Below are 44837 nucleotides of genomic sequence, written 5' to 3'. Positions count from 1 at the left end.
ACCAGCCGCATGAAAACTTCGTCTTCCCTGAAGAGGTTCTGCCCCGTGGTAACGCCCTCTGAGCCCTAAGTCAATCAGACAGTTCCAGAGGATCAATTCAAATTTGGCGCCCTTCGGGGCGCCTTTTTTGTTGGGTCCCCAACTGTTGCCGATCTCTCAGGTTTTCTTCTAAGATCAATGGGTTGTGTCAGCAGTGCCGTGGGGCGAGTCTTCGGGGTTTTCTCCCTTGTTTCGCTCCGAAGGCGTCACCGGCTGGCGTTATCCCCCAAGGGAGGAGGTGCTTGTGAGCCAAAGTTCCATGTGCAAGGGTCTGTTGATCGCGGAGAACGCCGTCTGATGCCAGGCAGCTTGATCTGAGTTCATTCGGTTCCGCGCCAGAGCGGACCCGGCGATGCCCCCATTCAGCAATCGGCTGAATGGGGGCATCGTTCATTCTGGAGACAGGGTATTGATTGAAGAGCAGCCTTTCTATGGGGAAAGACTTTTCATTTTCGATCGGGTTCTTTGTTCCAGGGAAGTCACTTTTTGGATTCCCGCTCCAGCTTCAATGATCCCACCAGGCGAGCAAGGCGCTCCTGGGCATCGGCATGATCCACTGCGCCTCTGGCCATTAACACGATGCCCCCATCAACATCGACAACCCCATAGCCGGGCGAAAGATCGGGGATCATTTCAAGGATGCGCACCAGCTCTTTGCGATCACCATCAGACACCCTGAGATTCCTGTTGAGCATCTCAAGATCTGCAGCAATCCAGTCAACCTCCTGGGGCTTTCCTTGCCTGTCGAGATAGCGCCAACTGCGGGGAAAACGCACCAGCACCTCCCGCTCAGCAAGCAAAGGAACCAGCGGGGTGGTGGCTGAAACGGTTGCCGTTGGGGGGATCTGCTGGAGAACGCGCCGGGCGGCCTGGCCATGGGCCGAGAGCTGGGCTGGGTTGGAGTAAATCCAGGGCTGCACGCTGTCGGGAATGACGAACGAGAGGCTGCGATTGGGGTTGCTGCTGATCGTCAGCAGGATCGACAGCCCGATTGCCCCGATCCAAACGGCACGAAACTTGGGTCGACGGAAGGTGTCCTGATGGTGCTCCCACCAGAGCACGGCCCCTGCAAACAAGCCCGGGACCACCAGCAGCGCGTAGCGCACATTGATGGCCAGTGGTGGTGGCTTCCCGTCCGCCAGCAGCAACCCTAGAAATGGCAACCCCATCAGCAGCCAGCTGTCCAGGGAGATCAAGGGAATGAACAGCAGCGGCAGACTCTGGGCGAGCAGGTAGCGAAGCGTGTGCCCAGGTTCGCTGAACAGTTCCATGATCAGCGCCATGGGCGTTGAAAGGATCCTTCCCGCCACCTCCAGGCTGCTGGCGCGATCCTGATCACCGAGAAAGTGGCCGAAGTTCTCCACCATGAACCGGCGTGAATTGTCTTCGCTGAACAGAGGCATCAACACATTGGTGACGATCAGGACCCAGCTGACCCCCACCCCACCAATCAGGAGCGCCAAAGGCCACTCTTCCCTGCGTCGTCGCAGCAGCATCCACAGACTCACCCCCACCAGCAGCACGCCGGTGTCCTCCCGGATCAACGGAATCAGCAGGGTGCAGAGCGCCACCAGCCACCAGCTCCGTCGGCGCAATCCCCAGATCAGCAGAAAAAAGGCCAGGGGCAACTGGCAGAGATCCGTGAAGTTGCCCCAGGTGGGGCCGAGTACGGCATTGGCTCCGAAAAAGGAGCAGGCCAGCAGAGCGGCCAGCCGATCGTTGTTGCTCCCCAGGATCTCGAGGGCAAACCGATGCAGCGCCAGACCTGCCGCCGTCATCAGCCCCACCTGAACCAGGGGCAAGGCTGCCGCTCCCAGCAGACCCACCAAGGGAGCCCAGAGCAGCAGCACCGGGGTGAAGTGCTGCCCCAGGCGGTGATAGCCCAGGCTGGGCAACTGGCCGTCGTGGACCACGCTGGCGGAAAGCTGGGAGGAGAGGGTGCTCTCGAAGGGGTGGCCCCGCAGGCTGTTCCAGAGCACCTGCAGAAAGATGCCCTGGTCGTAGGAAGCGGCGAGAACCTGGAGGCGCCATGCCTGCAGGGCCAGGCCAACCACGGCAAACAGCACGGCTGCAGTCAGAACCGCGCGGCTCCAGGAGCGTCGTTCAGGGGCGAGGGTCATCGGATTGAGAAGCGAGTGTGCAGCGCCAGAGGCGCCAGTCCTGCTCGCCCAGCCCACTCAGGCGGCAGCGGACGCCGGGCTGGAGAAGCATGGGCGGAGGGGGGGCGGAGGCTTTCTCAATGAACAGGAACGGGCTCGGAGAACCGGGGCTTGCCCGGGACGGCAACCGTTCGATTGGCCGTTGGGCATACCAGCTCAGGCTTGGACGTCGCCCGGATTGTCCGGCCATGTAGATCGGCATCGGGCGATGGTCCGGCTCGGTCGCCGCACCCCTGACCAGGCTGGCCACGGGGCGAACGTCGTCATGTTCGTTCAATTCCCAGTTCCAGAGGGAACTATGGAAGAGCAGCAGCAGGGAGAGGCACCAGCCCGCGAGCAGCAGGACCAGGCCGCGGCGGCGCTGCCGTTCGGCCGGGCGCAGCAGCAGCAGCCCCCCCCCAAGCAGCCCTACGCCCGCCGGCAGAACAAGAAGACTGGTCCCACTCGGCAGTCCGGTCCGGGCTGTTGCGGCCGCCAGGGCCAGCAGGATCAGGCCGCCACCCAGCCAGGACCACAGGATTGGAACGAGCTGGAGAGGCGGACGGGTCTGCCGAGCCTGCAGCATCTGCGCCAGCAGCGGCCCGCAGAGCAGGGCGAACGGCAGCCAGAGCGGGTGGCTGTACCAGGGGAGCTGGGTGCGCAGCGGCAGGATCGACCCGGCGATCACCAGCTGCAGCACCAGGCACCAGCGCCCCCAGCTGCGGTGGCGCTGGCGCCAGGCGATCACCACCGCCAGGGGCCAGAGCGGCAGCCAGGGCCAGCCACCTTCCAGCATCTCGATCACCGGCACCCGCCAGCCCAGCTGGCTGCCTTCGCCCGCATCCAGCAGCACCCGCGTCACGCCGTCGCCGCCCCAGAGCCAGAGCGCATCGCTGCCGCGCATGAGCGCATGCCAGCCGTGCCAGGCCAGCCCGGGCAGCAGGCCCACGCCAAGGGCCGCCAGCAGCGGCGCCAGCGAACGGCGCGGCCGCTCCGGATCGAGCACCAGGGCGGCCAGGCCGGCGGCCAGCACCGGCAACAGGATCGGGGCCTTCAACATCAGCAGCGCACTGCCCGCCAGGCCGGCGACCAGCCCCCAGCGCCAACCCGCTCCAGTGCGGCCGGAACGGCTGCGCAACAGTGCCCACCAGAGCAGCCCCATGGCGGTGAGCTGCGCGCCGTCCAGCATCGCCAGCCGCCCGTGGCGCGCCACCGGCAGCAGGGTGAGCAGGATCGCCGCGGTCGCCAGGGCGGCACGGTTGTCGCCCGGCCGCAGCTGAAGCTGCACCAGGCCCCCCACCGGCACCACCAGGGAGGAAAGCAGTGCCGGCACCAGCCGCACCACCCATTCCGGCGGTAGCGCCTCCGCCGGCGCCTGGCTGAGCTGGCGCCAGAGGCCGATGGCGGCGGCGATCAGCACATGCAGCCCGGGCGGCTTGTTGAGGTAGGGGCTGCCCCAGATCGTGGGCAGCCAGCCTTCCGGCAGCCCCCTGTTGGCGATCTCCAGCGACACCCGCGCCACGATCCCCTCATCCCAGTCGCGCAGGGGCAGGTTGCCCAGACCCACGACAGCCAGCACCACGGCGGCCAGCCAGAGCAGCAGCAGGCCCCGCCAGGGAATGGCGCGGGGAGGGGTCTGGGGGTGCAGGACGGTCATGGGCTCAGCCTGCCGGCCGCCCGGCCCCTGGAGCCAGCGGAATCACGAAACCGGGCCCGCTCTGGCAGCCCGGTGGCTGGTCGCAGACCCAGCGTTTCAAGCGCGTTTTGGCCTCGCCTTCGGGGAAGGGCGCATAGCTTTCGATCACCGCATAACTGCCGGCCAGGGCATCGGCGCCGTCGGCTCGCCAGGCTGCCGCATCACGCCGCATCAGCCGCTTGGGACTCACCAGCCATCCCTTGCGGTTGGCGAGATAAAGAACAGTGGGGTCGGAACCGCTCATCACCACGACTCTGGCCCCGGGCGGTGTGCGCGCCTGGATCTGCTGCGCCAGCTCCCACACCGGGGATCCGGCCACCCGCTCCCGACTCCAGTAATCCACAGCCAGCACCGTGAGGCTCACCACGACCAGCAGCGTGAGCAGTGCCCAGGCCCCCTGCCGCCCGCAGACACCGGCCTGGCGCCGCAGCCGCACCCAGCCCAGGCCCATCAGTGGGCAGGCGAACAGCATCAGCGGCAGTTGGTAATACTCATGCACCGCGCTGGATTCAGGTGCCAGAGCTCCGGCCAGCAGCACGGCCACCAGCCCCACCGGCAGCACGTGCGCCTGTGGCCCCGGCAGGGCGTCGGGGGGGGCAGCGGCGCCTCGATTGGCAGCGGCGTCGCCATTCCCGCGCGGCAGCAGGCCGAGCACCAGCAACGGCACCCCCAGCACCGCCAGGTTGCGCACGGCCACCCTCAGGCCAAGGCCGAGCCAGTAGCCAGGCGCGAAAAGGTCGGCCCAGCTGTAACGGTTGGCCTCGCCGCCCCAGAAGCCGAAGCTGAGGCCGCTGGCCTGCCCCAGTTTGTGGGCATGCCAGTACCAGGCCGCCGTCACCACCACCGCCGACAGGGCAAACACCCAGCCGCCTGATCGCCGGAGGATCCTCCACTGGTGGGCCTGGCCCCATAGCCATAGCAACGGCAGGCCCAGCCACACGAACGGCAGAACTTTGATCAGACAGGCGGCGGTGAAGGCCAGCCAGGAGATTCCCAGGGCTGCCAGCCTGCCGGTGCGCAGCCAGGCCAGAAAGCGCTCCAGGGCCAGAGCCGCCAGCAGCATCAGCGTCGCCTCCGGCTGCACCGTGCGCCCGTAGAACACCGAAATCGGCAGCACCGCATAGAACAGTCCGCCCCACCAGCCGGCCCGCTCCCCCACCAGCTGGCGGCCGATCCGCACCACCAGCACGATCGTGAGCAGGCTGCAGAGCACGGAGAGGCCCCGCGCCAGCCACTCCTGCACCCCGAACAGGCGGTAGAGCAGGGCAACGCTGTAGGGATACAAGGGAAATTCCGCTTCCACCACGCCGCTGCCGGCGCCGCCCCAGTCGATCTGGGGTGTGAGCAGGTTCATGCCCTGCTCGGCGAAGTTGCGAGCCATCGCCGCCGTGTCCGCCTGCCTCCAGCTGTGGATGCCGAGGACCGGGGCCTGGATCTGGATCAGCCGCAATCCGGCCCCCACCAGCAGTGGAAACCACAACGGCAGGGCCGCGCCGGGCTTGGAAGGGGAAGCTGGCGCCGCAGGGGCCATCAGCAGAGTTCTGGCGTGGGCAGGAGGCTACCGGCCCTCTTTGGCGCCGGCCTCGATGCGCGCCTCCACCGAGGCGATCGCCGCCTCCACGGCGGCGCGGGTGCCAGGGAGGCGGCGCAGATCGCCGCCGAGGACGCCGGCCACATGGACCAGCCCGTCCAGCACCGGTTCGTCGTGGCGCAGGCGCGCCGCCTCGGCCACCGCCGCCGCCTGCCAGGGGCGCCAATCGGCCAGCAGCACCACGGAGCGGTAGGCGCTCGGCCACGGGTTGGCCGGTTCCACCGCCTCCAGCTGTTTGAACCAGCCTTCCGCCGCGGCGGGCCGGTTGAGCAGCACGTCCAGCAGCGCCAGTGCCCAGAGCGCCTCGCGGTCGTTGGGGTTGGCGCTGAGGCGGGCCTCCGCCCAGCGGCGCACACGTGCTTGGTAAAGGAAATGCCCGTCCAGCTGGTGTTCCGGTCCGATCGCGTCGAACACGGCACCCAGGCCGGCCGGGCCCTGCTCCAGGCCGCGGGCAAGTGTGATGAAGCGGCGATCGAACGGCACGGCCGCGGGCGCAGCGGCGCGACGTTGCCAGAGTACGAGCTGGCGGCCCTTGGTCCACGGCCAGCTGCCCACGCGCTCGAAGCGGCCATCGCTGCGCACGCTGCGGCTCAGCTGCCTGGATTCCTTGCGCTTGGTGCCCTGGTCGCCGCTGGCCAGCAGTAGCCACTGGGCCTGCTGCAGCACCAGGGCATGCTCCCGTTTCTGTTTCCCGCTTTCCCGCCCGAGGATCTGCCCGCCCCCCAGGCGTCCGAAGGTGCTCACGTTGTGCTGGTTGACCTCAGCGGTGCTGGGGATCACCAGCACGGTGGTGGGAGCTGTGCCCACGCGTTGACGCACCGCCTCGATCGCCTCAGGCACCGGGGACTCCGCGCGCCGCTCCAGCTCGCCGACACGCTCTGAGGCGGTGGTGGCACCCGTTCCCAGCAGGCCCACCCCCAGCAGCACGGCCCCCAGCCAGGGTCCGAAGCGGGCACGGGCCGCCTGCAGCAGCACCCACCAACCCCGTGCCAGCAGCAGCACCAGCAGCGGCAGCACCGGCGCGATGTAACGCGGATCCTTGTTCGGGCTGAGGCTGGTGACCAACCAGCCGGCGAGGGCGCAACCCAGCAGCCACCCCCAGCCGGAGGCCGTGCCACCGGATTCCGTAGGCGGCCCAGAGTCCTGATCGGGCGGCTCAGCAGCAGCACCCGTAGCAGCATCAGCAGGGCGTCTGCGCTGCCAAAGGGCCAGTGCCCCTCCGGCTGCACCGACAGCGAGCATCGGCGCACCGAGCTGGGCCGGGAAGAGCCTTGGATACCAGAAGAGGCTGGCCAGGCTCAGGGGCGATGGATCCCCTTCGGCGGCGCCCGATTCGATCACCGCCCGGTTGGTCCCGCCGAGGGTGGTGATCCAGTTGTGCTTCAGCCAGGGCAGGGCCACGGTCAGCACCAGGGCCAGGGCGGCCAGGGTCTGCAGGCGGCGCTGCGGCTGGCCCAGCCCGGCGCCCGCCGCCCACAGGCATGGCAGCAGCAGCACCAGCAGGGCGCTCTGCTTCACCATCACCGCGGTGGCCACCGCCGCTGCCGCCACCAGCGCCTGGCTCCAGCGTCCGCCCCTCGGGGCGGGGGCGTACCAGCACCCCAGTCGCCACAGGGCAAGCATGGCGGTGGCGGTGAGTGGAAGGTCGAGGGTGAAATCCACCCGCAGCGCTGCCAGGGCCGGCGCCAGGCACACGAGCGCGGCGGCCAGCAGGCCGAAGCGCGGCCCGCCCAGCTGCCGGCCCCAGCAGGCCACCACCACCAGCAACAGCAGCTGCCAGATAGCAAGCGCCCAGCTGGCCTGATCGGGGCTGTCGCCGCTGAAGGCCATCACGCTGCCATTGACCAGGCTGGCCAGCGGGGGAATCTTCGGGGAGAGATCGAGCAGGGCGCTCCACCCTTGCCAGCCGCCGCCGGCCAGCAGTCCCAAGGCGCGGCCATGGTCCACGGCGCTGTTGAGGTATTCGGCCTGATCCCAGGCAGGCAGCCGCTGGTCGAGCTGCAACCAGAGCCGGTCGGCGAAGGTGCCCGCCAGCCAGATCACGCCCAGACCCAGCCACCACAGCCAGGGGCGAGAAGAACGGAAAGCCAGGGTCTTCGGGCCGGGCCCCTCACTCTGGACCGGCCGGTGCTCGCCCGATGGCGGCCTGGCAAGCCATGGCGCTCACTGTCCATTGTCATTTCTGTCACATCCGGCCTGGTGGCTGCTTGAACTGCCGTGAAGATGTGGTCGGCGCATTGCGCCCCCTTTTGTGTGAGGACACAATGAAACTCTTCCAGCAACTGCTGCTGGCACCTGCCGCTCTGGGGCTTCTCTCCCCGATGGCCGTGTCTGCTGCAGAGCTCAACCTCGACGGCGTCAACCAGTACGCCTCTGAGGAGCAAGTCACCAGCATCAACCAGTTCTCCGACGTTCAGCCCACTGAGTGGGCCTACCAGGCGCTCTCGAACCTGATCGAGCGCTACGGCTGCGTCGCTGGCTATCCCGACGGCACCTTCCGCGGCAAGAAAGCCCTCAGCCGCTGGGAAGCCGCTGCTCTGCTCAACGCCTGCCTCGACCGCATCACCGAGGTGACCGACGAGCTGCGCCGCCTGCTCAAGGAATTCGAAGCTGAACTGGCCGTGCTCAAGGGCCGGGTTGATGGCCTCGAAGCCAAAGTCGGCGAGCTGGAAGCCAGCCAGTTCTCCACCACCACCAAGCTGAACGGTAAGGCCACCTTCGTGGTCGGCGCCAACTCCTACAGCGGCTCCAACAACGGTCTTGTTGACTCAGCCCGCGCTCTGCAAGGCGCCACGGCCTTCAACTACGACATCCAGCTCAATTTCGATACCAGCTTCACCGGCAAGGACCTGCTGCGCACCCGCCTGCGCGCCGGCAACTTTGCTGACGGCCCCTGGGCCGGCGGTCCGGTCGTTGGCCTGAACGCCCTTGAAGCCGCGTTCGAAGAGGGCTGCGGCTCCGGCGCTGATTGCGGCGACGTGGTCGCGATCAACCGCCTCTTCTACCAATTCCCCATCGGCACCGGCTTCACCGCCACCGTTGGTGGCCGTGTCCGTCAGGACGACATGCTGGCCGTCTGGCCCAGCGTGTACCCCGCTGACACCGTCCTCGACATCTTCACCTACGCCGGTGCTCCCGGCGCTTACAGCCTGAACCTGGGTGCAGGTGCCGGTCTGTGGTGGAAGAGCGGTGGCTGGACCATCAGCGCCAACTACGTCTCTGCCAACGGTGACTCGGGCAATCCGAGTGAAGGTGGCATCGGCACCTCTGGCGCGGCCCAAACGGGTACTGCCCAGATTGCCTACACCCAGCCCAACTGGGGCCTGGCTGTGGCCTACGTCTACACCACCCCTGAGGGTGGTCTGGCTGGCCTCTACAGCGGCAATGGCACCCCTCTGGCCGTCACCGGCTTCGGGCTCTCCACCTCGGTGAGCTCGGTGGGCATCAGCGGTTACTGGCAGCCCTCCAACTCCGGCTGGATCCCTTCGATCAGCGCCGGTTGGGGCATCAACGGCCACAGCGCTGACTCTGCTTCCGCCGGTTCTCTCGAGAGTGTGATCGACGGTGCTCAGACCCAGTCTTGGTACGTCGGTCTTCAGTGGAGCGATGTGTTCATCAAGGGCAACTCCCTCGGTATGGCCGTCGGTCAGCCCACCTTCCTCACGAAGTCGGGCGACAACGACACCCTGTCACCCAATGACGGCAACTATGCCTGGGAGTGGTGGTACAAGTTCCAGGTCACCGATAACATCAGCGTGACTCCTGCGATCTACTACCTGAGCGCTCCTCTCGGTCAAGATCAGAAGTTCAACAACGAATCGTTCAGCAACTTCGGCGGTATCGTCAAGACCACCTTCAAGTTCTGATTCTGCCTTCCTTCACTTGAATCGTCTCCTCTGAGCCCCTCACACATTGCTCAGGCGACTACGTCGATTCAAGTGAACCTTGACGAAGCATTCAGTTCTTTCGCCCCGCCATCTGGTGGGGCTTTTTGTTGGCTGGATTCCAGGCTGGGCCCCACTTCAGGGGAGGCATGGAATGTCGCCTGGAATACATGCTCGGGTAGCTCAAGCCAGGCTATACGCGTTGTCAGTTCATACAATTTGCAGGCTTCACTACAGAAGCATCCCCTCAATTGGTGTGAGGACTCTCATGAATCGCATTCAGCACTTGTTGCTGGCTCCTGCCGCTCTTGGCCTGCTCGCCCCCGTGGCAGCTTCGGCCTCAGAGCTGAACATGGATGGCGTCAATCGCTATGCCAATGTCAAGGAACAGGTCACCAGCATCAATCAGTTTTCTGATGTTCAGCCCACCGAGTGGGCCTATCAGGCGCTCTCGAACCTGATCGAGCGCTACGGCTGCGTCGCCGGCTATCCCGACGGCACCTTCCGCGGCAAGCAGGCCCTCAGCCGCTGGGAAGCCGCCGCCCTGCTCAACGCCTGCCTCGATCGCATCACCGAGGTGACCGACGAGCTGCGCCGCCTGCTCAAGGAATTCGAAGCCGAACTGGCCGTGCTCAAGGGCCGGGTGGATGGCCTCGAAGCCAAAGTGGGTGAGCTGGAAGCTACCCAGTTCTCCACCACCACCAAGCTCCAGGGTCAGGCCACCTTCGTGCTGGGCGCTGTCAACGCCGGTGGCAACAGCACGAGTGGGCGCTTCAGGACATCCTCAATCACCAGTGGCAATGACAGCGAGAACTACAACGCTCGCTTCGGTGCCACCTCGTTCAACTATGACGTTCGCCTGAACTTAATCACCAGCTTCACGGGCAAAGATCAGCTCTTTACCCGCCTGCGCTCCGGCAACTTCAACAACGCCTTTAATGGCAACGGTCTCAACCTCACCGCTCTGGACATCGCCAGCAACGGCTTTGGCCAGACGAGCTGCACCGGCAACCGGAACTGCTCCGATGTGGTCGGCATCGACCGTCTCTGGTATCGCTTCCCTGTTGGTCGCGACGTAGCGATCACCGTTGGTCCCAAGGCCCGGAACACCGAAATGCTGGCGGTCACCCCGTCGGTGTACGGCAAGGGCGACAAGATCCTTGATCTCTTCACCCTTCACGGTGCTCCCGGCGTCTACAACAAGGCCACTGGCGCTGCTGCTGCTATCACCTGGCGGCAGAACGTTCCCAAGGGCAAAGGTCGCTTCAGCGCCGGCGCCAGCTATGTGGCGCAGCAGGGTGATTCGGGCACTTCGTTCGATGGCAACCCCTTCAGCTGCTCCAGCGATGAAGGTGGCATCGGCACCGATTGCGCCCGCGGCAACTTCCTCGCTCAGCTGAACTACACCACCCCACAGTGGAACATCTCAGCGGCTTACCGCTACGGCCAAGCGGCCACCAACTTCCGTCGCGGCACCAACTTCGCCGCTTCCAACAGCTGGTTCCTGGCCAACGGTGATTCCAACAGCGTGGCAGTCAACGCCTATTGGCAGCCCAAGAAGAGCGGTTTCATCCCCTCCATCAGCATTGGTTGGGGTCTCAACAGCCTCTCCGGCAACGAGACCCAAGCCAGCGGCGTTGAGTTCGCTTCCCCGTTCGTGAGCGAGTCGCAAAGCTGGTTCGTCGGCCTGGAATGGTCTGATGTGTTCGCCAAGGGCAACGCCGCCGGTATGGCCGTGGGCCAGCCGGTGTTCGCCACCCAGCTGAAGTCCGGCACGACCTCGGGCCTGGAAACCACCCCGAACGACGGCAACTTCGTCTGGGAATGGTGGTACAAGTTCCAGGTGACCGACAACATCTCCGTCACCCCGGCGATCTTCTACCTCAGCCGCCCGCTCGGCCAGCAAACCGGCGCCGACCAGACCTTCAACGTGTTCGGCGGCCTCGTGCAGACCACCTTCCGTTTCTGAAGACCGGCACTCGGTTCAACCTGCCCTCACACACCACCTCACGGCCTCCCGGAAACGGGGGGCCTTTTTTCGCGTTTCCGCCCTCGGCGTGGAGATGATGGCTCCGCTACCGGGCTGTTGGATGGCCGCTTCCCCCACCTCCGCAAACCCTTATGCCGTGCTCGGCGTTGGCGTTCAGGCCAGCGTGGCGGAGATCAAGGCGGCTTATCGCCAGTTGGTGAAGCAGCACCATCCCGATGCGGGAGGCGATGCGGCCACGATCGTGGCGCTCAATGCCGCCTGGGAGGTGCTGGGAGACCATGAGCGTCGCCGGCTTTACGACAGCACCCACAGCCCGGCCCTCGGGGATGGAGGGCCGCCGCCAGCGCGAGGTGCGCGTGTGCAGACCCCAGCCGCAGGCAGCAGGGGTGCGGCCCGTGACGGGGAGTTGCTGGTGTGGCTGCAACGGGTGTATGCGCCGATCGATCGTCTGCTGGGGCAGGTGATCCTGGCCTTCCCGGGTGAGCTGCGCGCCCTCGCGGCCGATCCCTACGACGACGTGCTGATGGAGGCGTTCTGCGCCTTCCTGGAGCAAAGCAAGGCCAAGCTCGACAGAGTACAGATGCTCTACAGGTCCATGGCCTGCCCGTCGGCGGCCAAGGGTTTTGGCCTCAGCCTCTACCACTGCCTGAGCCAGGTGGAAGATGCCTTGGCGGAACTGGAGCGCTACACGCTCGGCTACGTGGACAGCTACCTCCACGACGGTCGCGAGATGCTACGGGAGGCCAAGCAACGCCGCTCCCTCATGAAGGAGGAGCGGCGCCGGCTGGATCTCTGAACCGGCTGGATCTCTGAAACGGTTCAGCAGGCTTCGAGCTGATCGAGCCGCAGCCACACGTCGGGAACAGGCAGGCGCCAGCGCAGTTGGGCGTAATCGCCTTTGACGGCGAGCACTTCGCCGGGACCCTCGAACAGGTAGGCCGGTGGCTGGGGATCGCTGGCCGCCGCTTCCAGGCTGCTGGCATAGCGCGCCGCGCTCACCTTGACCAGGCTGCCTTTCTTGATCGGTGCGGGCTTCGTCGGTGCGGGTGCAGTGTCAGCCATCACGACAGTGATCGATGCGCGCAGGTTAGTGCCCCTCTTCGGTCGCCTTTGCCACCGGTGCCAGCCCTACCGTTGATCGACGTGCGTCCTCCCTGCTGTGCGGCTGTTTCTGCTCGGATGTACCGGCTTCATCGGTCGTGAACTGGTGCCCCTGCTGCAGCGGGAAGGGCACAGCTGCACGCTGCTCAGCCGTCAGCCGGCCAGCTCCAGCGCCAGTGGCCTAGGGCCTCCGGATGTGGCCCGGCTGCAGGGGGATCCTGCCGAGCCGGCCACCTGGAGGCGCCCCGAAGTGCTCGAGGCTCTGGCGGTTGCCGAAGGGGTGGTGAACCTGGCCGGTGAGCCGATCGCCGACCACCGCTGGACCCCGCAACACCGCCAGCGCCTGCTCGACAGCAGGCTGGTGACCACCACAGAGCTGGTTGAGGCCATGGGCCATCTGGGCACCCCGCCCCGCGTGCTGGTGAACGGTTCAGCCGTGGGCTACTACGGCACCAGTCCGAGCGGCAGTTTCACCGAAGCCTCACCACCGGCGGCTGATTTCCTCGGCCAGCTCTGCGCCCAGTGGGAGGCAGCGGCTGATCGAGCCGCCGTGGGCATCCGCGTGGTGAAGTTGCGCATCGGCATCGTGCTCGGCGCTGACGGCGGCGCCCTCGGCAAGATGCTGCCGGTGTTCCGCACCGGCTTCGGGGGGCCCGTGGGTTCGGGCCGCCAATGGATGAGCTGGATCGAGCGCACCGACCTCTGCCGGTTGATCGCCGCCGCCTTGGTGGACCCGGCCTATGTGGGGGCTTACAACGCCGTGGCGCCCACGCCGGTGACCATGCAGTCGTTCGCCACCAGCCTCGGGGACGTGCTGGGTCGCCCGAGCCTGCTGCCGGTGCCGGCCCCGGTTCTGCAGCTCATGCTCGGCGATGGCGCCAAGGTGGTGCTGGAGGGCCAGCATGTGGTGCCCGAACGCCTGCAGCAGCAGGGATTCAGCTTCCACTATCCGGATGTTGCCGCTGCGCTCGCCGCTGCCACCAGCCCAGGATCCCGCTGAGCACGGCCGCCGCCATCAGCAGCCCGATCGCCGGGGTGAACAGGGGCTCCCACAGCTGCTGAAACAGCTTCAGGGGGGCGTCGACGCTGCGGCTGTGCAGGGCGATCGCCAGGCCGAACCACACCGCTCCGGCGATCACCAGAAACACATTGGCCACCAGGAGGCTGTCGAGCCAGCCCTTCAGGCGAACGCTCAGGGATTGCGGCTCAGACATCGCTTAACACCGCATGGATCTCTCGGGCCATCCTGGCAGCGCCCCCGGGACCTCCGATGCGCTCGTGGCCATTGCGGCGACAGCGTTCTGAAAAGGCAGGATCCGCAAGAGCGGTGAGCAGGCCGGTGGCCAGTTCCGCCGTGCCGGCCAGGCTGTCTTCCGAACCGGGCTCGCCATCGCTGCAGGCCAGGGACGAGCCCAGCAGCCGGCGTTGCGCCTCGGCGAAGCTGACCGTGAATTGCGGTCCGTGGCCCACCAGCTGCAGCACCGGTTTGCCCAGACCCACGGCCTGTTCGGCTGCCGTGCCTGTCATCGAGAGCAGCAGATCGCTCTGCTGAACCACCGCCGCGAAGCCTCCCCATACCAGGTGCAGCACGAGCGGGCCCCGTTCCAGCCGATCGCCCTGCAGGGTCCACCCCAGCGGTGCGGCGCAGCGGCCCACCAGCTCCCGGTGAAGATCCTTCACCAGCGCCGCCACCAGCTCCAGCCGCTGCGGTTGCTGCCAGGACGGCGGCAGCCGCACCAGCACCTTCAGCATGAGCTCCAGATTGCGCAGCGCTTCCGGCAGCCGGCTTCCAGGTAGAAGCCCCAGCAGCCTGGCCCCGGAGCTGCAGTGCGGCTCCAACGGCTGCAGCGGGGGCGCTGGCTCCCGCGCCCGGTCCAGGAATGGATTGCCGAGGAAGTGCACCGGGCGTCCCAGCTGGGCCGTGAGGTCAGTGGCGGTGAGGCTGTCGCGGCTGTACACCCGCTGGAAGCGGCCGCTGCGCAAGCACCAGCCGCAGGGCCAAGGCAGGCGCAGACGCCCTTCGTAATGGCTGGAGTAGGCCACCAGATAGGTGACCACCGGCCGGCAGCTCAGCCAGGCCGCCACCACCGGCAGCACATCGCCGATCACCACGACCAGATCGAAGTGCCGCGCCTGGCAGAGGAAAAGGGCAAGGCGCCTGAGCACGTAGCTCACCTGCCCCTGCAGCAATTCCGTGAGACGGCCCGCCAGGCTTGTGTAGCCCAGCCCGCCGGTGCTGTAGGTGCGGGTGCGGCCCAGCACCGGAATCTGCGCCTGCCGGTAGGCGTTCCCGTGGCCCACCAGGGGCAGCGCTGCCACGTCGGCCCCGGTCGCCCGCAGCTCCTGGCCGATCAGGCTGCCGCTGAGATCTTCCCCATGCCCATTGCTGATCAGCAGGACGCGTTTCGGGACCATGGCTGGGGCCGGCACCGTCCCGATCACCCCTTCAGCCAGGCGTTGACTTTCTCCAGCGAGGTCCAACCGGGCCGACGGTGCAGGCCATCGGCGATCGATTCCTGCAGCTCGTCGCCCAGCTCCGGTGCCACCGCTGTGACCCTGAGCACCATGTCGATGTGCTCGCGCACGCCTTTGGCGCCGGTTTCGAGCATGGCGACTGAGAGGTTCACGCGCGACTGAGGATCCTGCGGATTGAGCTTCACGGCCGTACGCGCCGACCGCAGCGCCGCCACGGGCTGATCGTCGAGCAGCTGCAGCCAGGCCAGGCAGGTCCACCCTGCGGCCAGCCGTGGGGCGGCGGCCGTGATCGCCTGGAACTCGGGGATCAGATCGGCGGGCTCGGCACCCTCCTGATAGCGGCGGATGGCCTGCTCGAAGGCGGATTCGGTGGAAGCGTCCGTGGCCATCGTGGACACTGCGGCGAGGTAGAGCCCCTCAGATTCCCACGGCATGGAGCAGTGGCTCAGCTCCGCAGGAGGCCTGCAGGTCGTGGTGCCGGAGGTCGGTTCAGAGTGCTGGGGTCAGCCCGTGCCATCAAGCCGCTGGCTCAGACCGCGAAGGAGCTGCCGCAGCCACAGGTCTGGCTGGCGTTGGGGTTCGTGAAGTTGAAGCCACCACCGATCAGAGCGGAGCTGAAATCCAGCTGCATGCCATAGATGTACAGAAGGCTCTTTGGATCACACACCACGCGGAAGCTGGGGGCTCCATTGGGTTCGTAGGTATACACCTCATCGTCGGCGCGGATGCCGGCGGCTTCGATGAAATCCATGGTGTAGCTCATGCCGCTGCAGCCACCGGAGCGCACGCCCACCCGCAGCAGCTTCTCCTCACCCTGTTGCCGCATCAACGTGGCCAGCTGCAGCATGGCCGGGGCGGTGATCAGGATCCCCTTGCCATCGCGGCCGGTGTGGGTGAGGGGAGCGGCTGGGGCCGCTGGGGTGGAGCTGCTCATGGGCGGAGCCTGGGGGAAGGGAAACGTCGTCCGATCACTCTATGGAGGGTGGCCGGTTTTCGAAGCCCCGTCCCGCTGACGCCCGGGCCGCCGCAGCCCTGGCGGGAGCGGCCATCCGAACGCCGCCGCCCACTCCGGCTCCATAGAGTCGCCGGGTACGGGAGGTCAAGGGTGCGGGTCGCCATCGTGGGTTCGGGTCTGGCCGGTCTGGCGGCTGCAGTGGATCTCTGCGACGCCGGCCATCAGGTGGACCTCTACGAGGCGCGGGCTTTCGTGGGCGGCAAGGTGGGCAGCTGGGTAGACGCGGGTGGCAACCACATCGAGATGGGGCTGCACGTGTTCTTCTTCAACTACGCCAACCTCTTCGCCTTGATGCGCAAGGTGGGGGCCTTCGAGAACCTGCTGCCCAAGGAGCACACCCATCTGTTCGTCAACAAGGGCGGCGACCTCCGCGCGCTCGATTTCCGTTTCCCCGTCGGCGCCCCCTTCAACGGCCTCAAGGCCTTCTTCACCACACCCCAGCTCGACTGGATCGACAAGCTGCGCAACGCCCTGGCCCTTGGCACCAGCCCGATCGTGCGGGGCCTGGTGGATCCCGACGGTGCCATGGGTGTGATCCGGGCACTGGATCGCATGAGCTTCCGCGACTGGTTCGTCGGCCATGGCGGCAGCCCGAAGAGCATCGAGCGGATGTGGGATCCGATCGCCTACGCGCTCGGTTTCATCGACTGCGCCTCGATCTCGGCCCGGTGCATGCTCACCATCTTTCTGATGTTCGCCACCCGCACCGAGGCCTCCAAGCTCAACCTGCTGAAGGGCTCGCCGCACCGTTGGCTGCATCAGCCGATCCTCGACTACATCGTTGCCCGCGGCGCCAGGCTCCACCTGCGTCACCGGGTGCTGGAGCTCTGCACCAGCGACGGAGCCAACGCTGAGGGGCAGAACAGCCCTGCCACGGCGGCGCCGCAGGTCACGGGTCTGCGGTTGGGCACGCCCGAGGGAGAGATCCACGTGGAAGCCGATGCCTACCTGGCCGCCTGCGATGTGCCGGGCATCCAGAAACTGCTGCCCAGCGCCTGGCGCCGCTACGAGCAGTTCGACAACATCTACCGGCTGGAGGCCGTGCCGGTGGCCACCGTGCAGCTGCGCTACGACGGCTGGGTGACCGAACTGGGGGACGGCGAAGCCCAGACTGCCGCCCGCTCCAATCTTCAGCACCCCAGCGGGCTCAACAACCTGCTGTACACCGCAGACGCCGATTTCAGCTGCTTCGCCGATCTTGCCCTGGCCAGCCCTGCCGACTACCGCCGCGAAGGCCAGGGCTCCCTGCTGCAGTGCGTGCTCACTCCGGGAGATCCCTGGATCGCCAAGAGCAACGAGACGATCGTGGCGGTCGTCGATGCCCAGGTGCGGGAGTTGTTTCCGTCCGCCAGCCAACTCACGCTGCTGTGGAGCAATGTGGTCAAACTGGCCCAATCGCTCTACCGGGAGGCTCCTGGCATGGAACCGTTCAGGCCTGAGCAACGCACGCCGGTGAGCAACTTCTTCCTGGCCGGCAGCTACACCAAGCAGGATTACATCGATTCGATGGAGGGGGCCACCATGAGCGGTCGCCTGGCGGCCGGGGTGATTCTTGGTCAGCCGGTGGCGATGGCGTCCATCGGCGCGGCGGCCTGACGATCATGGGCCGTTGGCTGGAGCACAGCGTCACCACGGAGATCAAGGCCCCGGTGCAGCGGGTCTGGGAGGTGTGGAGTGATTTGGAGGCCATGCCCCGCTGGATGCGCTGGATCGAGTCGGTGGTCACCCTCGACGATCCGGACATCACCGATTGGACCCTGGCAGCCCAGGGCTTCCGCTTCCACTGGAAGGCCCGCATCTCCCAGCGTGTCGAGGCCCAGCAACTGCACTGGGAATCGGTGGGGGGGCTTCCCACAAAAGGCGCCGTTCGCTTTTATCCTCAGGGCGATTCGCTCACTGTCGTCAGACTGACGGTGAGCTACGAACTCCCTGGGGTGCTCGCACCACTGATGGAGCCTTCCATCCTTGGCGGCATCGTCACCAAGGAATTGCAGGCCAATCTCGATCGCTTCAGGGATCTTGTTGAGCGTGGAGACGATGGCCAGTCCTGATCAGCTTTCCGCTTCCGGTCCCGGCTTCGGGGCTTGCCGTTTGTCCAATAAGCCTGGGAAGACGTTCCTGGCTTCGGCAGCCCTGCTGCTGCTTTCCAGCCTGATGGGGTGCGGCGGCGCGCCCGAGGCGAGTGCGCCGCCGCCGCCTCCCGCCCCGGCACCAGCGGCCCAACCCGCCGCGGCCGCAGCCGCCCCTGGTGCTGCGGCTGCTCCCACGGCGGGAGCAGGCGTGCTCGCCGGCCTCACCCCCCTGCCCAGCAGGCAACAGGTGCTGGCGGCTGCTCCAGCCGATCGCGCTGATCCCTTCGCCCCGGTGATCCGGCCCCGGCCCACGGGAGCGGCGGCTGCTGCCAGCGGCGATCCCTCCCGGCCGGCCGCTCCGGCGCCCCTGCGCCTCCCCGATGATTTTCGCTTCAGCGGCGTGATTGACATTTCGGGTGTGCCCCAGGCCCTGGTTCAGCGCTCTGAACAGAGCGGCACCGTGGTGGTCGGTGACCAAGGCGGTCGCTCCACGCGCCTTCTTCCCAACGGCTGGGTTGTCACCTCCATCGATGTCCAGAACGGCAGCCTGCGCATGCGGCAGGGCAAGCAGACGATCAGCGCAGCGCTCAGGCCCTCCTGAACGGTCCGCTGATCCCTGCCACGCAGGCGCGCACCAGCCCCTGAAGGTCATGGGGGTCGGCTTCCGCATCGACCCGGCCCAGCAGCTCCAGGCAGCGGGCACTGGTCTGGGGACCGATCGAGATCAGGGCGACCCCCTCCAGAACCTCCTGCCACGCGCCGCCGAAGCTGTGCTGCAGCAGAGCGCAGGTGTGCTGGACGGTCTTGCCGCTGCTGAACGTGAGGGCATCCACCTGGCCGGCCCGCAGGGCGGCTGCCGTCGCCAGGGGCAGTTCCTGCGGACAGCGCGATTCGTAGGCCGGTACCTCGACCACGCGGGCGCCGGCGGCGGCAAAGGCGTCGCCCAGGATGGTGCGGCCGCCGCTTTGCACCCTTGGCAGCAGCAGCCGCAAGCCCCAGCCTGAAACGGGGAAATGCTCGATCAGGCTGTCGGCCACGAAGGCCGGCGGCACGAAATCGGCCGGGGTACCGAGCCGTTCCAGCCGGCTGGCTGTTGAGGCCCCCACGGCGGCGATCTTCACGCCCCGGGGCCGGTCCGCCAGGTTGCTGCCGATCCGCTCCAGCCGCGCCTCCACCGCCTCCACGCCGTTGGCGCTGGAGAACACCAGCCAATGGAAGTCTTCGAGTTCGGCCAGGGCGTCGTCCAGGGGGCCCCAACTGTCTGGTGGGCCGATCACCAGCGCCGGCAGGTCGAGCACCCGGGCGCCGGCTGCCTCGAACAACCGGCGCGCTTCACCCAGCTGGCTGGCCGCGCGGGTGACGACCACGCAGCGCTGCTGCAGCGGCGGCGACGTCATGGGCGGCGGTGTCAGCGGCTCCGGCACAGCTCAGCCCTCCAGCTTCACGATGGCGCCGGCCTGCTGACGCAGCCGGTCGGCTTCTTCAGCGCGGCCCTGCTGGCGCAACAGGCTGATGGCTGTGCGGAAACTGCCGCGCGCCGCCTCGATGTTGCCACCCAGCAGCTGGGCGGCTGCCAGGTTCTGGTGGGTTTCGGCGTGGTCAGGGGCGAGCTGGCGGGCCGCCTCGTAGGCCTCCAGGGCACCGGCGATGTCTCCTTGGCGCCGGCGGACCAGACCAAGGTTGTACCAACCCAGCGCCACCTCGGGACACAGTCGCACCGCCGCGTCACAGAGACGGTTGGCCTCCTCCAGCGCACCGCGTTGCACCAGAAGGGCAGCAAGGTTCAGCCGCGCCGCCAGGCTGAGGCGGGGGTTGAGGCCGAGGGCCAGGGCCTCCTGGTAGAGCTGCTCGGACCGCGCCGGTGTGGTGCTGGCGTGGCCGATGCCCAGATGCAGCAGCAGCTCGTAGCGCTCCACGCGGGCCGAGGCGGGGCAGTGAGCGAGGGCCGCCTCCAGCAGGGCGAGGCCCCGCTCCCGGTTCCCTTCACTGATCTCCAGGCCGCCCAGTTTGGCGCTGGCATAGGGATCGTTGGGCGTCGCGATCAGCTCCTGCTCCATCGCCTGGCGCAGGCGCTCTGCCTTGCGGCCGGCCAGCAGCAGATCGGGGCGGTAGCCGTCATGCACCAGGCAGGGCTGGGAGCAATCGGCGATGCGCCAGTGGGGTTCGGCCGTCAGCACCGCCGCCACGCTGTCGTCGACCATCGCGTGATACGCCTTGCTCCAGCGGATGCCTGGATGGCGGCGGAACAGGCGGCTCACGTTCGAATAGGGCGACTGCCGGGCGCCCCGCTCGTAGCGCAGCAGGTTGATCAGCAGCACGTCCGGCTGCGCCATCAGCGCCTTGAGGGCCGGCCGCGCTTCCGGCAGCAGCTGCTCATCGGCGTCCAGCACCAGCACCCAGTCGCCCTGCACCAGTTCCAGGGCCGCGTTGCGCGCCGGAGCGAAGTCGCCCGGCCAGGGCAGCGCATGCACGGTCGCCCCCTGCCGCCGGGCGATGGCCACCGTGTCGTCGCTGGAGCCGGTGTCCACCACCACCATCTCCTGCACGAAGCCCGCCACCGATTCGAGGCAGGCCGCCAGCCGCTCGGCCTCGTCCCGCACGATCATCGACAGGCTGAGCATGGGAGCGGCTCGGGTCTGGGGGCGAGGCTAGTGCCCCTCCCTTACGGGTTCAGTCGGTGAAGCCCCCCTCCAGGGCGCTTCGCGGCAGGCCCAACTGCTCCAGCAGCTGGGCCTGGGCCAGGGGCATCTGGGCCAGGCTCAAGCCGGCCGGGAGGTCGGGCGGCAGCAGCGGCTGCAGAGTTTCCCAGAGGTAGGGGCTGCCGTAGACCGCCAGGCCGGCCAGGCGGGAGGCCGCCAGCAGTTGCCGCACCACGGCGGCCCAGTTTTCCTCGCCGCCTGCGCTGCCCCGGAAGGGATTGCCCCGCACGAACAGCTGGAGCAGCACCGGCCCCTGGGGCAGCCGCTCGATCGCCAGCGGCGCTTCCGGGTCGGCGCGCCAGGGACTCGGGGCGCGGCCATCAATCAGCACCGGCGCGTAGCCCTTGCCCAGCGGGCGCTGCAGCGCCGGCGCCAGTACGGGCAGGAAGGGATTGGCCAGGGCGCTGTCGACCCGGATCAGGTTGACACCGGGCCCCGGCGGCAGGCCGCTGGGCCCCTGGCTGCTGGTGCTGAGCTGCACCAGCTCTCGGCTGAGCTCCAGATCCTCTGCCGTTTCCAGTTGAGCCACCGCGTGGGCCAGCTGCAGCAGGGGCCTGGCTGCCATCGGGTTGTCAGCGGCTGAGGCCGGCGGGCGCAGGCGGGCCAGTGCGGCGTCACGCCGGCGCAGGCTCTGCGTGAGTCGCGCCAGGCTGATCCGGCCACTGCTGAGGGCTGCCACCAGCGCATCGATCGCGGTGTGGGCATCGGCCGGCATGAGCAGCAGGTCGGCTCCGGCTTCAAAGGCCAGCACTGCCGCTTCCCCCGCTCCCCAGCGCGCCGCGATCGCCTCCATCACCAGGGCGTCGGTCACCACCAGACCACCGAAGCCGAGATCCACGCGCAGCAGGCCCTCCAGCACCCGGGCCGAGAGGGTGGCGGGACGCTCGGGGTCCAGGTCGCTCAGCTGGAGGTGCGCGGTCATCACCGCGCCCACACCGGCGGCGATGGCGGCGCGGAAGGGCGGCAGCTCGATCGCCTCCAACCGCTGGCGGTCGTGGGGGAGCACCGGCAGAGCCAGGTGCGAATCCACCAGGGTGTCGCCGTGGCCGGGGAAGTGCTTGGCACAGCAGAGCACACCTTCCGCCTGCGCCGCCGCCACAAAGGCGGCGGCCAGGGCTCCTGCCGTGGCTGGATCCTCCCCCCAGGCCCGCACGTTGATCACCGGATTGGCGCGATTGTTGTTGACATCGCAGACGGGGGCCAGCAGCCAGTTCAGGCCCAGGGCGCGCGCCTGGCGGGCTGTGCAGCGGCCATAGCGGCCAGCCAGCAGCAGCGCCTGCTCCGGGGCGCTGGCGAACAGGCGACCGAGTGCCAGGGGAGGAACCAGCCAGGTGGCGCCCTCGAACCGCTGCCCGACCCCCTCTTCCACATCGGCGCAGAGCAGGAGGGGATGGCGGGCCCAGCCGCTGAGCTGCTCTGTGCGCAGGCGCAGTTCCGCGGCGCTGCCGCCCAGCAGGATCACGCCGCCCACACCGGCGGCAAGCAGGTCCTGCAGCTCGCCGTTGGGAAGCTCCCAGCGGGGATAGCGGCGCTGGCCGTCGCTGAGATGGCCGCTGCCGCGCACCACCAGCAGGCGGGCGACCTGCTCCCGCAGGCCGGGGGAAGGGGCCTCAGTCACCCCGGTCGTCGGCGTCGCTGCCGCCGGACACCGCATCGCCGCTGATCGGTTCCTGATCGCTGCCTGGGGGCACCTCGCCCCGCCGCTCCCGTTCGCGTCCCAGTTCATTGAGCAGACCGAGCACCGCGGTGCCCCGCTCCAGGCCCCGGTCGAGATGGAACACCACCTCAGGCGTGCGGCGCATCTTCAGGCGACGGCCCAGCTCGCCTTTCACGTAGGCGCTGGCGGAGCGCAGGCCCTCCATGGCTTGTTCGCGATCGGCGTCGCTGCCGTAGATGCTCACGAAGATCTTGCAGTGCTGAAGATCGCCGGCCACGTCCACATTGGTGACGCTCACCATGCCCAGCGACACCCGCTCGTCCTTGATGCCGTTCACGAGCAGCTCGCTGATCTCACGCCGGATCAGAGCTGCGACCCGCTCGACCCGTCGGGTCTGTGCCATTGCTAAGCCAGTGGTGCTGAGCCAACCATCGCACGCAGCACCAGCGAAAGGCTCACCAGCCCACTCACCAGCGCCCCCACCAGCGCCACGGCGGTGACCGGGTTGCTGCGCCGCCGGGCCAGCGGTTCAAGCACCGAGTTGAACACCCCGAGGCTGAAGGCGATCAGATAACGCGGGTAGCGCGTGACGTTGAGGAAGAACTCTTTCATGGGGCAGGCCTTGGAACGATGGTGAGGAGCAGGGGGCGCGGGGTGCGGGGCAGTGAGGCGCGGGCCTGGGCCTGGCTCAGGGGGGGTGCTGAAGCCGAAGCCGACGCACCCATCTGCACGCGGGTCTCGTTTCGATGGCTACTCTGCCGCCACCGGGTCAGGGCCGCCGATGCTGGAACTTCACCAGTTCAGACATTCCGCCTTCTGCGAGAAGGTGCGGCTGATTCTGGCCGCCAAACGGCTGGACTACACCGTGGTCGAGGTCACGCCGGGCTTCGGCCAGCTGGCCCTGTTCCGCCTCTCTGGCCAGCGCCAGGTGCCGGTGCTGGTGGACGGCACTGAGGTGATTGCTGATTCCTCCGCGATCGCTCTGCATCTGGAGGCCCACTACCCCACGCCCTCACTGCTGCCGGTGGACCCCCGCGCCCGCGCCCAGGTGCTGCTGCTCGAAGACTGGGCCGATACGGCGCTGGCGGCCGGAGGCCGCATGGCCCTGCTGCAGGCGATGGGCACCGACAGCGTGGTGCGTGGCGCTCTGTTGCCCGACGCCACCCCGGCTCCCCTGCGCTCCCTGCTGGGTGCCCTGCCGACGGATCTGTTCGCCGGCGTCGGCGAGGTGATGGGCCGCTCGGAGCGCCAGCAACTGCAGACCAACCTTGAGCAACTGGCGGCGCTGGTGAGCCGCCACCCTTACCTGATTGGCGATCAGCTCTCGCTGGCCGATCTGGCGGTGGCGGCCCAGTTGTCGTTGCTGCTGTTTCCCGCCAGCGCCGGTGCGCCACTGGCGGGCCGCGGCGTCGCCGGTGTGGCGGACCATCCCCTGCTGGAGGGGCTGTTCCGCTGGCGTGACGCCATCTACGCCGAGGTGGGGCGGCAGCCTGAACCGGTCAACTCACCTGACCCTCAGACGCCGGCAGCGGCGTCGTAGGAATCCGCTGCAGATCCAGGCTGAAGCGGTGGGTGCTGAGCGGCACGGCCGCCAGCCCGTCCTCCGGCGAGGGGTAGGTGGCCTGCCACTGCAGCGCGCGTAAGCGGCCTGGCTGATCGAACCCTGCGCTGCTCGCGGTGCCGCTGGGCGCTGGGCTGAGCTCCTTCCTGGCGGGCGCTGGCTTTGGCATGAGCGCAGCCAGCTCGTAGCGGGTGAGGGTTTCCACCCGGCTGATCCGGGTGCCGCCGGGGCTATGCACCACCTGCAGGGCCAGCTCATCGGCGATGAAACGGTCGCCAGCTGCCGCCTCGGTCCGCCGCCCCACCACCGTGGATTCCAGTGACAGATCGCCGCGCAGAGTGGCGATCTGCCGGTTGGGGTTGGCCGGGTCGTTGGCCACGGTCAGCAACTGGGGTCCCAGCAGCGCCTTGCCAACCTGGGCGGCATTGAAGGCCCGATCCCCCACCAGCTCGCCGCGCCGGTTGCGCGCGAAGCGCACCCGATACGTCAGTGGAGCAGTGCTGCCGGGCGCCACCTCCTCGCTGCGCACCTCCCAGGTGCCTTCAAAGACGTCGGGGTACACCAGGTCGCGGCGGCCGGGGCGCGGCAACGGCGCCGGCAGGTTCCAGTCGGGCCACATGGCCAGCCGTTCCGCCAGCACTCCACCCCCGGCAGGGTTCAAACCCGTCCCCGCGTCCAGCCCCAAGGCAGCACCCGAGGGCCAGATCGCCAGCAGCACCGCCAGGATGGGGCCCATCAGTGCGGCTGCCATGTCCGATCCCCTGCTGCGCGAACTCGATCATTACGTGGTGCTGGAGCCGTCCGCTGCGGAAACCTGTCTCACGGCCGCTGAAACGCTGCGTTGGCTGGAGACCACCCTGGCTGCCATGGCCACACCACCGGCCGAGCTCGCCCACCTGCCCAGTGATGCGGCCCGCGCCCAGCGCCTGCTCGACACCGCCTGCGAGCTGGAGGTGGAGCCGGGCGTGGCTGTGCAATGGTTCGCGGTGCGGCTGGAGGCACCCAGCCGCCCGGACTGAGTCCCCCGGTTCAGGAGGCCGGATCTGACCGAGCCTCAGGTGCTTCCGGCGGCTGCGGCGGCTCCTTGAGCACAGCGGGAAGGGCCGCCAGCAGCTGGTCGGCCACGGCCTGCGGCGCGCGGCCGTCCTGCACCACCTGCAGATCGGCCTCGGCATAGAGCGGCCGGCGCTGCTGCAGCAACTCCCGCAGCCGAGCGCTCGGATCCACGCTCTGCATCAGCGGGCGGGGGGTGGGATCGGCGGCGAGCCTCTCCAGCAGCAGTCCTTCAGGGGCATCGAGCCACACCACCACGCCTTGCCGCAGCTGTCCCCAGTTGGCCGGCCTTGTGACCACCCCACCGCCGGTGGCCACCACCAGCGAGTGCCAGCTGGCGATGCTGCCGAGCACCTGCGTTTCCAGCTGTCTGAACCCTTCTTCTCCATCGGTTTCGAACACCGCGGCGATCGAGCGTCCGGCCGCTGCCTCGATCACCTGGTCGGCGTCGATGAAGCGGTAGCCGAGTGCTTCGGCCAGGGGCCGCCCCACGGAACTCTTGCCCGCCCCCATCATTCCGATCAGATAGATGTTCATGCCGCTGAGCCGTTTCCTCAGGGCCTGGTGCGGATGCGCAGGGGCGGCGGGCATGGTGGGGAGATGGAACGGTGCAGGGAGGAGATCCCTAGGATGACTCTTCAGACTTTCCGGTGATGACGGCACCTGCCACCAGATCCCAGCGCCATGGCCGCGGCCGCGGCTGCGTGATCACCCGCAGGGCCACCTTCAGTGCCAGCCATCTGTATGTGCTGCCTGAACTCACGCCCGAGCAGAACCAGGAGCGCTTCGGCCGCTGCAGCCTGGCTCCCGGCCATGGCCACAACTACGAATTGATCGTGGCGATGGCTGGCCCGCTCGATGGTGACGGCATGGTGCTCAACCTCTCCGAGGTGAAGCACGCCATCCGGCGTGAAGTCACCGATGCGCTCGATTTCCGGTTCCTCAACGCGTGCTGGCCGGAGTTCGATCTGCGCCGGCCCGAGGGCCGCCTGCCCACCACCGAAGCCCTCTGCCAGGTGATCTGGCAGCGGCTGGCTCCCCACCTCCCCGTGGTGGGTCTGCGCCTCTACGAGCAATCCAACCTCTGGGCCGATGTCCTCGGCGATTCCATGGAAGCCTTCCTCTCGATCCGCACCCACTTCGCCGCGGCCCACCGTCTGGCCCGGCCCGAGCTCTCGATGGCTGAAAACGAAGCCATCTACGGCAAGTGCGCCCGCCCGCACGGCCATGGCCACAACTACCTGCTCGACATCACCGTGCGCGGCGCGATCGATCCCCGCACCGGCATGGTCTGCGATCTGGCCGAGCTGCAGCGGTTGGTGAATGACCTGGTGGTGGAGCCCTTCGACCACACCTTCCTCAACAAGGATGTGCCCCATTTCGCCGACTGCGTGCCCACCGCCGAGAACATCGCGCTGCACATCGCCGATCTGCTGAGCGCTCCCGTTTCCGCCACCGGTGCCATGCTCCACAAGGTGCGGCTGCAGGAGAGCCCCAACAACGCTGCCGAGGTCTATGCCGAGGTGCCGCAGCTGGAGATGCGCCCGCTGGCGCTCGAAGCCCTCGCCTGCGCCTGAGCCACTCCGCCGCCACCCTCCCGCTGCCCCAGCTGCGGTTGGTGCTGGCGATCAGCGTTGATGGCCGCCTGGCTCCCGCCGGGGGCGGTGCTGCCCAGCTCGGCGGTTCCGGCGATCGCGCCGTGCTGGAAGAGTCCCTCGCCTGGGCTGATGGCTGCCTGATCGGAGCCCGCACCTTGCGTGTGCACGGCAGCACCTGTCTGATCCGCGAGCCCGGCTTGCTGGCCCGGCGCGCCGCCCAGGGCCGTTCACCGCAGCCGCTGGCCGTGGTGGTGAGCCGCAGCGGCCAGCTCGAGCCCGCGTTGCCGTTTTTCAGCCAGCCGCTGAGCCGTTGGCTGCTGCAGGCCGCCGGCCCAGCTCAGCCGCTGCCGCCGTTACCTGCCGGCTTTGAGCGCCGGCTGCCGCTGCGCCACTGGCCCGCCTGTCTGGCGGAGCTGCGCGCCCTGGGGCTGGAGCGTCTGGTGCTGCTCGGGGGTGCCGAACTGGCGGGAGCTTTGCTGGCTGCCCAGCTGGTGGACGAGCTGCACCTCACCCTGTGCCCGCTCCTGCTGGGCGGGACTCACAGCTGGCTGCCGGCGGCGGCGCCCGCCTCGGCTTCGGCCTGGGAGCTGCTGGAGCACCGCGACCTCGGTGGCGGGGAACTGCTGCTGCGCTACCGGCGCAGAGCTCCCTTGGCCACTCTTCAGGGTGAACCCTGAGAGCTGAAGCGGCGCCCGAGATCTTCCAGCGACACATCCTTCAGGCTCTCGGGTGGCAGGCCCAGCAGCTTGGCGGCGCAGCGCTTGGCCACCACCTCGCTGTCGTCGCCGAAGCGGCCGCCCACCATTTCGGTGATCACGCCGAGGGTGCGACCGGTGGCTTCCGATTCCCGGATCAGGCAGGTGCTCACGGGCCCCGCCAGCTGGCGGCAGGGTTGGCGCAGGCTCTGCTCCAGCCTGGTCTCGCCCCCTGCGCCCAGGCGCACACACAAATCGGCCAGTCGGTTCTCCAGCTGGGGACGCATCAGCAGCAGCAGGGGTTGCAGCAGGCTCGCCTGCGCCGGCTGGCCGCTGCCAGCGGTGGCAACGAGCAGGCCCAGCCCCAACAGCCTGGCCAGGGGATGACCCCTGAGGGTTCGGTGGCGCACCGTCATCCGGCTCCTGTGGTTAGTTTTGCGTCCGGCGCGATGCACGAGCGTGGTCCGGCGGCATGGCTGAACTTGAGACCCGCTGGCACCCCTCCACGGCCGGGCTCAGCGAAATCCAGTGGCAGGAACTCTGCGGCGCTGCCGGGATCCCGTTCTTCAGCTGGCGCTGGCTGCATGGTCTGGAGGCCTCCGGCAGCATCGTTCCCCGTCAAGGATGGCAACCCTGCCACCTGGGGGTGTGGCGCGGCGACGCGCTGGTGGCCCTGGCGCCGCTCTACCTGAAGGGCCACAGCTACGGGGAGTTCGTTTTCGATCAATCCTTCGCGCAGCTCGCAGGACAGATGGGCCTGCGCTACTACCCCAAGCTGGTGGGGATGAGCCCGGTGAGCCCGGTGCAGGGGTACCGCTTTCACATGGCCCCCGGCGAAGACGAGGCCGCGCTCACCCGCCTGATGCTCGAGGAGATCGATCACTTCTGCCGGGAGCAGCGGCTGTTGAGCTGCAACCTGCTGTACGTCGATCCGAGCTGGCAACCGCTGGCGGAGGCCGCGGGCTGGGCCACCTGGCTCAACCAGCAGAGCCTCTGGAGCAACCCCGGTTTCGCCAGCTTCGACGACTATCTGCTCGGCTTCAATGCCAACCAGCGGCGCAACATCCGCCGTGAGCGCCGCGCCGTTGCAGACGCCGGCCTCACGGTGAGCCCACTGGTGGGGGAGGAGATCCCGGCAGTGATGCTGGCGCGCATGCATGGCTTCTATGAGCAGCACTGCGCCCGCTGGGGGGCCTGGGGCAGCAAATACCTCACCGAGGAGTTCTTCCGCTACGCGGCCGAACACCTCCGCCACGACCTTGTCCTGTTCAGCGCCCACCGCGGCGATCCGCTGGTGCCGGTGGCGATGTCCCTGTGCGTGCGCAGTCAGGAAGGGCTGTGGGGCCGCTACTGGGGCAGCAACGAGGAGATCGAGAACCTGCACTTCGATGTCTGCTACTACGCCCCGATCGAGTGGGCGATCGGTCAGGGTCTGCGCTGGTTCGATCCCGGTGCGGGCGGCAGCCACAAGCGCCGCCGCGGCTTCGTGGCTCAGCCGCGGGCCAGCCTGCACCGCTGGAGCGACCCCCGCTTCGACCGCCTCGTGCGCCAGTGGCTGCCGCAGGCCAACGCCCAGCTGCTGGAGGAGATCGAAGCCGTCAACGCGGAGCTGCCGTTCTGTCGGCGGGAGTTGCCCCTGGCAGCGGCCTGATTCCTACGATCAGCCGATGAACACTCTCCTCAGCGAGCGTGACAGCCTCGATGAACGGCTGTCGCAGCGCTCCATCGCCCTCGATCCCGCCGGCTACTTCCTGATCAAGGTGGATGCCGTGGCCGGTGAGTTGGTGGCCGAGCACTACAGCAACGGCATCGATGATCGCGGCCTCGCCACCGACCCCGACACCGGTGAGGTGCTGAGCTGCCGCGGCAACGGGTCACGCACGCCAGTGGCCACCTACCGGGGCCGGAGCGCCAAGGAACTCGGCATCCGGCTCACTGAAAGCACGGAACCGTTGCCGCTCAGTCGCCTCGACCACGCCCTCTATATCGGGCGCGAACTGCAGAAGGCGGAAGCCTGCCTCCACAGCGGGCTTCCGTATGTTCAGGATTGAAGCCCTGAGGGGAAGCCTGCCGGAGTTCAGGCGGGCTGCAGCTCCTTCTCCACGCTGGTGGCGGGAGGGAGTTCGGGCGGCAGTGTCTTGAGCTGCTCCTGGATCTCCATCGTCACCACGCTGCGATATTCCAGGAAGTGCTCGTTGTGGGCCAGCACCACCAGGAACTGCTCAAGCTGGCTCGGATTGCGACGGGCGATGTCGAGCATGTAGCGCCAGAAGCGGGTGCGGGTGTTGCGCCTGATGCCTTGCCTCCACACCACGATGCTCAGGGCGCGCACGTCACTCATGGCGGGAAGTTTGGGCAACCCTGTCGACGGTCGCAGGAACTGATGCCAGCGCGGCGCCCCTACCTTGAGGTAGTAGCTGTGCACCCGGTCCATGTAGGCATTGGGTTCGTAGAGCGCGCAGAACGCATCGACGTATTCATTGGCGATGTCACGGATCGGCCGGGTGGGCACGAAGTTGAGCAGGTTTGTCTGGTTCACGCCCTTGGCGGCGGCTTTGTCCTGAATCAGACGGCCTTCCTTCTCCAGCCGGTGCCACAGCCCGGTGTTCGGCAGGGCCTGGAGCATGCCCATCATCGCGGCGGGGATACCGGTGCGAGTCACGAACTCCACGATGCGCTGGCCGGCGCCGGTCTTTTCACCATCGAAACCGATGATGAAGCCAGCCATCACCCGGATGCCATACGAGGTGATCCTGTCGACGGACTCCTCCAGGGAACTCCGGGTGTTCTGGAGTTTTCGCGCCGTTTCAAGGCTGGCTTCGTCCGGTGTTTCGATGCCCAGGAACACGCTGTCGAAGCGGCTCTCCGCCATCATCTGCATCATCTCCTCGTCGGAGGCGAGATCGACAGAGGCTTCAGTGGCAAAGCTGAAGGGGTAGTCGTGTTCGATCTGCCACTGCTTGAGTGCAGGCAGCAACAATTTGGCGTTGCGTTTGTTGCCGATGAAGTTGTCATCCACCAGGAAGATCGAACGCCGCCAGCCCAGGTCGTAGAGGAACTGAAGTTCGGCGATCAGTTGTTCCGGGGTCTTGGTGCGTGGCTTGCGCCCGTACAGCACGATGATGTCGCAGAACTCGCATTGGAATGGGCAGCCCCGCGAGAACTGCACCGACATGGAGTCGTAAGCATCCAGCTCAAGCAGGTCAAAGCGCGGGATCGGCGTGCCGGTCACATCCGGCTTCTCGCCGTTGGAGCTGAACCGGCCACTGGAGGCGCCGCTTTCGATCGCCTCGATGAACATCGGCAGGGTGATCTCCCCCTCGTCAAGCACCTTGAAGTCGGCGAGATCGAGCTCAGGTGCGTCGGGTGTGGAGCTGGCGAAGGGGCCGCCCACGGCCACCGGCAGGCCCCGCTGCTTGGCTTTGGCAATCTGGGTGGCCATGTCGGCCTTCTGCACGATCATCCCCGAGATGATCACCAGCTCGGCCCAGGCCCACTCCGCCTCGGTCACCTCGCGCACGTTGCGGTCGGCCAGCTTGAACTCCCAGTGCTGCGGCAACAGGGCCGCCACAGTCACCATGCCGAGTGGGGGCAGCAGAACCTTCCGGTTGACGAGCTCGAGGATCTTCTCGTAGCTCCAGAAGGTCTTGGGAAATTCCGGGTAGATGAGCAGGGCGCGCATGCCGTTCCGGGTGAGGGGGAGACACGAAACCCACGCCGCTGGAGGCGGCAGGGAACTGCCGTGAGTAGCAGCCACCCTAGGGGCTCCTCAAGGAAGAAGGCTTGTTCTGCTCTAATGGGTGGACGATTTCGCATCCATCGCCATGGGCATTGCGCTGTATCTGGGTCTCGTGGCTGGTGGTCTGGTCACCGCCTTCGCGCTTACCACCGTGCTGCGCGGCATCAAGCTGATCTGAGGCGACACCACAGCCTTCAGCAGCTCAAGGCAGTCAGCGGCTCTGAGGCCCCTCAGGCCTCCTGGAGCAGCAGCCGTCCCCGACCTTGGGCCAGTTCCAGCACGGCAAGTGTGAGTCCCACCGACCCCATCAGGGCGAATGTGGCGGGCAGTCCCACCCGCAGGCTGAGGGCCGCGGCCAGCAGACCGCTCAGGCCCCCACCCCCAAGAAAGGCGATCTGAGCCAGCCCGGCCATGCGGCCGCGCAGCACCACCGGGGCAGCCACCTGCGTGATCAGGCTGCTCCCTGCCAGCAGGCAGGCGGTACCGGCACCGATCAGGAAGGTGGTGAGCAGGTGGAAGCCGCTGCCCAGCGGCGCGGCCATCAGCAATTGGCCCAGGGCCGTGAGCAGTGTGGCGCCACCCAGCAGCAGGGAAGGGCGGCGGCTGAGCCAGGCGCTGTGGCGCTGCAGCAGCAATCCTCCACTGATGCTGCCGGCCGCCAGCACGCTGGTGAACAGGCCGAGGTCCTGGGGGCTGGGCCCGAGCACCTCCGCGGCGATCAACGGGGCCAGCCCCGGATGGAAGAACACCGCCAGGCAGGCCAGGCCGGTGAACACGAGCACGTGGCGCAGCGGCGACCCGCACTCCCGCCAGGCGGTTCCCAGGCTGGAGGCCGAACCACCGCCACTGCGCTGCTCCGCGTCCCGGTGCGGCGCCAGTAGCCACACCACCGTGGCGATCGGCAACAGATAGGACGCGGCATCAATCGTGAGCGTGACCGCCGGGCCGCTCAGGGCGAGCAACATCCCTCCCACCGGAGGACCCACCAGCTTCCCCACGTTGAACACCACCGCGAAACTGGTCAGATAAGGGGCCAGCTGCTGTGGCTCCTCCACAAGCAGGGCGCAGTACTTCTGGCGCGCCGTGAGCTCAAAGGCGCTGGCGAGCCCCACCACGAGCGTGCTCAGCATCAACAGCGCCACCTGGGCCGTGCCGGTCAGCAGGGGAATGGTGATCGCCCCGAGGGCAGCGCCGCCCACCAGCCCCCACTGGGACAGCACCAGGATCCGCTCACTGCCGAGGCGGTCGGTGAGCACCCCGGCCGGGCCGCTCACCAGCAGGCTGGGCAGGGCCAGCGCCGCGAAATTGATGGCCAGCAGCAGAGGGTTGCGCGTGCCGTCCATCAGGATCCAGGCCTTGGCCGTGAGGCCGGCGAAGGATCCGGCCGTGCTCACCCCTGAAGCGATCAGAAAGGTGGTGCGTTGATGCCGCCGGATCCAGCCCTTCAATCGCTGCTTCCGCGCGAGGCTCGGGCCTGAAGCACCATCGCCGCCGAGCCCACCACTTCCCCTTCCAGGTCGTAGGGATGGGCCGCGGTGATCCGCACCGGCACCATCTGGCCCGGGGAGGCGGTCAGGCCGCCCTCGCCCGGCTTCACCCGCACATCGCCATCCACGTCGGGCGCGAAGCGGGCGCAGCGGCCGATCAGTTCGCCGGTGGCAGGGTTCTCCTGCTCAATCAGCACATCGACGATCCGCCCCACCCAGGCGCCGTTGCGTTCGGCGGCGATCGGCTGCTGCGCTTCCATCAGCCGGTTGCGGCGCTCCTGGGCCACGGCGGCGGGCACGGCATCGGGCAGATCGGCGGCCGCCGTTCCCTCCTCAGGCGAAAAGGTGAACACCCCCACGTGATCGAAGCGCTGCGTGGTCACGAAGTGGAGCAGGTGCTCGAAGTGCTCCTCGGTTTCGCCTGGGAAGCCCACGATGAAGGTGGTGCGCAGCACCGCCTCGGGCAGCAGCTCGCGGATGCGATCCAGCAGGTCGCCGTTCACGTTCGCCTGCCAGGGGCGGTTCATGGCTCGGAGCACGTCCGGATGGCTGTGCTGCAGGGGCAGATCCAGGTAGGGCAGCACGTTGGCCACTTCCCGGTAGGCGGCGAGCACCGGGGGCGTCAGGCCCGTGGGGTAGGCGTAGTGCACGCGGATCCAGGGAATCTCCACCTCGCCGAGGGCGCGCAGCAGCTCCGCCAGCTGCGGACGCCCGTAGAGGTCGAGGCCGTAATTGGTGGTGATCTGGCTGATCAGGATCAGCTCCTTCACCCCCTGAGCCGCCAGTTGCTGCGCTTCCGCCACGATCGACTCGATCGTGCGGGAGCGCTGATCGCCGCGCAGCTTGGGAATGATGCAGAAGGCGCAGCGGTAGTCGCAGCCTTCGGCCACCTTCAGGTAAGCCACCGCCTCCGAGGTGGTGCGATACCGGGGCAGGTGCTCATCGGCCACAAAGGTGGGGGTGGCGCTCACCCGGTTCACCCGTTCGCCTGCCTCCACCCGCCGCAGCACCTCCACGATGTGCTGATAGTCGCCGGTGCCCACGATCGCCCTGGCTTCCGGCAGGGCATCCAGCAGTTCCTCCTGGAAGTGCTGGGCCAGGCATCCCGCGATGATCAGTTCCTTGCCCTGCTCAGCCAGCTCCACCAGGGTGCGCACCGATTCCTCCCGGGCGTCCTGGATGAAGCTGCAGGTGTTCACCACCACCACCGAGGCCTCGCTCTCATCGGCGCTGACGCCATAGCCGGCTTCTGCCAGCAGGCCGAGCATGTGCTCGGTGTCCACCCGGTTCTTTTCGCAGCCGAGGTGCGCGAAGGCCACGGTGGGCGGACGGCTGGCCTCCACAGGAGCGCCGGCCGGCGAATCCGGAGCGAGGGAAGGGGCGGAACCGACCAGCGAGGAATCGATGCCGGCCCTGACGGCGGCTTGGCGCATGGGGGAGGGAAGACCGGGGCCGTCGAAGGGCCAATGGAACACCCTATGGGAGAAGAGCCGTTCGCCGGCACACGCCCCGCGCCCAGATGGGCGGGTGGTGACCTCCGGCCCGCCGGTGGGCGCCCCGAAACGGAAGCTGCCACAATCGCTGCAGCGAGCGTCAGTCCTTTGACCCCCTCCCGTCTTACCAGCCGACTCAGTAGCCGTCGCCGCGGTGAAGCCGGCAGCCGCTGGGCGCGGGTGGCCATTGCCGTGCTGGCCACGGTCGGTGTGATTGATACCGGTGCCATCACCCTCAAGCGCTGGGGCCTGATCGGCCCCCTCAGCTGTCCTGGTGGTGGGGATGGCTGCGACAAGGTGCTCAGCAGCGTCTGGGGCAGCCTGTTCGGCCAACCCCTCTCCCTGTTCGGTTTTCTGGCCTACGCGGCCTTGCTGCTGCTGGCGGTGGTGCCGCTGGTGGTGCGCGGCGAGCGTGGCAGCGACCTGCAGAGTCGCAGCTGGTGGGGCCTGTTCCTGCTGAGCGGCGCCATGTCGGTGTTCAGCCTCGTGCTGATGGGCCTGCTGATCTTCAAGATCCAGGCCTTCTGTTTCTTCTGCGTGCTCTCCGCGCTGCTGAGTGTTTCAGCCTTGGTGCTCAGCCTGATCGGTGGTGATTGGGAGGATCCTGGCCAGCTGGTGTTCCGCGGTGTGCTGGTGCTGCTGGTGGTGGGTCTGGCGGGCCTCGGCTGGGCCGCCTCCGTCGACCGTCCGGCTGCCCTCAGCACCCAGGGCATGCCCCCCGAGGTGGTCCGGCCCAGCACGCCGGCCACAATCGCCCTCGCCAAGCACCTGAAGGCGGAGGGAGCGGTGATGTATTCGGCCTATTGGTGCCCCCACTGCCACGAGCAGAAGGAGCTGTTCGGCAAGGAGGCGACCAAATCGCTCACCATCATTGAGTGCGCCCCCGATGGCGCCAACAGCCAGACCGCCCTCTGCAAGGAGAAGAACGTGCAGGGCTTCCCCTCCTGGGAGATCCGCGGCCAGATCACATCCGGCGTGAAGCCGCTCGCCGGCCTTGCCAATGCCTCTGGCTACACCGGACCGACTGACTTTTGATCCTGACTTCTGAGCGGTGGCTCCGCCCACCAACTGCTGAGCTGTCCCCAAAGCAAAGTTCCCCTTGCTGCCCCTGAAGCTCGAGGTGCTGAGGCCAGGGGGCTGAACAGCTAGGAGCCAAGGGCCAGGGCCTTCTCCAGTGGCGCCGTGCTGATTGTCTGCCCCTGCTGCTGCACGGTGTGGCGTTGCCAGAAGGGTTGGGAGCCGGGGCAATCGGTGCGGAAATGCCCCCCCCTGCTTTCGGTGCGAAAGAGGGCGGCCTCCATCAACAGCTCTCCCAGTTCCAGCTGCCGCAGCAGATCCTGCAGTGGTCGGATCAGCCCCAGCTGATCAGCGGGAAGTTCCAGCTGATCTGAAGGCGCCAGCTGCGCCACCTCGGCCAGCAGAGCCAGCCTCTCCATCGCGCTGCGTTGCTCCTGGATCGCCGCCAGGCCCTGACGCAGGGCCGTGCCGCGTCGCTCAACGCCGGCCACCCGCCAGCAGCGGCGTCGCAGCGACGCCACCTGAGCGGCAATCGTTTCAGCGCTCACACCGCGGCTGAGCCCGGGGCTCACGCCGGCGGGCCCGGCCCCGTTGCCCCCGAAGCTTCCCACAGAGCCGGAGAACAACATCGCCCCCGGAGCTCCACTTCGTGCAGCAACAGGGCGCGGTGCCGTGAAGGTGTCGTTCAGCTGGATCCGGCTCAACTGGCGGGCGAACACAAGACATTCCATCAGCGAGTTGCTCGCGAGTCGGTTGGCCCCATGCACCCCCGTACAGGCCACTTCCCCCACGGCATACAGGCCAGGAAGGCTGGTGGCGGCGTTGAGGTCAGTGCTGACGCCTCCCATCCAGTAGTGGGCCGCGGGAGCGATCGGGATCGGTGCATCGGCCGGTTCAAGGCCCAGTTGGCGGCAACGGGCCAGGATCGTGGGGAACTGCTTCTCCATCCGTGCGCCGCCGATGGGGCGCAGATCGAGCCAGAGGTGGTCCACACCTTGCTCGTGCATCGTGCGCACCAGCGCCCGGCTGACCTGGTCGCGAGGCGCCAGATCCCCGCCCGCCAGGGCGCGCACCGGGCTGCGGCCCTGCCTGTCGAGCAGCTTGGCGCCTTCACCCCGCACGGCCTCAGAGATCAGGAAGTGAGGAGCGCCGGGGAGCATCAGCGCCGTGGGGTGGAACTGAACGAACTCCAGGTCACGCACCTGGGCTCCCGCCCTCCAGGCCATGCCCACGCCGTCGCCGGTGGCCTGGCTGGGATTGGTGGTTTTCTCGAACAGATGTCCGCCGCCGCCACTGGCCAACACCACGGCCCCAGCACGCAGCCAGCGCACCTGGTCGCCCTCCAGCACCTGCAGCCCCTGGCAACGGCCGGCTTCGACCCAGAGCTGCAGCGCCATCACCCCCTGGCAACGCACCAGCAGGGCACGCCGCTCAACCGCCCGCTCCAACGCATCCACCAGGGCGCCGCCGGTACGGTCCTGGGCGTGCAGCACGCGGCGATGGCTGTGGGCTGCTTCAAGTGTTGTGCTGAGGCTGGCGCCATCCCGATCAAAATCCATCCCCAGCTGGAGCAAGCGTTCCACGCAGCGGGGGGCTTCATGAACGAGCAACTCCACGGACGCAGGATCACAGAGCCCTGCACCGGCCTTGAGTGTGTCCTCCCGGTGGCTGGCAAAGCTGTCCTCGGGGCGTGTCACGGCGGCGATACCCCCCTGCGCCCAGCGGCTTGCCGAGCGCGGGCCCCGCTCTTTGCTGAGCAGCAGCACCCTCAGTTCACTCGGCAGCTCCAGGCAGGCCATCAGGCCGGCAGCGCCCCCGCCGACCACCACCACATCCCAGGTGGTCGCCAGCGGTGGCTGGGAAGACGACGGCCGGGGGGTCGATGCAGTCAACGGAACGACAAAAAAGCCGCCGGATGAACCCCGGCGGCCAGATGGGAATCAGAAGAGAGCTGGATCAGCGGTAGACACCATTGTTGATGCGGTCAAAGCCTTCGTTGAGGGCAATGGAAGGAGGAGTGATTGTGAAGTTATCGCGGTACTTCTCAAACAGCTCCTTCTGGCGCTCCGTGAGGTCAAGGCTGAGCACGTCGTCAATGGATTCGTAAGGGCCGCCCAGCACGATCTTGCCGGCCAGCGTGGGGTACATCCCAGGGAATTGCTGGAAGCTACGGACCGGAGAGTTGTTGAGGTCCACCTTCCCGACGGCAGCGGCGATCTTGTCGTCCGCCACGTTGCGCGGGGCATCAGCGACGGCCGCAGGGGGCAGAGCCATGGCCATCAGCAGGCCCGCAAGAAGCACACCACTCATCAGCCAGGCAACCACCCGTTTCATCGAAAATCTCCTGTTGAGGCAGCCGGTCGGCACCGCTGCAACGCTACAGCGCCCCACTGCGATCCCTGCACCGCAGCCCCCTGGCTTTTGCAGTTCTTCAATCGGCCCATGAACGGGCGGGAGGCTTCGCTCCAGATCAGACCTCCCTGGCCTTGGCCCTGCTTGAAAGGCCCAGCCGGAGCCGCTCAGCAGGTGGGATCAGATCAGTCCGCTCAGGTGCGGGCTCAACAGCGCTGCACCCAGGAAAATCCCATCAACCGCGAGGGTGGTGATCAAGGCGGCTGCCGCCACCCGACCACTGGCTCCCTGCGGCCACCAGCGCCGCCCAAGCAGGATCAGCCCGGTGGCGATCGTGGCGATTTCGATCAGCGCCAGCGGCTGCAACACGAGCTCCGCGGCTTTGCGCAGCAGCTCGGGCGCCTGCTCGGCTGGTGCCTGAAGCACCTGGGGCCAGAGGGGCATCACGCCCGTGAGCAGCATGGCGCCATCCGTGCAGGCCGTTCCCAGCAGGGAGGCGAGGTAGAAAGCCCCGGCGCTGCGCCAGCGGGTCGAGAGTCCGGCCCAGGCGATTGGCACAGCGAAGGCTTCGACCGGCAGATGCCAGGCCGGGTGCAGACGGAACCACCCCCAGAACAGACAACCAGCCAGCCAGCTGCCGCTGAAGCCCACCAGCACGCCGCCCAGTTCGCGCCACTGGCCCTGGCCGCGCCAGCCGAGCAACAGCCCGGCGCTCAGCAGCACGGTTGTGAAGGCGGTGGCGCTGGTGGGATGCAACCGCACCCATGGCGCCTGCAGAAACACCGGCAGGGCCACGAGCATCCCCACGGCGACCGGCAGGAGCCAGCGCAGCTCGCGCGTGGCAGGGGCGTGCTTCGCTGGCCAGGTGCCCCTCGATGACCGTGGTAGAGCCAGAACCACCTCGGGGGATCGCTCCAGGGTTGAGACGCGGGCAAGGTAGAGCGAAACCCCGGGCACCTGTACGTATGAAGAAAGGTTGCCAACCTTAGGGGATTGCTGGGTGGCTGGCGGGAGCCGCCCGCCATAAGGTCACGTCATGTCCTGACGACCGTCCCCATGCCTCCTGTCCTTCCGTCCCAGGCACCGGGACTGCTGGAGGCCTGCTGGCAGGCCCTTGTGCTGGGTGTGGTCCAGGGACTGACCGAATTCCTGCCGATCAGCAGCACCGCCCACCTCAAGGTCGTGCCCGTGCTGCTGGGTTGGGGTGATCCCGGCGTCGCCGTCACGGCCGTGATCCAGCTCGGCAGCATTACCGCCGTGGTGCTCTACTTTCGCCGCGATCTGCTGGATGTGGCGGTGGGGATGTCCCGGGCCTTCCGCCATGGGCAATGGCGTGATCCGTCCGCCCGACTTGGACTGGCCATGGCCGTTGGAACCTTGCCGATCGTGGCCGCCGGCAGCGCCATCAAGCGCTTCTGGAGCGGCTACGAAACCTCCGTGCTGCGCAGCATCCCCTCGATTGCGATCGTCTCCATCGTGATGGCGCTGTTGCTGGCCTGTGCCGAAGTGGTCGGCCGTCGCCGCAAGGAACTGCCCCAGGTGCGTCCCGTTGATGGCCTGGTGGTCGGGCTTGCCCAGATGCTCGCCATCATCCCCGGCGTGTCCCGATCCGGCAGCACCCTCACGGCCTCGCTGTTCGATGGCTGGCAGCGCCCTGCCGCCGCGCGCTTCTCGTTTTTACTCGGCATACCGGCGATCACCCTGGCCGGGCTGGTGGAGCTGAAGTCGGCGTTTGCCGCCAGCGCCTCGCTGGGCCCGCTGCCTTTGCTGGTCGGAATCCTCTCTGCGGCGGTGGTGTCCTGGCTGGCGATCGCCTGGTTGCTCCGTTTCCTTCAGGCCCACAGCACCTGGGTGTTCGTGGCCTACCGGCTCGTTTTCGGCGTCGCATTGCTGGTCTGGGCTCGTCAGGCGGCCCCGGCCTTGCTCAATTGACGGCAGCCGGCAGGAGCGTTGCTGCACAGAGCAACCCCGCGTGCCCAGCAGAGCCCTTGCGATTTGGCCCACCAGCCCCGCCTGCTGGGTTCCACACTGGAGCCTGATGCCCACCGCCCGATGTGGAACGAACCATCCGCCGGCCTGGCGTTGGCCGATGCCACCCCGGGCCGTCAGCCCCAGCCCGCCGTTGTGGCCACTGTGGAGCCCGGTTCGATCGGCGAAGACCTGGGCTTCCAACCCGGTGATCGGCTGCTGAGCATCAATGGAGTGCGTCCACGCGACCTGATCGATCTGCAGGTACTGGTGGGCGAAGAGGAGCTGGTGCTTGAAGTGGAGGATCCTGGCGGCGAGCGTCATCGGGTGGAGCTGGAGAAGGAGGCTGATGAGGGGCTTGGGCTCGGCTTCACCGAGGCGCTGTTTGATGGCCTGCGGCAGTGCAACAACCACTGCCCCTTCTGCTTCATCGACCAGCAGCCGCCGGGGCGTCGCGGCAGCCTCTACCTCAAGGACGACGATTACCGCCTCAGCTTTCTCTACGGCTCTTACCTCACCCTCACCAACCTCACTGCCGCCGATTGGGAGCGGATCGAACAGCAGCGGCTGTCGCCGTTGTTCGTCTCCGTCCACGCCACCGATCCGGCTCTGCGCAGCCGCCTGTTGGTGAATCCACGTGCGGGCTTGCTGCTGGAACAGCTCGTCTGGTTCGCCGAACGTCGCCTGCAGATCCATGCCCAGGTGGTCGTCTGCCCTGGCCTGAACGATGGCCCTGCCCTCGAGCGCACCCTCAAGGATCTGGCGGGGTTTGCGTCGGGGTCCTGGCCTGCCGTGCTCTCTGCCGCAGTCGTGCCCGTTGGCCTCACCCGCTTCCGCCCCAGTGGTGATGGCCTCAGGCCTGTTGATCCTGCCTGTGCCGGGAGGGTGATCGCCCTGGTGGAGCGGCTGCAGCAGGGTTTCCAGCAGCAGCTCGACACTCGTTTCGCCTGGCTGTCCGATGAGTGGTACCTGATGGCCGGTCAGCCGCTGCCGGAGCGCCTCAACTACGAGGATCTGCCGCAGCAGGAAAACGGCGTCGGCAGCATTCGCGCCTTCCTCGAAGCGCTGGATCGGGCCACCACCTCCCTGCCGAAGCGCCTCGCCGTTCCACGGCGTGTCAGTTGGGTGGTGGGTGGACTTGTGGCCGGCGCGCTCTCGCCTGTGGTGGAGCGGCTCAACGCAGTGCAGGGGTTGACATTGCAGTTGTTCGGCTTGCCCAGCCCCTACTGGGGGCAGGATCTGGTGGTCACCGGCCTCTTAACGGGTTCAGATGTGTTGGCGGGGCTGGCCGGGGCGGATCTCGGCGACATGCTTCTGCTACCCGGGGTGATGCTGCGGCAGGGAGAGCCGGTGTTCCTCGACGACCTCCCCCTTTCTGCGATCAAAGACCGTCTGGGGGTGCCGATCCGGGTCGTGGATGGGGCAGATGATTTCGTGTCTGCCTGCGTCGGCGCTCTTGCCCATCCTCCTTAAACTCAGCTGGTTATCAGGTCTCACGACGCGTGCGCCCCTCCCTCCTTGCTTCGTGTGCTCTGGCAGGGATGGTGTTCCTTCCGCTGGGCGCCCGTCCATCGCTCGCACAGAGCACCTCAGTCCTTCCTTCTGGCCCAGACACCACTGCTCAGAAACCCACCACCACCGCTGAGCCAAGCTCCAAGGCTGCGGGCACTGCTCCGTCTCCTGCCCAGCCTTCCACTGCCGGCTCTGGCGCCCTGCCCACGGCTACCGAGCTGAAGGGGGAGCGCCCGCTGTCCGATCCCTCGGTGCTTGCACCGGCTGCTCGCCAGTTGCCCGAAGCGCTGCAACCGTTGGTTGCCCCCCCGCCGCTTGCACTCCCGGATCTTCCTTCCCAAGTGAGAATCCAGCAGCTCCGTCCATTGGGCCTGCAGGAGGTGGAAACCCTGGCAGAGGTGAACAACCCCAACCTCAAGGCAGTGGCGTCACAGGTTGAGCAGGCGCAGTCCAATCTCAGGGCTCAGATATCGGCCTGGTATCCCACAATCAACCTCACCACCCAGAACAACTTCCCGTCACTCCGTAATAACTACAGCTTCCAGAACTCCGCCACCGGACTGTTTGCTCCTACCGGTGCCACCATTGGTGCCCGGATCGGTGCCTCGATGAATATCGGCATCAATTGGGATCTGATCAATCCGCAGCGGGTTCCCCAGATTTCCGCAGCACGCGATTCCTTCGAGAAAGCGCAGAACCAATACCTGATTGCCCTACGAGATCTTCGTTTGCAGGCTGCCCAGGCTTATTTCGACCTTCAGCTCAGCGACGAGGGTGTGAGGATCGGTCAGGAGTCTGTGCGGGCCTCCCTCGTCAGCCTTAAGGATGCTCGTGCACGGTTCCAAGCGGGTGTCTCTACCAAGCTGGATGTGCTTCAGGCTGAAACCCAGCTTGCCCGCGACCAGCAGCTACTCACCAACCAGTTGTCCTCCCAGTCGATTGCCCGCCGCAGCCTGGCCGCTCTGCTCGACCTCCCTCAAGACATCACCCCGACGGCCAAGGAGCCTGCGCGGGTTCTTGCCACCTGGATTCCCTCGTTGCAGGAGAGCATCGTGGCGGCTTTTGCGTTCCGCGAGGAGCTCGATCAAGTGTTGCTCGACATCTCGATTGCGAACAGCAATGCCAACGCTTCCCTCGGCGCAACGCAGCCATTCTTAAGCATCGTCAATAACTTTGGCTGGGATCGCAGCAATGGTCAGACCAACGTCCCGGAGGGTCAGTCTATCAACTTCGACAATTTCTCCTACTCCATTGACAACGCCATTGGTCTGAATCTTCGCTGGACGCTCTTCGATGGCGGACGCGCTGCCGCCGAGTTCCGTCAGCAGAAGCAGGCCGCAGAGCAGAACCGCTTCAATTTCGCCAGCCGGAGGGATGCCATCCGCTTTGAGGTGGAAACCAGTTTCTATCAGCTGCTGCAGAACAACCGCGACATCACCACCACGTCCCGGGAGGTGATCTCTTCCCGTGAAGCGCTGCGGTTGGCCAGGCTGCGGTTTCAAGCCGGCGTCACCACCCAGCGGGAAGTGGTTGACAGCCAGCGCGACCTCACCCAGGCGGAGGTGAGGTACGCCACCGCCGTCACCGACTACAACAAGCGCTTGGCGGAACTGCGCCGTCGTACGGGCCTTGATCAGGTGGCCTTCTGCAAGCCTCCGGCATTAAAAGCGGTCAAGCCGGCCGTCGATCCCGCCACCCAGATTCCAATCGATCCCCAGCCGCTCCAACCTGCCTGTCAGGCGGAGGTCCGAGGACCCGGTGGCGCAGCACCGCTTTCCCCCTGATCGCCACTTCCCTTTTGGCTGACTTGGTTCCGTTGATAGGGTCACGGTGTCGTCGCCGACCACCCGGATGACCCAAGCAGCGACGGCGCGGCCAGGCCTTTCGTTCGTCACCACCATTCGGTTGGGTCTGTTCCAGGGATCGCTCGGTTTTCTCGCGGTTGTGTTTGCCGGTCTGCTGAACCGGATCATGCTCAGCGAACTGGGCTTCCCCGGTTTGTTGGTGGGCGGAGCACTGGCTTTCGAGCAGTTCGTTGCCCCGTCGCGCATCCTTTTCGGCCAGATTTCCGATCGCCACGCCATCGCTGGCCGGCATCGCACGCCTTACATCTGGGCGGGCAGCGCTTGTTTCTGCGCTCTGGCGGTGTTGGTGGTTCCCTTGATCTTCCGCCTGGCGGAGGCCATGGACAGCGCTGACGGCCAGGCGGTTCTGCTGGGGGTGGTGCTGTTGTGCGGGCTGTTTGCCTTCTATGGGCTGGCGGTGTCGATGGCCACCACCCCGTATCTCGCCCTGGTGATCGACCGCACCCAGGAGCAGGAACGCCCCCGGGCCGTGAGCATCATCTGGTGCATGCTCACCATCGGCATTGTGATCGGTGCCATTGCCATTTCGTTGAGCCTCCGCGGCCTCGATGGCATCACAGATCGGACCACCCTTGAAACGGTTCTCGGGCCATTCATGCTGCGATCGGCCGGGCTGGTGTTCCTGCTCACTCTCGTGGCCACCTGGGGGATCGAGCCCGCCCGGGCTGGTGAATCACTGAGCAGCGCCGCCGATCGCGACGACGCCATCACCCTGTCGCGGGCCTGGCGTCTGATCCGATCAAGCGCGCAGGTGGCGATCTTCTTCACCTTCCTGATTCTTTTCACCCTGGCCCTGTTCCTCCAGGACCCGATCCTGGAGAGCTATGGAGCTGATGTGTTCGGCATGCCCATCGCCGCCACCGCGTCGCTCAATGCGCTCTGGGGGTCCGGCACATTGGTGGGTCTGATCCTGGCCGGTTTGTGGATCGTGCCGCGTCTAGGCAAATTCGCGGCGGCCCGCCTTGGCTGTCGGCTGATCCTGATCTCCTTATTGCTCCTCCTGCTGGCCGGCTTCACCGCCCGTGTGGCAGTTCTGCAAGGGCTGATGATCCTGTTCGGCCTGGCTTCCGGCATCGGAACCAACAGTGCGCTCTGCCTGATGCTTGATCTCACCCTGCCCGAGGCGGCCGGCACTTTTGTCGGGGTGTGGGGCCTGGCCCAGGCATTGTCCCGGGCCATCGCCAAGTTGCTCGGTGGTGGCCTGCTCGACCTTGGTCGAGCACTCTTCCCTTTGCAGGGACCCTTCCCCCCCTTCGCTCTTGTGCTGGGCATCGAGGCACTGGTCGCACTGGCTGCCTTGCTGATGCTCAGCCGCGTCAATCTGCACCGGTTCCGTGAGGACACCAGCCGCAGCCTCACCCAGGTGCTTGCCATGGAGCTCGGATGACCTTTGCCCACGCGTTGCCGGCGGATGCGCTGCGGCTCAACTCCCTGCTTGATGCGGTGGCAGAGCGGCAACGCAACGATTTTGGCCATATGGCATTCGAAGCCAAGGCCGATGGCAGCTTGATCACCGCCTGCGATCGCTGGAGTGACGAGACCCTGGTGCAGGGCCTGGCTGAGCTCTATCCCGGCGAAGGGGTGCTGAGCGAGGAGGGGAGGCATCTTGTCCCTGCCACAGAGGCGTTCTGGGTGGTGGATCCCCTTGATGGCACCACCAACTTCGCGGCGGGCATCCCTTACTGGGCCATTTCGATGGCCCGCTTCGAGGCAGGGGTTCCCGTGTTGGCCCTGCTTGATGTCCCTCCGCTGCGACAACGCATCGTGGCGGTGCGGGGCCAGGGAGCGTGGCGTAACGGCAAACGTCTCTTGCCGCCGTCCACCCAGCAGCTGCAGACCGGTTGTGCGTCCCTGTGCAGCCGGTCGATCGGCGTGCTGCAGAAGCTCCCCGACCGCAGGTTTCCCGGCAAGATCCGCCTGCTCGGTGTGGCCAGCTTGAACCTCGTCAGCGTGGCAATGGGCCAGACCGTCTCAGCTCTGGAGGCCACGCCCAAGATCTGGGATCTGGCCGCGGCCTGGCTTGTGCTTACAGAGCTGGGCTGCTCTCTGCAGTGGCTGCAACGCAGTCCCACCGCTCTAGTAGCGGGCGAAAGCCTTGCGAGCACAGACTTTCCGGTGCTTGCGGCGAGCAATAGCGAGC

43 protein-coding genes are annotated in these 44837 nt (G+C 67.2%); 20 read left to right on the top strand and 23 right to left on the bottom strand.

The window, feature by feature from the left end; all coding sequences use genetic code 11:
• Window positions 1-518: 518 nt before the first annotated feature.
• The 4 genes from ACWJI3_RS15385 to ACWJI3_RS15370 are packed head-to-tail and all read right to left on the bottom strand — an operon-like array spanning window position 519 to window position 7507.
• Entirely contained in the window at window positions 519-2159 is a 1641-nt protein-coding gene (locus ACWJI3_RS15385) for a DUF2079 domain-containing protein (protein WP_480204127.1), read from the bottom strand.
• Window positions 2143-3834 (bottom strand): ArnT family glycosyltransferase, encoded by a 1692-nt coding sequence (locus ACWJI3_RS15380; protein ID WP_094514850.1) that lies wholly within the window; start codon window positions 3832-3834, stop codon window positions 2143-2145. Before ACWJI3_RS15380 ends, ACWJI3_RS15385 begins: the two co-directional genes overlap by 17 nt.
• Before the next feature lie 4 nt (window positions 3835-3838).
• Window positions 3839-5404 (bottom strand): ArnT family glycosyltransferase, encoded by a 1566-nt coding sequence (locus ACWJI3_RS15375; protein ID WP_480204126.1) that lies wholly within the window; start codon window positions 5402-5404, stop codon window positions 3839-3841.
• Window positions 5405-5431: 27 nt separating this feature from the next.
• Window positions 5432-7507 carry a glycosyltransferase family 39 protein gene (locus tag ACWJI3_RS15370; RefSeq protein ID WP_480204125.1) on the bottom strand — a complete coding sequence of 692 codons (2076 nt, stop codon included), beginning with the start codon at window positions 7505-7507 and terminating at the stop codon, window positions 5432-5434.
• 221 nt (window positions 7508-7728) lie between these two features.
• Between ACWJI3_RS15370 and ACWJI3_RS15365 the strand changes: the two genes are divergently transcribed.
• The 3 genes from ACWJI3_RS15365 (at window position 7729) to ACWJI3_RS15355 (ending at window position 12134) form a co-directional block, all read left to right on the top strand.
• Window positions 7729-9330 carry an iron uptake porin gene (locus ACWJI3_RS15365; protein WP_480204124.1) on the top strand — a complete coding sequence of 534 codons (1602 nt, stop codon included), beginning with the start codon at window positions 7729-7731 and terminating at the stop codon, window positions 9328-9330.
• A 286-nt stretch (window positions 9331-9616) separates the two neighbouring features.
• The gene (locus ACWJI3_RS15360; RefSeq protein WP_480204123.1) at window positions 9617-11317 is read left to right on the top strand and encodes an iron uptake porin; all 1701 of its coding nucleotides are present in this window, start codon (window positions 9617-9619) and stop codon (window positions 11315-11317) included.
• Window positions 11318-11438: 121 nt separating this feature from the next.
• Window positions 11439-12134, top strand: coding sequence for a J domain-containing protein (locus ACWJI3_RS15355; RefSeq protein WP_480204122.1), 696 nt, complete (start codon window positions 11439-11441; stop codon window positions 12132-12134).
• Between the two features lie 23 nt (window positions 12135-12157).
• Here ACWJI3_RS15355 and ndhO read toward each other — a convergent pair whose 3' ends face one another.
• Complete coding sequence (gene ndhO, locus ACWJI3_RS15350; RefSeq protein WP_094514834.1) at window positions 12158-12400, bottom strand: NAD(P)H-quinone oxidoreductase subunit O; 243 nt, start codon at window positions 12398-12400, stop codon at window positions 12158-12160.
• Window positions 12401-12497: 97 nt separating this feature from the next.
• Here ndhO and ACWJI3_RS15345 point away from each other — a divergent pair, with 97 nt between their 5' ends.
• Window positions 12498-13439, top strand: coding sequence for a TIGR01777 family oxidoreductase (locus ACWJI3_RS15345; protein WP_480204121.1), 942 nt, complete (start codon window positions 12498-12500; stop codon window positions 13437-13439).
• Here the strand turns inward: ACWJI3_RS15345 and ACWJI3_RS15340 are convergent.
• The 4 genes from ACWJI3_RS15340 to ACWJI3_RS15325 form a co-directional block, all read right to left on the bottom strand.
• Window positions 13375-13653, bottom strand: a complete 279-nt coding sequence (locus ACWJI3_RS15340) for a hypothetical protein (protein WP_259730130.1) — start codon at window positions 13651-13653, stop codon at window positions 13375-13377. The two genes, ACWJI3_RS15345 and ACWJI3_RS15340, sit on opposite strands and share 65 nt — an antisense overlap.
• Window positions 13646-14854, bottom strand: a complete 1209-nt coding sequence (locus tag ACWJI3_RS15335) for a lipid-A-disaccharide synthase-related protein (RefSeq protein ID WP_480204120.1) — start codon at window positions 14852-14854, stop codon at window positions 13646-13648. Before ACWJI3_RS15335 ends, ACWJI3_RS15340 begins: the two co-directional genes overlap by 8 nt.
• A gap of 23 nt (window positions 14855-14877) precedes the next feature.
• On the bottom strand, window positions 14878-15348 hold the full coding sequence (locus ACWJI3_RS15330) for a hypothetical protein (protein ID WP_480204119.1): 471 nt from the start codon (window positions 15346-15348) through the stop codon (window positions 14878-14880).
• A 95-nt stretch (window positions 15349-15443) separates the two neighbouring features.
• Complete coding sequence (locus ACWJI3_RS15325) at window positions 15444-15848, bottom strand: HesB/IscA family protein (RefSeq protein WP_094514822.1); 405 nt, start codon at window positions 15846-15848, stop codon at window positions 15444-15446.
• 171 nt (window positions 15849-16019) lie between these two features.
• On the opposite strand from ACWJI3_RS15325, the gene zds reads away from it, so the two are divergent.
• The 3 genes from zds to ACWJI3_RS15310 are packed head-to-tail and all read left to right on the top strand — an operon-like array spanning window position 16020 to window position 18602.
• Window positions 16020-17525 (top strand): 9,9'-di-cis-zeta-carotene desaturase, encoded by a 1506-nt coding sequence (gene zds / locus ACWJI3_RS15320; protein WP_480204118.1) that lies wholly within the window; start codon window positions 16020-16022, stop codon window positions 17523-17525.
• 5 nt (window positions 17526-17530) lie between these two features.
• Window positions 17531-17980 (top strand): SRPBCC family protein, encoded by a 450-nt coding sequence (locus tag ACWJI3_RS15315; protein ID WP_094514816.1) that lies wholly within the window; start codon window positions 17531-17533, stop codon window positions 17978-17980.
• A 40-nt stretch (window positions 17981-18020) separates the two neighbouring features.
• Complete coding sequence (locus ACWJI3_RS15310) at window positions 18021-18602, top strand: hypothetical protein (protein ID WP_480204117.1); 582 nt, start codon at window positions 18021-18023, stop codon at window positions 18600-18602.
• Here the strand turns inward: ACWJI3_RS15310 and ACWJI3_RS15305 are convergent.
• The 5 genes from ACWJI3_RS15305 to ACWJI3_RS15285 are packed head-to-tail and all read right to left on the bottom strand — an operon-like array spanning window position 18589 to window position 22969.
• Window positions 18589-19398, bottom strand: coding sequence for a uroporphyrinogen-III synthase (locus tag ACWJI3_RS15305; RefSeq protein ID WP_480204116.1), 810 nt, complete (start codon window positions 19396-19398; stop codon window positions 18589-18591). The two genes, ACWJI3_RS15310 and ACWJI3_RS15305, sit on opposite strands and share 14 nt — an antisense overlap.
• A 30-nt stretch (window positions 19399-19428) precedes the next feature.
• Complete coding sequence (locus ACWJI3_RS15300) at window positions 19429-20622, bottom strand: glycosyltransferase family 2 protein (protein WP_480204115.1); 1194 nt, start codon at window positions 20620-20622, stop codon at window positions 19429-19431.
• Between the two features lie 49 nt (window positions 20623-20671).
• Window positions 20672-22354: a glycoside hydrolase family 3 N-terminal domain-containing protein gene (locus tag ACWJI3_RS15295; RefSeq protein WP_480204114.1), complete on the bottom strand. Its 1683-nt coding sequence runs from the start codon at window positions 22352-22354 to the stop codon at window positions 20672-20674.
• Complete coding sequence (gene rbfA, locus ACWJI3_RS15290) at window positions 22311-22760, bottom strand: 30S ribosome-binding factor RbfA (protein WP_255101456.1); 450 nt, start codon at window positions 22758-22760, stop codon at window positions 22311-22313. The genes ACWJI3_RS15295 and rbfA overlap by 44 nt, the downstream gene beginning before the upstream one ends.
• Window positions 22761-22762: 2 nt before the next feature.
• Entirely contained in the window at window positions 22763-22969 is a 207-nt protein-coding gene (locus tag ACWJI3_RS15285) for a DUF751 family protein (RefSeq protein ID WP_094514805.1), read from the bottom strand.
• Between the two features lie 169 nt (window positions 22970-23138).
• Here ACWJI3_RS15285 and ACWJI3_RS15280 point away from each other — a divergent pair, with 169 nt between their 5' ends.
• Window positions 23139-23897, top strand: a complete 759-nt coding sequence (locus tag ACWJI3_RS15280) for a glutathione S-transferase family protein (RefSeq protein ID WP_094514803.1) — start codon at window positions 23139-23141, stop codon at window positions 23895-23897.
• Here ACWJI3_RS15280 and ACWJI3_RS15275 read toward each other — a convergent pair.
• A complete protein-coding gene (locus tag ACWJI3_RS15275; protein WP_480204113.1) occupies window positions 23857-24669 on the bottom strand; it encodes a DUF6816 family protein in 813 nt (270 codons plus the stop codon). The two genes, ACWJI3_RS15280 and ACWJI3_RS15275, sit on opposite strands and share 41 nt — an antisense overlap.
• Here ACWJI3_RS15275 and ACWJI3_RS15270 point away from each other — a divergent pair.
• Window positions 24668-24937 (top strand): CRR7 family NDH-1 assembly protein, encoded by a 270-nt coding sequence (locus tag ACWJI3_RS15270; protein WP_094514798.1) that lies wholly within the window; start codon window positions 24668-24670, stop codon window positions 24935-24937. The two genes, ACWJI3_RS15275 and ACWJI3_RS15270, sit on opposite strands and share 2 nt — an antisense overlap.
• A 10-nt stretch (window positions 24938-24947) precedes the next feature.
• Here ACWJI3_RS15270 and ACWJI3_RS15265 read toward each other — a convergent pair whose 3' ends face one another.
• Complete coding sequence (locus ACWJI3_RS15265) at window positions 24948-25562, bottom strand: shikimate kinase (protein ID WP_480204112.1); 615 nt, start codon at window positions 25560-25562, stop codon at window positions 24948-24950.
• A 62-nt stretch (window positions 25563-25624) separates the two neighbouring features.
• Between ACWJI3_RS15265 and ACWJI3_RS15260 the strand changes: the two genes are divergently transcribed.
• Both ACWJI3_RS15260 and ACWJI3_RS15255 read left to right on the top strand, forming a co-directional pair.
• On the top strand, window positions 25625-26548 hold the full coding sequence (locus ACWJI3_RS15260) for a 6-carboxytetrahydropterin synthase (RefSeq protein ID WP_480204111.1): 924 nt from the start codon (window positions 25625-25627) through the stop codon (window positions 26546-26548).
• Window positions 26539-27246: a dihydrofolate reductase family protein gene (locus ACWJI3_RS15255; protein WP_480204129.1), complete on the top strand. Its 708-nt coding sequence runs from the start codon at window positions 26539-26541 to the stop codon at window positions 27244-27246. Before ACWJI3_RS15260 ends, ACWJI3_RS15255 begins: the two co-directional genes overlap by 10 nt.
• Here the strand turns inward: ACWJI3_RS15255 and ACWJI3_RS15250 are convergent.
• Window positions 27231-27680: a hypothetical protein gene (locus ACWJI3_RS15250; protein ID WP_233133141.1), complete on the bottom strand. Its 450-nt coding sequence runs from the start codon at window positions 27678-27680 to the stop codon at window positions 27231-27233. The two genes, ACWJI3_RS15255 and ACWJI3_RS15250, sit on opposite strands and share 16 nt — an antisense overlap.
• 56 nt (window positions 27681-27736) lie before the next feature.
• On the opposite strand from ACWJI3_RS15250, the gene ACWJI3_RS15245 reads away from it, so the two are divergent.
• The gene (locus ACWJI3_RS15245; RefSeq protein WP_094514779.1) at window positions 27737-28915 is read left to right on the top strand and encodes a GNAT family N-acetyltransferase; all 1179 of its coding nucleotides are present in this window, start codon (window positions 27737-27739) and stop codon (window positions 28913-28915) included.
• A 16-nt stretch (window positions 28916-28931) separates the two neighbouring features.
• Window positions 28932-29315: a DUF4346 domain-containing protein gene (locus ACWJI3_RS15240; RefSeq protein WP_094514774.1), complete on the top strand. Its 384-nt coding sequence runs from the start codon at window positions 28932-28934 to the stop codon at window positions 29313-29315.
• A gap of 26 nt (window positions 29316-29341) precedes the next feature.
• Here ACWJI3_RS15240 and ACWJI3_RS15235 read toward each other — a convergent pair whose 3' ends face one another.
• Window positions 29342-30946, bottom strand: coding sequence for a B12-binding domain-containing radical SAM protein (locus ACWJI3_RS15235; protein WP_094514770.1), 1605 nt, complete (start codon window positions 30944-30946; stop codon window positions 29342-29344).
• A gap of 142 nt (window positions 30947-31088) precedes the next feature.
• Here ACWJI3_RS15235 and petL point away from each other — a divergent pair, with 142 nt between their 5' ends.
• A complete protein-coding gene (gene petL, locus ACWJI3_RS15230; RefSeq protein ID WP_094514767.1) occupies window positions 31089-31181 on the top strand; it encodes a cytochrome b6-f complex subunit PetL in 93 nt (30 codons plus the stop codon).
• Between the two features lie 52 nt (window positions 31182-31233).
• Here the strand turns inward: petL and ACWJI3_RS15225 are convergent, their stop codons facing one another.
• The gene (locus ACWJI3_RS15225; RefSeq protein WP_480204110.1) at window positions 31234-32451 is read right to left on the bottom strand and encodes an MFS transporter; all 1218 of its coding nucleotides are present in this window, start codon (window positions 32449-32451) and stop codon (window positions 31234-31236) included.
• Complete coding sequence (rimO, locus tag ACWJI3_RS15220) at window positions 32448-33923, bottom strand: 30S ribosomal protein S12 methylthiotransferase RimO (RefSeq protein ID WP_094514760.1); 1476 nt, start codon at window positions 33921-33923, stop codon at window positions 32448-32450. Before rimO ends, ACWJI3_RS15225 begins: the two co-directional genes overlap by 4 nt.
• Window positions 33924-34091: 168 nt before the next feature.
• On the opposite strand from rimO, the gene ACWJI3_RS15215 reads away from it, so the two are divergent.
• Complete coding sequence (locus tag ACWJI3_RS15215) at window positions 34092-35018, top strand: vitamin K epoxide reductase family protein (RefSeq protein WP_480204109.1); 927 nt, start codon at window positions 34092-34094, stop codon at window positions 35016-35018.
• A 110-nt stretch (window positions 35019-35128) separates the two neighbouring features.
• Here ACWJI3_RS15215 and nadB read toward each other — a convergent pair whose 3' ends face one another.
• From nadB to ACWJI3_RS15200, 3 genes are all read right to left on the bottom strand, one after another.
• On the bottom strand, window positions 35129-36799 hold the full coding sequence (gene nadB, locus ACWJI3_RS15210) for an L-aspartate oxidase (protein WP_480204128.1): 1671 nt from the start codon (window positions 36797-36799) through the stop codon (window positions 35129-35131).
• A 157-nt stretch (window positions 36800-36956) separates the two neighbouring features.
• Window positions 36957-37334 (bottom strand): photosystem II complex extrinsic protein PsbU, encoded by a 378-nt coding sequence (psbU, locus tag ACWJI3_RS15205; RefSeq protein ID WP_480204108.1) that lies wholly within the window; start codon window positions 37332-37334, stop codon window positions 36957-36959.
• Window positions 37335-37532: 198 nt separating this feature from the next.
• Window positions 37533-38309, bottom strand: a complete 777-nt coding sequence (locus ACWJI3_RS15200; RefSeq protein ID WP_480204107.1) for a DUF3120 domain-containing protein — start codon at window positions 38307-38309, stop codon at window positions 37533-37535.
• A 99-nt stretch (window positions 38310-38408) separates the two neighbouring features.
• Here ACWJI3_RS15200 and ACWJI3_RS15195 point away from each other — a divergent pair, with 99 nt between their 5' ends.
• The 5 genes from ACWJI3_RS15195 to ACWJI3_RS15175 all read left to right on the top strand — a co-directional run.
• A complete protein-coding gene (locus ACWJI3_RS15195) occupies window positions 38409-39284 on the top strand; it encodes an undecaprenyl-diphosphate phosphatase (protein ID WP_255101437.1) in 876 nt (291 codons plus the stop codon).
• 120 nt (window positions 39285-39404) lie between these two features.
• On the top strand, window positions 39405-40793 hold the full coding sequence (locus tag ACWJI3_RS15190) for a TIGR03279 family radical SAM protein (protein ID WP_480204106.1): 1389 nt from the start codon (window positions 39405-39407) through the stop codon (window positions 40791-40793).
• Between the two features lie 68 nt (window positions 40794-40861).
• A complete protein-coding gene (locus ACWJI3_RS15185) occupies window positions 40862-42616 on the top strand; it encodes a TolC family protein (RefSeq protein WP_255141638.1) in 1755 nt (584 codons plus the stop codon).
• Between the two features lie 67 nt (window positions 42617-42683).
• Window positions 42684-44084 (top strand): BCD family MFS transporter, encoded by a 1401-nt coding sequence (locus ACWJI3_RS15180; protein WP_094514743.1) that lies wholly within the window; start codon window positions 42684-42686, stop codon window positions 44082-44084.
• A partial coding sequence (locus ACWJI3_RS15175) for an inositol monophosphatase family protein (protein WP_480204105.1) occupies window positions 44081-44837 on the top strand: 757 nt, incomplete at its 3' end. The genes ACWJI3_RS15180 and ACWJI3_RS15175, both read left to right, overlap by 4 nt.

The sequence above is a fragment of the Marcopretia estuarina LEGE 06307 genome (assembly GCF_056633115.1).
This window is presented reverse-complemented; position numbering and strand designations above follow the sequence as displayed.

Coding starts and splice junctions, on each gene's coding strand:
- ACWJI3_RS15385 (WP_480204127.1), bottom strand. CDS start 2,159: ATGACCCTCGCCCCTGAACGACGCTCCTGGAGCCGCGCGGTTCTGACT.
- ACWJI3_RS15380 (WP_094514850.1), bottom strand. CDS start 3,834: ATGACCGTCCTGCACCCCCAGACCCCTCCCCGCGCCATTCCCTGGCGG.
- ACWJI3_RS15375 (WP_480204126.1), bottom strand. CDS start 5,404: ATGGCCCCTGCGGCGCCAGCTTCCCCTTCCAAGCCCGGCGCGGCCCTG.
- ACWJI3_RS15365 (WP_480204124.1), top strand. CDS start 7,729: ATGAAACTCTTCCAGCAACTGCTGCTGGCACCTGCCGCTCTGGGGCTT.
- ACWJI3_RS15360 (WP_480204123.1), top strand. CDS start 9,617: ATGAATCGCATTCAGCACTTGTTGCTGGCTCCTGCCGCTCTTGGCCTG.
- ACWJI3_RS15355 (WP_480204122.1), top strand. CDS start 11,439: ATGGCCGCTTCCCCCACCTCCGCAAACCCTTATGCCGTGCTCGGCGTT.
- ndhO (WP_094514834.1), bottom strand. CDS start 12,400: ATGGCTGACACTGCACCCGCACCGACGAAGCCCGCACCGATCAAGAAA.
- ACWJI3_RS15340 (WP_259730130.1), bottom strand. CDS start 13,653: ATGTCTGAGCCGCAATCCCTGAGCGTTCGCCTGAAGGGCTGGCTCGAC.
- ACWJI3_RS15335 (WP_480204120.1), bottom strand. CDS start 14,854: ATGGTCCCGAAACGCGTCCTGCTGATCAGCAATGGGCATGGGGAAGAT.
- ACWJI3_RS15330 (WP_480204119.1), bottom strand. CDS start 15,348: ATGCCGTGGGAATCTGAGGGGCTCTACCTCGCCGCAGTGTCCACGATG.
- ACWJI3_RS15325 (WP_094514822.1), bottom strand. CDS start 15,848: ATGAGCAGCTCCACCCCAGCGGCCCCAGCCGCTCCCCTCACCCACACC.
- ACWJI3_RS15315 (WP_094514816.1), top strand. CDS start 17,531: ATGGGCCGTTGGCTGGAGCACAGCGTCACCACGGAGATCAAGGCCCCG.
- ACWJI3_RS15305 (WP_480204116.1), bottom strand. CDS start 19,398: ATGACGTCGCCGCCGCTGCAGCAGCGCTGCGTGGTCGTCACCCGCGCG.
- ACWJI3_RS15300 (WP_480204115.1), bottom strand. CDS start 20,622: ATGCTCAGCCTGTCGATGATCGTGCGGGACGAGGCCGAGCGGCTGGCG.
- ACWJI3_RS15295 (WP_480204114.1), bottom strand. CDS start 22,354: ATGCGGTGTCCGGCGGCAGCGACGCCGACGACCGGGGTGACTGAGGCC.
- rbfA (WP_255101456.1), bottom strand. CDS start 22,760: ATGGCACAGACCCGACGGGTCGAGCGGGTCGCAGCTCTGATCCGGCGT.
- ACWJI3_RS15285 (WP_094514805.1), bottom strand. CDS start 22,969: ATGAAAGAGTTCTTCCTCAACGTCACGCGCTACCCGCGTTATCTGATC.
- ACWJI3_RS15280 (WP_094514803.1), top strand. CDS start 23,139: ATGCTGGAACTTCACCAGTTCAGACATTCCGCCTTCTGCGAGAAGGTG.
- ACWJI3_RS15270 (WP_094514798.1), top strand. CDS start 24,668: ATGTCCGATCCCCTGCTGCGCGAACTCGATCATTACGTGGTGCTGGAG.
- ACWJI3_RS15275 (WP_480204113.1), bottom strand. CDS start 24,669: ATGGCAGCCGCACTGATGGGCCCCATCCTGGCGGTGCTGCTGGCGATC.
- ACWJI3_RS15265 (WP_480204112.1), bottom strand. CDS start 25,562: ATGCCCGCCGCCCCTGCGCATCCGCACCAGGCCCTGAGGAAACGGCTC.
- ACWJI3_RS15260 (WP_480204111.1), top strand. CDS start 25,625: ATGACGGCACCTGCCACCAGATCCCAGCGCCATGGCCGCGGCCGCGGC.
- ACWJI3_RS15250 (WP_233133141.1), bottom strand. CDS start 27,680: ATGACGGTGCGCCACCGAACCCTCAGGGGTCATCCCCTGGCCAGGCTG.
- ACWJI3_RS15245 (WP_094514779.1), top strand. CDS start 27,737: ATGGCTGAACTTGAGACCCGCTGGCACCCCTCCACGGCCGGGCTCAGC.
- ACWJI3_RS15240 (WP_094514774.1), top strand. CDS start 28,932: ATGAACACTCTCCTCAGCGAGCGTGACAGCCTCGATGAACGGCTGTCG.
- ACWJI3_RS15235 (WP_094514770.1), bottom strand. CDS start 30,946: ATGCGCGCCCTGCTCATCTACCCGGAATTTCCCAAGACCTTCTGGAGC.
- petL (WP_094514767.1), top strand. CDS start 31,089: ATGGGCATTGCGCTGTATCTGGGTCTCGTGGCTGGTGGTCTGGTCACC.
- rimO (WP_094514760.1), bottom strand. CDS start 33,923: ATGCGCCAAGCCGCCGTCAGGGCCGGCATCGATTCCTCGCTGGTCGGT.
- nadB (WP_480204128.1), bottom strand. CDS start 36,799: ATGGCCTGCCTGGAGCTGCCGAGTGAACTGAGGGTGCTGCTGCTCAGC.
- psbU (WP_480204108.1), bottom strand. CDS start 37,334: ATGAAACGGGTGGTTGCCTGGCTGATGAGTGGTGTGCTTCTTGCGGGC.
- ACWJI3_RS15195 (WP_255101437.1), top strand. CDS start 38,409: ATGCCTCCTGTCCTTCCGTCCCAGGCACCGGGACTGCTGGAGGCCTGC.
- ACWJI3_RS15190 (WP_480204106.1), top strand. CDS start 39,405: ATGTGGAACGAACCATCCGCCGGCCTGGCGTTGGCCGATGCCACCCCG.
- ACWJI3_RS15185 (WP_255141638.1), top strand. CDS start 40,862: ATGGTGTTCCTTCCGCTGGGCGCCCGTCCATCGCTCGCACAGAGCACC.
- ACWJI3_RS15180 (WP_094514743.1), top strand. CDS start 42,684: ATGACCCAAGCAGCGACGGCGCGGCCAGGCCTTTCGTTCGTCACCACC.